Origin of the sequence: Pedobacter suwonensis (assembly GCF_044762335.1) — a bacterium.
Lineage (GTDB): Bacteria > Bacteroidota > Bacteroidia > Sphingobacteriales > Sphingobacteriaceae > Pedobacter.
In genome coordinates this window covers 1-57,671 of sequence record NZ_JBIWEB010000025.1, presented here as the reverse complement: position 1 = coordinate 57,671, position 57,671 = coordinate 1, and the positions used below count along the sequence as shown (strand labels likewise).

Below are 57,671 nucleotides of genomic sequence, written 5' to 3'. Positions count from 1 at the left end.
TATGGACTTCCTGGGCAGTGTATTGACGGACTGGAGCGTACCGTAAATGATGTGATTGGTATGCACCCGGATCGCATTGCCTTTTACAGTTATGCACACGTGCCATGGTTAAAGCCCGGGCAAAGGCATTATACCGAAAAGGATATTCCCATGGGCGATGAAAAATTTGCACTTTACCAATTTGGCAGAAAGTTACTTATTGATGCTGGTTATGAAGATGTAGGCATGGACCATTTTGCCCTGAAAAGCGATCTTTTGTTTCAGTCAATGGCAACGGATAAACTCCATCGTAATTTCATGGGCTATACCAGTCAGCATACCCATTTACTCATCGGCCTTGGGGTTTCATCGATCAGCGATAGCTGGACCGCTTTTGCACAGAACCCCAAAACAGTAGAAGCTTATCTTGATAAAATTGCGCAGCAGTCACTACCTGTAGAAAAAGGGCATTTTCTGACTGATGAGGACCTCGATATAAGAAAGCATATCCTAAATATCATGTGTAAGAACAATACTGCATACCGCGACACAATCCCTGAAAGGGTACAGGAACGGCTTTTGCCTTTATTGCATGATCAGCTGATATCGGTAACGGAAAAAGAAATCAGCATCACCAACAAGGGAAAATCCTTCCTCAGAAACGTCTGTATGGCATTCGACGAGAAATTATGGCTTAAGCAGCCTAAAACACAACTTTTCAGTTCATCAATATAAAAAACGATTACAATGGAAGATCAACATAAAACAGCAACTAAAGCCATTTGCTACCACTGTGGAGAAGATCTGCCCAAGGTAAAATATCAAACAGACGATAAAGATTTTTGCTGTGCGGGCTGTATGGCTGTTTTCAAGATTCTTTCAGAAAATAACCTTTGTAATTATTATTTATATAACAATAATCCAGGCAGGCAGTTAAAAAATGAAAGTCATTTAGAATACCTCGAAGATCCTAAAATCATTGATCAATTAATTGATTATAAACATGGAAATTCGAGTATCATCACGTTTTACATCCCCGCAATTCATTGTAGCTCATGCATTTGGCTATTGGAACACCTCTATAAAATTAACGCAGCTATTTTCAGCTCACGGATCGATTTTCTTAAAAAGCAGGTCACTATTCAATTTAACCATGAAGAGATTTCACTAAAACATTTGGTTGAAACCTTAAACCAGATTGGTTACGAACCCTTAATCAGTCTTCAGGATGTGGTTAAAGCCCATAGCAGTTCGGTAGATAAAGCTTTAGTGCTGAAAATTGCTGTCGCCGGGTTTTTAATGGGGAATGTGATGCTTTTCAGCTTTCCAGAATACTTTGGTTTATCGGGTTTTGAAAAACAGTTTCAATACTTATTCGGCTGGTTAAATCTGGCATTTTCTATTCCTGCTGCTTTCTACTGTGGACGCGATTATTTTACCTCGGCCATTACCAGCATCAAACACAAACATATCAATTTAGATACGCCATTAGCACTAATTATTGCGGTATTGTTTTTACGTACCGCATTTGAAGTCATTTTTGCCACCGGACCTGGTTTTGCGGATACTTTAACAGGTCTTGTATTCTTGCTTTTAATGGGTAAGTGGCTTAAACAGCGTACTTACCACCATATTTCTTTCGATCGTGACTATCGGTCTTATTTTCCCATTGCCGTTACTACCATCCAGAATGGTAAAGAAAAGCCTGTAGCCATTAACGATATTAAAATAGGTGACAGGTTGTGGATCAGAAACGGAGAACTGGTACCTGCAGATGCCATTTTAATGAAAGGTGATGCCTGGGTAGATATGAGCTTTGTTACCGGTGAATCGGAACCGATACATAAAGTACTGGGTGAAATCATTTATGCGGGAGGACGGCAAACTACCGGGGCGATAGAGCTCGAAGTGATTAAACCGGTTTCGCAGAGTTACCTCACGGGGCTCTGGAACAATGAAAATTATAAAAGCAATGTCGAAAAGCAAAATTTTAACGATTCTGTTGCGAAATACTTCAGCATTGGCGTTTTTCTGATTGCATTTGCAGCAACAGGTTACTGGTTGTTTCATCACGATAGCCATAAAGCCTGGTCGGCATTTACCGCGGTCATTATTGTAGCTTGCCCGTGCGTACTGGCTTTAAGTACGCCTTTCACCTTATCGGCCATTTTATCTGTTTTTGATAAAAAAGGATTTTATGTTAAAAATACTGATGCGGTTGAAGAACTGGCCAAATGCGATACGCTGATTTTTGATAAAACAGGTACCCTGACCAGTAATGAAAATGCCGAAATTTCTTTTAGTGGATCTCTAACACACGAAGAGAAACTAATTGTGGCTTCACTGTTGCGCAATTCTGCCCACCCCTTAAGCCGGCATATCTTAAAAGCCTTAAACGTTGAAAGATTTTATTCACTTCAGGATTATAAGGAGGTGGTAGGGAAAGGTTTATCAGCGAAGATCAACGATCATGTTATTTATGCAGGACATTTATCTATGCTTCCTATAACCATAAAATCGGTTAGTGAAACCGGCGTACATATTTTGATTGACCATGTTTACAAGGGATGTTTTGATATTAAACAACAATGGCGGCCCGGATTGGGACAGTTGGTTTCGAAACTTTCTAACTTTAAACTGCAGGTTTTATCAGGCGATACAGATAAGGACCATTCCATGCTGAAGACTATTTTTCCAGAAAACACGTCCATCAGGTTTCATCAGCGTCCGCACCAGAAATTGGCTGCTGTTTTAAGTCTTCAGGAAAATGGGAATAACGTAATGATGCTGGGTGATGGGCTAAATGATGCCGGCGCTTTGAAGCAGAGTAATTTTGGAATAGCCTTAACCGATAACATCAATAATTTTACACCAGGCTGCGATGCTATTTTACAGGGAAGTGCATTGAACTTTCTACCAAACTTTATTCAGCTCAGTAAAGATGGGCTTAAAGTTATTAAAATTAGTTTTGCTATTGCTACAGCCTATAATTGCATCGGTATTTATTATGCCGTACAGGGAACGCTATATCCACTGGTTGCAGCGGTGCTGATGCCGGTCAGTACGGTCACCATTATTTTATTTACTACCCTGGCTACCCGCTGGTTTGCCCGTAAAAACAAATTGATATGAATATCCTTTACTTCCTAGTTGGCTGCAGCGTTTTAATGGCACTCATTTTTTTGGGTGCTTTCTTTTGGGCTTACAAAACCGGTCAGAACGATGATGTGCACACTCCTGGCATGCGCATCTTGTTTGACGATGAAGTCACCGGTGAAAAAAGTGAAGAAGATCACTTTTCCAGCTAACACACGTCATGCTTTATCTCTCCGCTGCAGGATACCTTTGGTGTACAAAACATACAAAATTCCGCTTCTATTATGCAGCTAGAAAAATTTACTTACGATAACAGGATTGTCAGAAACTTTGGCATTGCCACCCTTGTTTGGGGAATTATAGGAATGACTGTTGGGCTGCTTGTGGCCATACAGCTCTTTAAGCCGGCCATGAACATGGGTAGCCAGTATACCACATTTGGCAGGATCAGGCCATTGCATACCAATGCTGTAATTTTTGCCTTTGTCGGCAATGCCATTTTTATGGGCGTTTATTATTCCCTTCAGCGTTTACTTAAAGCCAGAATGTTTAGCGATACGCTCAGCAAAATCCATTTCTGGGGCTGGCAGCTCATTATCTTATCGGCCGTAATTACCCTTCCACTGGGTTTTACCACCTCACACGAATATGCCGAACTCGAATGGCCAATTGATATTGCCATTACCCTCATCTGGGTGATTTTTGGTATCAACATGTTCGGTACTATTATTAAAAGGCGGGAGCGCCATCTCTACGTGGCCATCTGGTTTTACATTGCCACTTTTGTAACCATTGCAGTATTACACATCGTAAACTCTTTTGAATTGCCTGTTTCTTTTATGAAAAGTTACTATCTGTATGCGGGCGTTCAGGATGCATTGGTACAGTGGTGGTACGGGCACAATGCCGTTGCATTTTTCCTGACTACCCCGTACCTGGGGATGATGTATTATTTCCTGCCAAAAATGGCAGGCCGGCCTGTTTACTCTTATAAACTAAGTATTCTCCACTTCTGGTCGCTTATTTTCATCTATATCTGGGCAGGACCGCATCACCTGTTGTACACTTCATTACCGGGTTGGGCTCAATCGTTAGGTGTTGCTTTTTCCATTATGCTGATTGCACCAAGCTGGGGCGGTATGATAAATGGTTTATTGACCCTGCGTGGTGCCTGGGATAAAGTAAGGGAAGATGTTACCCTTAAATTTATGGTGGTTGCCCTTACTGCCTATGGTATGGCTACTTTCGAAGGCCCAATGTTATCGTTAAAACAGATAAACGGGGTAGCGCATTTTACCGATTGGATTGTTGCCCACGTTCATGTTGGCGCTTTAGGATGGAATGGCTTTTTAACATTTGGTATTTTATACTGGTTAATCCCGCGCATTTATAAAACCGAACTTTACTCTAAAAAACTAGCAGGTTTCCACTTTTGGATCGGTACTTTGGGAATACTCTTTTATGCCATCCCGATGTATTGGGCGGGTTTTACGCAAGGATTGATGTGGAAAGAGTTCACTGCTGAAGGTTTGTTGAAATACCCGAATTTTCTTGCCACAACCTTACAGATTATCCCGATGCACGTTTTGCGTTCGATTGGCGGTACACTCTATTTAGCAGGCGTAATTGTGATGACCTATAATCTGGCCAAAACCATGCTGGGTGCTAAACTGGTTGCCAACGAAGCTGCAGAAGCCATGCCATTACCAAAAATAGTGGTAGATAGCAGTCCGGCAGATAAAGCATGGCACCGGGTGCTTGAGCGTAAGCCGATGAAATTCATGGTGTTGTCATTGATCATTATCCTGATCGGGGGAATGGTAGAGATGATGCCAACCTTCACCATCCAGTCTAATGTACCTACCATCGCAAGCGTTAAACCTTATACCGCATTGGAACTGCAGGGTAGGGATCTTTATATCAGAGAAGGTTGTGTGAACTGCCATTCGCAAACGGTACGGCCTTTCCGTTCAGAAACCGAACGTTATGGCGAATACAGCAAGGCAGGGGAATTTGTTTATGATCACCCGTTTTTATGGGGCAGTAAACGTACCGGACCTGATCTTCATCGCGTAGGTGGAAAATATTCCGATGCCTGGCACTACAATCACCTGGTTGATCCTACCTCCATGTCGCCTGGAAGCATTATGCCACCATATCCCTGGCTAATTGAGCAGAAACTGGATATCAATACCACTGCAAGTAAAATCAGGGCCATGCAAACACTGGGCGTTCCTTATCCTGAAGGATATGATAAACAGGCCAATGAAGATTTAAAAATACAGGCAGAAAAAATTGCCGCAGACCTAAAGCAGAATAATATCAAAGTTAAAAGTGACCGTGAAATTGTAGCCATTATCGCTTACCTGCAAAGATTAGGTACCGACATTAAAGCCAATAAAGAAACCATTCCATCAAACCAATAAAAAGATGTTCAATCAGATAAAAGATTTAGCTGGCGGCGAAATATACCTCGTTACCTCTCTGCTCATGTTCATGTTGTTTTTTGTAATTGTTGGGGTTTACCTCTTCAAATTAAGCAAGAATCATATTAAAACCATGAGCGAAATCCCTTTTCAAGACCACAAAACCAAATTATATGAAGAAGATTAAACTATTATTATTTTCACTGTTTTTATCGGCGGCCACTTACGCGGCAGATCAAAAAACAGCAGAAGCAATAGCACCTTCTCAGCCAGGATTAGGACTTAATCAATCAGAGTTACTCATTGTATTGCTATTGGTATTCGCACTTGTGCTGCTTTTTGTTTCGATAACGCTGCTTAATGCGTTTAAAGTAATGTACCAGGAGCAGTTAAATCCAACCAAATACACAGGAACCGCAAAAGAACCGCCACTTGATTATGACAGCTGGCTGAAACAGAAAACGGTAAAGCCATCCATTTGGGCAAAATTGTTAGGTTTAAAGCCTATTGAAGAAGAAAAGAACCTGGTTATTGATCATGCTTACGATGGTATTAAAGAGTTAAATAACCCGGTACCGGCATGGTTTAACTTCCTGTTTTATGGCACCATGATTTTTGCTGCATGTTATCTCTTTTATTACCACATCGGTGGGTATGGCGAATTGCAGGATAAGGAATATGAAAATGAAATGGCTAAGGCTAAGGTAGAAAAGGCAGCTTACCTGGAAAAATCAGCCAATACCATTGACGAAAATTCGGTAAAGGCCGATAATACGCCTACAGTACTGGAAGAAGGAAAAACCATCTTTAATGCCAACTGTGTAGTTTGCCATGGCGATAAGGGACAGGGCGTGATCGGTCCTAATTTAACGGACGATTACTGGTTGCATGGCGGCGGAATCAATAACGTATTTAAGACGATCAAATATGGTGTTCCTGAGAAAGGAATGATCAGCTGGGAGAAAAACCTTAACCCTAAACAGATCAGTGCAGTTGCCAATTTTATCCTTTCTTTACACGGAAGTAATCCTGCCGGTGCGAAAGCCCCGCAAGGCGAAAAGTATGAAGCGAAAGATGTGAAAGACAATGAGATGAAGGCCGCAAAAGACAGTGTAAATCAAGCCAATGTTACCAAAAAATAAACCTGGAAATAAAAGCAGGGACAAAAGACCAATTTACCCTAAAAAACCGTCGGGTAAACTATATACTTACCGCAAATGGGTAAGTTATATACTATTGCTGTTCCTGTTTTCCTGCCCTTTTTTAAAGCTCAATGGCGAGCAATTGGTACTGTTAAATTTTATCGAAAGGAAATTTGTTTTCTTTGGCTTAATTTTTACTCCACAGGACTTTTACCTGTTTGCACTAGCCATGCTCATCTTTATTATCTTCATTGTCTGTTTTACGGTAGTGTTGGGCAGGCTATGGTGTGGATGGGCCTGTCCGCAGACTATTTTCATGGAAATGGTATTCCGCAGGATAGAATACTGGATAGAAGGTGATGCAAACAGGCAAAAGAAACTGGATGAAGGTCCCTGGACCGCAGAAAAGGTGTGGAAAAAAGGAAGCAAACATTTCATTTTCCTGATCATTTCTTTTGCCATTGCCAATACTTTTCTGGCTTATATGATTGGCTCTGATGTACTGATTAAAATCATTACAGAACCGATCGCCAAACATGTTTCAGGTTTTATATCCATCTGGCTGTTTACCTTCATTTTCTATGGCGTATTTGCTTATGTGCGTGAGGTGGTGTGTACGGTAATCTGTCCTTATGGTAGGCTTCAGGGTGTTTTGCTTGACAACCAAAGCCTGGTGGTAGCTTATGATTTTACCAGGGGGGAGCCCCGCGGACATATGCAGCGAAATGTACCTGAAAACAAACAGGGTGATTGTATTGATTGTGGGCTATGTGTGCAGGTTTGTCCAACCGGGATTGATATCCGCAAGGGCACCCAGCTCGAATGTGTGAATTGCACGGCCTGTATCGATTCATGCAATGAGGTGATGCTAAAAGTAGGCAAGCCTAAAAGCCTGATCGGTTTCTTTAACCAGGATTTTATTGCAGAACGGAAACCTTATAAAGTTGCGTTAAAATCTTATGGTTATGCTGCTGTTTTATTGGTGGTATTAATGGTTTTCTCTTCACTCATTTATAAAAGGGAAAATATTCAGACTACCGTTTTAAGAGCTAGTGGTACTTTATATCAAAACAGGGGAACAGATAAAACCAGCAACCTTTACAATGCAGAACTGGTAAACAAAACCAATAAGGAGGTTAAATTTACTTTCAGGCCGCAGGATAGCAATGATGAGATCGACTTTATCCAAAAGGCAACAGTATTACAAAAAGAGGGTACTGCACACCTGACCTTCTTTCTGATCAGAAAAAATAATTCGGTTAAAAAATATAAAACTGATGCAGTTTTCGAAGTGATTGCCAATGGCGAGGTGGTGAGTACCGCAACAACGAGTTTTTTCGCGCAGCCGGAAGGGAATGATTGAGGGGGAAATGATAGAGGGGTAAAATTAGAGAATGATTGAATTATAAAATGATTGAATATTGAATTTTGCGATTTGCCTTTAAACATTCTCTCATTGGAAATTCATTCATTCAAACGTTAAAAATTCACTCATTCAAACGTAAAATAAAGAATATGAACTGGGGAACGAAAATAGTAATGGGGATGTTTGCATTTATGATCTTTATTGTGGCAATGGTCATTTATATGTTCCATATGCACGGTAAAGACGCCCTGATTGAAGAGAATTATTATGAAAAAGGAATCAATTACAATGCAGAATTCGATGCCAAACAAAATGTGTTGCAAGATGATGCTAAACCTAAAATTACCATCACCAGTACTCAGATAGTTATACAGTTAAAAGATGGCGCACAATATGACCTGATACTCATGCGTCCAGCCGACAGTAATGACGATATTAAACTAAAAGGAAATACAACCGGAACATCAAATCTTATCCTGGTAGATCGGGCCAAAATGACCAAGGGGATGTGGTTCCTTAACCTTTCCTGGCGTAACAACGCAGGAAAAAAATATATGTTTAAAAATAACATTACCCTATGACAGGCAATTTGCCATTGGCATTTTTGATGGGACTATTTGGAAGCCTGCATTGCGCGGTAATGTGTGGTCCCATTATGCTGGGCATGCCTTTCAGAAAACAGGATTTTTTTTATAGTGCATTTCAACTGCTCTTATATCAGTTAGGTAGGGTTACGGTTTATACCATTTTAGGTTTGCTGGTTGGTCTGGTAGGGAGCAGTATAAACCTGTTCAGCGATCAAAAAACCTTGAGTATTTTTATAGGCTTGATATTGATTCTATTCACAGCTTTGCAATTTAATAAACGTTATAGAAACCGGTTCTCTGCCCTCCAGTCAAAGGCGATGGGGCCACTCAGTAAACTAATGGGCAAGGTTCTTAATTTAAAATTATGGGCATTATTTGCAGGTATGCTTAATGGCATTATTCCCTGCGGCATGGTTTACCTGGCCCTGGCAACGGCCTTAAATACAGGGAATGTTCAATCGGGGGCTACATTCATGTTTCTTTTCGGCCTTGGGACTACGCCACTCATGTTGATGATCTCGCTTGGGGGATTTTTTTTGAAAAAGTACATCCGTTTTAATACCAACAGGTTGATTCCCTGGTTTATGCTTTTTATGGGCGCTTTACTTATCTTACGCTCCACTGATTTGGGCATTCCATTTCTTTCACCAAAAAATACAGGTGGTTACGGTCATTCGATAGAGTGTAGGTGAATAAGTTTAGAGTTGGGCGTTTACAGTTTGGAGTAGATTAACCGATGCTAGCGCAAATATTATTACCGTGATAACGGGCAAGGCTCACTTGCGCTTTTGAGTATCTATTAGACATGAGTCAAACTATTACTTAAGCCCTACCAAGAATAAAATTTTGTTAAGAATTATATATTAATTAAGGATCTGGTGGAAATAGGTCAACCAGATTGCTTCATCAAGTTAATCGTCCGAATATTGATAATCCATTTCTTGGCCTCACTTTCTTTAATTTTCTTTTAGCTCTGTTTTTTTTCTCTTGAACGATTTTTTTGGAATTGAAGCTTCTCCTTCTTTTCCTACTTTTATCAATCTAAAATTTTCATCAAATTAGCGACAAATCTTTTGATAATCCGAACGACTGCCAACTATCTTAAGAAAAGTGCCGTTGGAATCTTTGGTACTTTATTCTTTTTAAAGAAATTATATTTTTATGCTAATCCGCTCTCGAGCCTTGGCTTAAAGCATATTCTGTGGTCGATTTATCATTTGGGATTTGATTCTTCTGGATTAAAATTGTTTTAAATATCGAATATTTAAATATTTATGTTTTTGTGAAAGCTTGACAGTTGTTTTGATATTGATTAGTATATTCTTAAAAGAACTTTTTTGAAAAAGCTTAAGATTCATTTTTGATTAGACTACTTGGGTCCGTAGCAGCTCCATAAATCATTCAATCATTAACAGTTGAATTGTTTGGTGAATTTGTTAGAAGGATAAACTTTAAGATTGAAACTCACTTAATTAAAATAACAGTTATTCAACAGGAATTGAAGATCGATTCTAAAGTGCCCTTTCGTTCAATACCTTCTGCTTTTTTTTAGCTAGAACTTCTGGGGCGCAACTTGAGATAAGTTAGAGAGGGCAAATTTATTGGAATAATCAATAATGCCCCAAACAGTTTAACTTCTGGGGCATTATAATTTAAAGTGTTAAGATTTATTTTTGAATTTTAAATAATCTAAGCAAAACTTGAATATAAGAATAATTGAAATAGGTAAGAATTAGAAACATTTACTCCGCTAAATGTGTAAGTATTGCTATTGTTGTTATCAACAATACTTTGTGCCTGTTGGGTTGTTGGGCCATCCAAAGCTCTATATTCCAATGATTTCCAAGTATCCGTGTTTCCCGATGTAGTCAAGACAAAAGTGTAAGCAGAACTTCGAGGTATTTCTTGCCCTGCAATTAGCTGTGCTTCATTAAAGTCATAAAGCAATGTTCCGTTATTATCGAAAACTCGAAAACGCGTAATACTTGCACCGCTATATCCTTGATTGGTGTAAGTTATCGTCATTGTAGTCTTATTTATGCAGGTTCCATTTGCGTTTGCGTTAGCTTGCCCGTTTGCATTTATCTCGGCTTGTGCTTTTGCGTCAGCATCCTCTTGAGAAATAGTAGAACTATATTTACTTCCTGGGACCGTATATGGTACGGAAGGACCTGAATTAGCGTATACAGGACAATCGTTTTTGCTAAAATTAGAAGTTATTGCTGTATTGTAATAGGTTTGATTACAAACACCATTTGCATTAGCGTAAGCCTGTCCATTAGCATTTAATAGATTCTGAGCTTTGGTATCTGCATCAGCTTGGGAAATATTTGAATTACAACTTGGAGTATTTGCCGGCACAGTATAGGTAACGGTTGATCCTGTCAGACCAGCTCCGCAATTATTTCTTGTAAAAGACCCAGATTTTGCTGTATTATAATATGTTGTCACTGAAGGATTAACTGTGACTGTCAGCAATTTGTCCACTGTTGGAAATACACCTCCAGAATTATTACCAATCTGGAACCTAACATTGAAGGTGACTGTAACAGCGCTGGATGAAGTAGTATTGATGGACATCGAAAATTTGCTGGGCTGACCACTAGTGCTATAAGGATATCCAGCTTGCTGAATTGTCGAGAATGATACTGATTGGTTAGCTGGGGTTGTAGTATACGTCGGCGAGTGATATACATATGGGGTACCAAATATATAACTTCCAGAATTTTCTCCACTAGCCGTTAAATTAAATGTATTGCCAGATGTAATGCTTGAAGGTGCATTAATTGTTGCTTGAGTGAAACCTGCAAAGGCGTAAAATAAGATCAAGATCGTTAATAAGATTTTTTTCATCGTAAAAATAATTTAGTAGTTTAAGATTTGAACTTAAATATATTAGTTATTAAATTAGTTGAATGTAAATAAAATGTTACATTTATTGTTTTTTATTACTGCATTTTTATTCGTTAAAACTTATTGAATTTCATCGTAGCCCCTAACAAAAAATATCTCTTAACATTTTTATACCTTATATCCTGTACAAAAGTTGCTGTGTTAAAATTTGCCATGTAATTGAACGAATTAAAGATATCATAGCCCTTGAACCATATTTGGAGTTTTTTTTTAAAGAAATTGGCTCTTAATTCCGCGTTTGCAGCAAAGGAGAAGCTATCTGACAAGCTCCTATTATAGTTTAAGAATGGATAGATGGTTAGTTGAAAATTGTTTAGCCTAAAGGACCATGTATCCATATAACTAAAATTCAATTGTCCACCAGAGCTGCTTGAATAATGATAGCGGTTGAAAGCAATTGATATTGAGGGTAATACGGAGATTGCATCTCTTAGCAAAGTTTTGTTAAACGAAAACGTTTGTCTAACACCCATATTTTTACTCATTTGCCTTTCTGCATTGATAATATTTGGTAATTCCTGATAATAAATACCTAATCTAGCTGTTAGATTTTGGTTAGTGGAAAGGACGCTAGTTAAATCAAAATCATTTGAGCTACCAATATTGTCGATAAAAAAATGTTGAGACTTGCCAGGAACAGCAGTTAAGTTTAATCCGAACCTAAACTGAGAAAGCTGCGCATTCAAAATGAGTGATACTGTTCTTTTACTTGTCTTGAAAATGTCCCAAGAAATATTAAGTTTGTTTTTTATCTCGGGTTTAAGATCAGGATTTGAGCGTGATTGGCTAATAGCATCAAATGAGTTATTAATAGTAGTAAGTTGATTTTCATCAGCAAAATTTGCTTCTCTAGCAATAGAAAGAAATAGTTTTCTATCCGCATCCAGTTTATGATTTGCTGTAAATCTCCCCACAAAATTATATATAGCATTTCTCTGCTCAGATAAAATTTTTCTTAAATAAACCAATGCAGACATATCGAAATCAAAAGTAGTCTGCCCCATTAGGCTGTAGACACTAAGTTTTTGTTCAATGTAATTGAATTTCAGATTGTTATTTGAGCAAAGATTTTCAACCGAGTTACTATTTAAGTTGGTCGAGTGGTCATATTTTTGAGATTGATATAAAGTTGTAACTCTAAAATATGAGTCTTCATTTAAAGGTTCCAAAACATTAATTTGCAGACTATAATTTTTATTTTTCAAATCTTGCGTGCTGATAACTGAATTCAGTAAGCGACTATTGAGCTTGATATCAGTGATCAGATTATCCTCGTCAGTATTGAATTGTTTATTGAGCCAGTTAATACTTATGTCGAATGATCTTCCTTTACGTTCATGAGATAGCCTTTGATAATTTAGCGTGTTTTTCCAATTTTTCGTGAGAGTTGATCTTGTTCTCTTTAAGTTGGAATAGGATGCATTTCCATCAAAATTTATTAAATATGCACTCGTATCGGCTTGTTGTTTATTTTCATATTCTAAAGTACTATTTACACGAATGGAATTCAGTGAATCAATTCTCAACACCAGGTCGACAGCAAGCGCCTCTAGCATGCTACTTTTTACTTTTGAAGAATTAAAAACCTTTGAATATTGTTTGATAATTTCATCATTACGTTCAGAATTAAATTCAGTCAGGAAAGTGGATAGCTTACCTTTAAGCAGCGCGTTAATCTCGATTTTTTCCTTAAAAAAGATATTCCTATAATTTAAGCCTACAGTCTTGGTTTTGTTATTATTTCCCAAAGTTGAGAAATTCAAAATTGGCTCGCCGGTGCCTGAACTATTTAGATTGTTTTGATTGAAATTTAGAGAAAGCTGTTGTTTTTTTTTGATAGAATAGATTTCTGTCGCGATGATTCCTCTGTTTGCGCTTCCGAGGCCAACAGTATTATTTCCAAATACTCCTTTTGAGTGCTTATCTTTTAATATCAAATTAACCTTTATAACTGGCTCTCCCATAGTTGTATTCGTCAAGCTATCAATGTCTGTAGATGTAACTTCAATGTCACTAAGTATATAAGCTGGCACGTTATCAAATATGCTTTGATTGTTTTTTCCAAAGAAATTCTGGCCATTAACTACTAAATCTGAAACTTTCTTGCCTTTAAAATAAATTTGTCCATTAGAGTCTTTAGAAAATCCTAACTCACCCGAGAAAATAGTATTTATCATCTTATCCTTTTCGAAAGTTCTGGTATTAAGGTCTATTTTAACAGTATCTCTATATCGTCGCTTCCTGATTTGAACCTCACGCAAATCTATTGAAACGGGATTTAGCTTTATCAGAAGTGAGTTAACTTTAGGATTGAAAATGGTACTGTCTAGATTAATGGTAGCCTTTTTGTAGAATTCTGCAACTGCTTCAATCTTAAATGCGCCACTGAATTGTGAACGATCAATTTTGTATATGCTATCACCTTGTAATGTTAATTTGTTGACATTCTTGTTATTGTGGATGAATATTTGTGTTGAAGTTATGTTGCGGTGCGAATCACTATCAATCACTCTAATCAAAACAAACGGTTGTTGAGAATAGGATACGCTGTTAGTTATTAATGATAGTAAGACGAATATAAGCGTTCGCATTTAGAGTTTATGGTTACAAACAAATATAACAGATAATTACTGTTTTAATCTGTAAATCTTAAACCAGTTTAATAGACGAATTGGAAAGCCTGCCTTAAGCGTTCAGCTTAGTATGGACCTTGATGCCCCCCTTACGTTTACCATTAACCATCTTTATCAATACACTACATAATTGCTTAAATAGCTAATAAAGATCAGGACACACGCTTTAGCAGCAAAGGGCAGGACTGGTGTAACTGAAGCGCTACAGGTATTGCTTTTCTAAAATATGGAAGATTTCAACTTAACATTTTTCCTGCTAGCTGGAGCCTTCGTATGAGGATAACGCGGGCTGGCTGACTTGTGCTTTAGAGTATCTTTTTAATGATGTTAGAATTCGTACCTGCCTTAAATAAACCCGACCGGCAGCGTTATCCCGATTTGAGTAGTCATCTTATTTACCGATGAGCTAATCGGGATTAAGCAAAGGGCGGGACTGGTAAAACCGAAGCACCACAGGCACTGCTTTTCTAAAATATAAATAATTTATGTTAGCGTTTTCGTCGTGTCAGATGGAAACATCAGACACCACGCAATATTTCGATTGAATCTGACCCAAGCGATAGGGTTGGTGCTAGAGTCGGATCTAATAAACTAATGAACAATGAACCAGTTTTACTGTGCGCGTTTCTTTTCCTCTTCACTTGCCGAAGTCCGTTTTCTGGCCGCTGTCGGGTTTCCACCCAGCCGGTAAGAGAAACTCAAAGTAGCACTTCGCGTGTCGCTTTTCTCAACAAAGCCGTTTCGTTGGTTGTCATAATTTACATCAATACGATAAACATTACTATAGAAAATATCGTTTATTGCGAGCCTTAAAGTTCCTTTGCTTTTAAAGATACTTTTGCTCATACCTGCGCTTATATCATAAAGTTTTGCCAGTTTGTAAATGCCTTGTATGGTAGGCGAAGAGTACCATGCGCTGACTTCTGCTTTTAAACCATGGGCCTTATTTAAGGTAATGGCGTGGTTAGAACTCAGATAAATGCCCCAAACATGGTAGTCATATCTTGCTTGTAAATATCCCGACTTTTCCTGGCGATAAGAACCCTGAGCATAATTGTTGATTTCCCACCAATCGGCCGCTTTAATTGGGAAAGATGCTGAGAAGCCAATTTCCTGGCTTAGATCCAGATTTCTCTGGGTATCATAAAAAAGTTTTGAGGTGTTATCCTGTACGGTAATATTACTAAAATAATTAACCACACGCCTGAGGTAAAATGAAATGTTATATTGTTGGTTGTAGGTATAACCCAGCTCCCCATTGTATATAAACGCAGGTTGTAGGGCAGGGTTTCCTTCCAGGTAGGTGTAAGGACTAGTGTAAGATTTGAAAGGATTAAGTCTCCAGTATTCCGGGCGGTTGATCCTCGAATTATAGTGAAGATTGATTTCATTATCTTTATTTAGCTTATATGCTATAAAAACTGTCGGGAATAGCTTAAAATAGTGATTCTGATTGTTGGTATTTAATGCAATCGACTTGCCATTTGTATGGGTATATTCACCTCTTAAACCGCTTTCAAAACTCCATTTACCTGCATCACCAGCTATACTGGCATAAACGGCTGATATATTTTCGGTATACTCAAAACGGTCGCTGCGGTTGCTTACCAATTGCAGACCAGTAGCCGGATTGTTATAAAAATCAAAGCTGTTTCGCGTCCGGATGCTACTATATTTTAAGCCAGACTCAAATGTCCATTTTTTCCAAAATTTACCGGTATAATCAACTTTTCCAGAGTGAATATCAATATCTTGATTAGACGGCGTAAAAATATGATACTGATTGGGCAGTGGACTACCATTACCCGAAATCCCATATGTATCTACCTGCTGGCTATTCTTATTCTGGTAGGGCACATAATCCAGGTCCACATTAATATTCCTTCCGCTGGTATCTAATTTGATTTTGTAATTGAAATTAAAACTATATTGACTAGCTTTCCCATTAGAGACATTTTCGGTTTTCAGAATCGAATCCGGTAGTGCAGCGTGGTTGTTAACGATATTCGTTAGTGTACGGTTTGGTCTGTTGTTTGCGCCGTTGTAGCCATTTACCAAAATACCGATCACCTGTTGTTTTGTAAGATTGTAATCTGCACCGATTTTATAACTATTGGCATTGCCCATGCGTATGCCTGATTTTTCATTCCTCCAGTCTGCATAATTTACTGGTGAATCGAAAATAACATATTCGCTTTCACTATGGTCTTTTTTACGGTGGCTGTAACCATAGCTGCCATACACATTTATCTTGTCTTTCCGGTAATTAAATACCATACTTGGATTGTAGCTGCTGTAAGTGGATCGGGTATAACCGCCGGAGAGTACCGCATTATATCCATCACCCTTTGGCTTTTTAGAAATGATGTTGATTACTGCACCACCCTGTGCATCATATCTTGCTGTTGGATTGGCAATAATTTCTATTTTCGAAATATTATCGGATGGTAAACTGCGCAGATAAGCAGACAAATCTTCGCCGGATAACCTAATCGGTTTATCGTCCATATAAATGACTACTCCTTTATTGTTAGCTGTTATTCCGCCATCAAACTTTGTTTGTACACCTGGCGCTTTACCCAATGCATCCCATACGGTGGTGCCGCTGGCTACAATACTATTTTCGACGTTGAATATAACCCTGTCAATTTTTCTAACAATAACCGGTTTGGAGCCTGATACCGTTACTTGCTCCAATGTTTTCTCATCACTGGCCATTATGATGATAACGGAATCGATCGGCAAATCAAGCGTTTTAGTCAGATTCTTATAGCCGACGGCCGTTAACGCTAAGTTGTAAGTGCCTTTTAATGACTGTGGGAAACTGAATAGGCCTGTTTTGGAAAGCTGCACGGCTAAAGTAGAGTCTGCATGCCGAAGGCTAATGGTTACCCCATCTATGTGTGCACCATTTTTATCGGTTACCAAACCTTTACGTAATTGAGCAAAAGCCATGAACGGGAGGCAGAAGAATAGGAGGAATGTTAACTTTTTCATGTTCCAAAACTAATGGCTCAACATGTAAAGCAAAGTTAAGCTCGGTTAAATAAGGTTAAATCTTTATTCTGTGCTTCCATCATTTAAATGATTTATTCATTTTAGGGGAATGAAATGGCTCACATCCAGATATGTTTTTCCATTGGCGGTAATTACACTGGTCATCAGCCTCTGTTTGCAGTGTGCATGGATTAGACAGTTGTACGTGGCACAAAAAAAATCGGTTTCCACAGAATTGGAATCCATAGTCAGTGATGCCTCCAAGCAGATAACCTACCGAAGTATCGCTAAAGGACACGAAAAAAGTGGCCGTTTCCAACAGTTTTTCCTTTCTCAGGAGTGGTTGGCACTAAGGCAGGCCTTTGACGAACTAAAGGTTGACAATTTGCGAAGCCAGTTCCATTATGGGATTACCAATGATAGCTCGGTCGTAGAAATGAAAATGTCGTTTCTTAATGACGCTAAATTAAAATTTGATCATAAATCTTCAGCTGTCACTAATGGAAAATCGCAACGGGAAGTTTCATTGCAAGATCAGCGCGACCTAAAGATAATGGATAGTTTGGTAAACCATCGGCTGGATCATTTGGGTTGGCATATCAATAGAAATTATGCACTTTATGACTATTCCGACGGGAGGTTGATAAAGGGACAACTGCCTTCTCAAACCGTTTCTTCTTTCGTAAGTGGTAAATATACCTATAACCTTAAGTTTCAGAATAGGTATCAACTTATTGTTCCTTCGATTACCTGGCTGATTGTTTTTCAGATGCGGTATTACCTTATATCATCTTTTTTAATGCTCTTCCTTACCGCCGCGGCCTTTTACCTGCTTATCAGGCTGATGAAAAACCAACAGCTTTATGCACAGGCGAAGTTAGCTTTTACCAGTAATATGACACATGAGCTACAGACCCCGATTTCAACAATTTCGGTAGCCCTGGAGTCCATAAAAAAATATCATTTAATAGACCAGCCGGAAAAACTGGAGAATTACATTAACATCAGTGTCCACGAATTACACCGTTTGCAGGCCATGATCGAAAAGGTGCTTAAACAGGAGCAGATGGATCTGGGAGAAACAAAATTGCAGTTCAGCCTGATTGATATACAGCCGATACTGCAACAGGTCATTCATGCGATGGAGGTACAGGTACAAGAGAAAAATGCTTCGATTATCTTTTTGCCGATAGCTGAACCGCTATTTATTAATGGCGATGCCATGCATATTTCGAATGTTTTTTACAACCTGATTGATAATGCGATAAAGTATTCTCCCCCTCATGCTAGAATTGATGTTTCCTGTAGTATTGGTGGTCATCAGTTAACAATCAGTTTTAACGATAATGGCCCCGGGATAAATGAAATTTATCAGCAGCAGGTTTTTGAGCGTTTTTTCAGGATTTTTAACCAGGATAACATACATAACGTAAAAGGATCTGGTTTAGGTCTTCACTATGTAAAACAGGTGGTAGCGCTGCACGGTGGCCGTGTCGAGTTGTACAGCAAAGCAGGAAAAGGATGTAATTTTATGATTATTTTGCCTTTGTATGAAGAAAATTAAGGTTTTGTATGCAGAAGATGAGCCATTTTTGGCACGTATTGTTTTTGATGGCTTAAGCAGTAGCGGTTATGAGGTAAACCTGGCTTTGGATGGACAACTGGCCTGGATGCAATTTCAGGAAAACAAACCCGATATCTGCATTCTCGATATCATGATGCCGCATAAAGATGGTTATACGCTGGCTGCCGAAATCAGGAAATCGGACCCTGATATTCCGATTATATTTTTAAGCGCAAAAGCACTTACCGAAGATGTAGTGAAAGGGTTTAACAGCGGGGGAAATGATTACCTGAAAAAGCCATTTAGTATTGATGAATTGCTGGTGCGCATGGAATCACTTTTAAACAGGTTTGGTGCAGTGAATAAAGATGAAAATGAGCTGGATAAAAAATACCGGTTCAGAAACTGTGAACTCGATCCTGTTGGCCAAAAGCTTAAAACTTCTGTTGGCGAATATTCGCTGTCTTATAAAGAGACCGTTCTGCTCGAATTGCTACTAAAGAACCGCAACAACATTTTGGAACGTGAGGATGCATTGATCAAAATTTGGGGTGAAGATAGTTTTTACAATGGGCGTAGCATGGATGTTTTTATGGCGCACCTTCGCAAGCTGTTAAAAACCGAACCTGAAGTCCAGATCATGAGTTTAAGGGGAGTGGGTTATAAGCTGATCTGTTGATTACACCTATTGAATGCAATCAAACTTTGATAAATGCTCCATATTCGCTCGCCACATAGTTGCCACAGTTTGTAATGGCATCCAATACAGGAATAAAACTTTTTCCAAAATCAGTTAAATCATAAGTAACTTTAATGGGAGGTTTTTTGCCATATACTTTTCGAAGCACCAAACCATCTTTCTCCAACTTTTTTAATTGAAGGCTCAATGTCATTTCGGTAATGGCTGGCATTTCCTTACGAAGCCCGTTATATCGTTTAGGTCCGCTTTTTAAATGATACAAAATTACGGCCTTCCATTTTCCACCGATCAAGTCCATCGTCAGGCTTACCGTACAAGGGTATATTTTGCCTTTTAATTCCACATAATCGCCTACACATTCTGCTTTTATCATTGTTTCCTGTAGCTATCTATTTTGATAGTTATTGCAAATGTAAATTACTCAAAATACTTTTGCAACTATAATAATCATAGTTTAAAAAAGATCAGGCAAATGTTATATCATACAATAGAAAACCAGTCAACTTCGAAAAAGGAAAAACCCGTTGTTACCATTGTTGGCATATTGGGTAAACAGGGTTACAGTGTTGCCCGTACACTGTTAGCAAGCGGTGCATACCATATCCGAGGCATAACCCGTCGTGTTGACGTTCCTGAAGCAGTTAAGCTTACTGATCAGGGCGTTGAACTTATAGCCTTACCGCTTATCCCCGGCTGTAAGAAAGAATTTACAGAAGCGTTTCGTGGCACCGATAGTCTTTTTCTAATGACACCAAACATTGCCCCACCGGCTACCTACGAATTTGATTTGGGTAAAGAACTGGCAGATGCAGCCGTTGAAGCAGGAGTACAGCAGATTATTTTTAGTAGTCTCGAAGATGTAGATAAGCTAACAAACGGAAAATTATTTGCACCTCATTTTACAGATAAAGCCAGAGTGGAAGCCTATATCCGTACGTTACCGGTTCGGAGTTCATTTATCTATATGGCATTCTTTTTTACCAACTTAATGGAGTTTTATACCCCTCAATTAATAGGTGATACACTCGTATTTCCGATTTATTTACCAAGGGATTTTGCTGCGCCTTTCGTAGATCCGCTTACTGCAACAGGACCTGCAGTTTTAGAGATGCTGTCCAATCCGGATCAATATGATGGTAAATCATTGCCCGTAATCGGCGATATCATTTCACCACAGGAAATGGTTGATACCTTTACAAAAGTTACAGGAATAAAAGCTGAATATAGTTCCGCATACGAAAGGCACGAGATGCTCCGGCATTTTCCGGAATTTGCCTCGAGTGAGATTTTGGTACGTGAGATTTTAGGTATGGCAGAATTTGCCGTTGAATACGGTTATTTCAGTAAGGACCGGGATCTGGAATGGAGCCGACGGATCGATCCAGGCACCTTAAATTGGGAATCCTTTCTACGAAAAACCAATTGGGAGGGTCAGAAACTGATATACTAATAACATCCAAGTGAATTTAATAAAAATGTGGTCGGGCTATAGAAACCCTTTTCCAAAATCAATTGACGGCTGCCCCCATGATCTCATTTGTAATCGCTAAAGATTTAAGTAGGTTTTTACTGTCAAAAAGAAGGGTGATAAAACGATCATTCTTCTTAAAATACAATTTTAAGCCTCTGGGATATAGACTGCCTTCTCCCAGCTTTTCTTTCCTGATTTTAAATTTGCTGAACTTTAACATGCTTTCTTGTGGACTTGTCTTATTCATTACCAGATTAAATGGCAGGCCTGCTACCTCAATAGATTGATCATCAGCTATGATAAAAAACATTTCTGTAATGGTTTTGTCTTCCCTTAGGTTACAGTATAGTTCCAGCCCTGATTTGGTTAGCCATTTTGCATAGGCATCGTCGTTGGCATCCTCATAAAAAACAGCTTTCAAACCTAATACTGCAGAGATTTTCTCTGGCGTTTGAGGGAAAATAAACTCCTGATTTTTATTTAAAAGGGTTTTAAGTCCGGCATTTTGCTGTGCAAATGAAAATAATGACAAAAGTTGAAAGAACAATGTTAATTTATACGCGATCGTTTTCATAGGGCAGGGGGAATAAATATTAGTGTAGTTTTACAACAATTGCTGCTGGTGTGCGGCTGCTATTAGTTCGGCCACATTCTTCACTTCGAATTTCTGTATCAGGTTTCTCCGGTGTGTATCTACTGTCAGTGGACTTAAAAATAGTTCCTGGGCAATATTCTGACTCGTTTTTCCTTCTGCTAAAAGTGTTAGGATCTGCTTTTCCCTTCTGGTGAGCTGAGGCGTATTGCGCAACTGGTTTTTAGTCGGACGGCTGATAATTTCAACTACTTCCTTACTGTAACAGATATTTCCTGTTACTGCTGATGCAATGCACTGCCGAAGTTCGTCAAGTGAGCTGTTCTTGAGCAGGTAGCCACTGGCACCATTCTGTATGGTTTGCATAATAATACTCCGCTCGGTATGGTTGCTCAGAATGAGTATGGTGATGGTGGAAAATCGTTCTTTGATCATCTGGCAAAGGTCCATTCCATTGATATCCGGCAGGGTAACATCCAGCAGTATCAGATCTACCGGCTCGGTGTTTAAATAAAAAAGCAGCCCCGCGCCGTCTGAAAAACCGCCTACTATTTCCAAATTAGCTTCATTTTTAAGCAAGGTTTTCAGTCCTTCAATAACAATAGGGTGGTCATCTACAATAACCGTACGCAGTTTATTCATTGATACTGGTTTTAAGTTCTATATCTATACTTGTTCCCTCGCCAGGAGCAGAATGCACTTCAAATTTCCCTTGCAAAAATGCGATACGGTTCTTCAGGTTATCCAGTCCCATTCCTTTCTTCCCCGAAAGCATGGCCATATCAAAACCCCGGCCATTATCTTCAAAAGTGATGAAAATAGTATTTTCGTTTTGGCTACACTGCAACAGGATGTTATCTGCCTGCGCATGCTTGATTGCATTGGAGATAAGTTCCTGCACAATCCGGTAGATATTGAGCTGCACATTCATTGCAATATTTTTTTGAATGCCAAACATTTCAGAGGTTATTCGTAATCCATCACGCATATAGAACTCACAGAGATCTTTCAATGCAGTTTCAAGCCCAAATTTAAGTAGCGTATCCGGCACCATATTGCGGGCAATGCGACGCAACTCCGTAACTGAAGTATCTAGTTGTCCGATAATGCGATGCAGGTCCTTATCGTTCGAGATCGCCGGTTGGGTATCTGTCCAGCCTGAAAGACCAATTTTCACACCCGATAGCATCCCGCCTAAGCCATCATGAAGGTCCCGGGCCACCCGCTCTCTTTCCAGCTCTTCACCTTCAAGCATGGCTTTGGTAATCTTCAGCTGTTGTTTTCTCTCCATTTCATTCAGCTGTTGCTTGTAATTAATCTCCTTTTGATCTGCCAGTTTGCGTCTGTTCCGTGCGGTGAGCAGAACGAATACCAATAAAAGAAGCAGAAAAAGGCATCCTAAACCAAGTATAAACTTATACAAACGTTCGTTGCGGGCATTAAGCTGTACCTGCTTATTTTCCGATTGAAGGTTCTGTATTTTTTGCTGATTTTTCGCGGTTCTATATTTCGTTTCCAGTTCATTGATTTTTACCTTGGTCTGGTCGGTGGTTATGCTGTCATTACTCTTCCGGTATTTACTTAGCCAGCGGTATGCCTCTTTATAATCCCCAAGCTTTTCATTTACTTTGGCCAGTTCCGAATAAAGCATGGCCCGGTCATTAATTTTGGCAGTTAAAGTACCTTCTTTAATGATATCCAGTAAAATTTGTCTCGCTTTTCCATAGTTTTTTTGCTGCTGATAAATCTCATATCGGCGGAAGAAAAACTGTTGATAGAGTTGTTTCTGGTTGTATTTCTTAGCAAGCGTAATGCCTTTGTCTATACTCCCAAGTGATTTGTCAAATGATGATTTTGTGAAATAGTAAAGCGATTCATTATAATAGTATAGCGGATAATTTAAAGAGGAAGGATAGGGCTTTAGTAACTTTTGTGCTTTTTCCAAAAGTACATAAGCCTTGTCGGCATTGTTATCGTAACAGTAGATACTTACCCCGGTAAGATAGGAAAATAACAAATCGGTATCAACAGCGCCGTTTTTTTTCAGTAAAGTTATGGCTTTCTCATTATAAGCTGCCGCTTTGGAAAATTGGTAGTTATTCATCAAAATAGTGGCAAGCTGTGTATAATAATAGGCAATACGTTTTGGGTCGCCGGTTTTCTCTATAATGGGAATAGACTTTTCCAAAGTTATTTTTGTGATAAAATCATACCCCATTTTATCTACGTTCATGATAGCGTAGTTATACCAGGATGCAGCCTGTTTGGCGTAGGCAATTTTCGTTTTAAATGGCGAAAGTGCTTCTGCGGCTCTTTTAAAGGCATCGGATGCTTTCGGTTTATTCCAGTTGAAATAATATTGTCCTTTATAGAAAAGAGCCAGTGCATTTAAATATTTATCGTTTTTTGCGGCAGCTGTACCTGCTTCCAGATAAGCTTTACTTTTCAAGGTATCTTTGAATTTCCAATATTCTACTAAGAGAAAATTCGTATTTGCTCTTGAGCTGTCTGGAATTTTTTTCTGTAGAATATGCTTCAGGCTGTCGAGATAATGCTGCTCATTAAGCGGAACCTGTTGTTGGCCAACAGATTGAAATGAGATTAAAATCGCTATCAGGAATAAAAAAAATCTGGTCATGCTTTAAAATTTACACCATTTGCCAGGCTGAAGAGGAGCTAATCTCGCCAATACGCAAATTTATGGTTAAATATCATACATAATTCTTTACCTGCCATCATTTCATCTGGTAGTAATAAAAAATACCTGAAAACCAGTAGAAGAAAAACGGTAAAAACCGGTATTTCTTTTGGCCAATACTTGCAATAGCTTTGGCCTTATACTATAAATAGCATAAAACTATGAAAATATTATCCTTGAGAGCTTTTTTAACTAAAGCTAAGCCGATCCAAAATCCACCCGTCAGTTTTTGGGCAATCCTTTGTTTGATCATGATCATCACATGCCTTTCGGCATGTTCAAAAAAAGATGACGCCGTTGTTGAAACTACCGGCGATTATTATCTCCGTGCAAAAGTGGGCGGTAAAGCGATCAATTTCTATAAAGTTAATTTTCAGGGCGGTGGCAATGATAACCGGTTCGAGCATATCGTTATTGGTGGTCACGAGACTTCTTATCCCGCATCTGGACCCGTGTCGCCTTCTCTGGACTTTGAGATATGGAAAATTGGGGGCAATATTACCCCAGGTACTTACGCCACACCTGCAGAAAATATGATCGCACGTTATGCTATCCAGAAAAGCGATGGCACGCTGATTTACAATACTTCTTATGGCGACGATGTATTTACCGTGAAAATTGAGGCCATAAGCAAAACCGGTATCAAAGGAACTTTTTCCGGTACGGTAAGAAACCTGGCCGGAGAGGCCATCAGCATTACCGATGGTACATTTAATCTTCCTTACGAAACAATTATTAATCCTTAATATCAATATCATGAAGCTTAAAAAATATGTCCTTACACTTTTTTGTATGTTATCAGCAATAACAGTGATTAATGCCCAGTACAAAGAACCAGAGAAAAAAGATAAAGCAGAGATCTTCCGCCCGGAAATGCCTTTCGACTCATTGCTGGCAAAAAAGATGCTGGCTAAAGGCACGGCCGTTATCAAGGGAGTTGCCTATACCAAGCAGAAACATCCGTTAGGCTATAGCGTTCCCTTTTCTCCACGCATACTTGCCAATAAAATTACCGTGGTTCTACTCCCCGTAACACCTTATTTTGAGGAATGGTACCGACTGAGAAAAGATAAAGAGAATATCAAAAGAAAACGCTTTGTTTACCTCTCTGACCAAGCTTACCGTTATAGATTAGAAGCCATCACCAATAGCGACGGTGAATTTACGTTCCCGGATATGAAGCCAGGTAAATATTTTTTACAAGGTATGTTAGATTATACGCTAAGAGGTACTTATAATGCCTATACAGGTTCGGGTTATAACGATTATGGTGGAAGAACAGATTATTATCAGAAAAAAGAATATTTCAAAAACATTCAGGACCGGATTGAAACATTTGTGGAGGTAAAGGAAAACGGCGAAATAGTTAAGGTCAAATTACACTAATTGATAACTCATACTCTCCAGCCCTATGAAAACAGCAAAAATAAATATAACAATAACAATTTTAATATTATTGATTTCAGGTATTAAGGTACATGCCCAACTCGGTGGCTTGTTTGAAAAGGCCAAGGGGAAAGCGGAAAAAGCTCTTGAAAAAAAGATTCACAAAAACGCTCCATCTAAGAAATCTAAAACAGCAATTAACTCAGGAAGCGGCAATGTTGCTATTGGGGATTCGGTTCTGTTTGCGGAAGATTTTTCTTCATTTGAAACCGGTGCGACAGCCAATAGTTTCAAAACAAACGGTGTAGCTAATATTGTAACTATCGATGGTCAAAAAGCTAAATGGATGGATGTGAAAGATAAGGCAATTTATAAATTTTCCCGCCAGTTCAATTACCCTAAGCAATTTACCTTGTCTTTTGATATCATTGCAAAAGCAGATCAGATCAACGACATTGCTCCAATGTCGTTCGGCTTTGCAGGCGATAACAGTGTCAGCCAGCACGATAGCAATATCGGAACCTATGTACAACTGCATTATTACGATACCGACCAGGTAAATATAGGCAGTGATAAGCCTAAAACATTCGTGAGTACCACCTTTGACCTCGAGCCATGGCTCAACCGTCCACTGCATGTTGTATTATCGGTAAATGGTGATCGAATGGCGGTATATCTTGATAATGTTAAACTTGCCGATACTGTGCTTTTCAGTCCTACAGCCGCTAAAAACTTTTATATCTCGGCACCATGGCAATATGATAATGATGCGAAAGTACTGGTCAGTAATTTTCAGGTTGCTGGCTTTACGAAATAGTCATTACGGAATCCCCAAAAAAACGTCCTCTCGACAGATAGTGTAGCGGATTGAAGAGATCTTTGAGCCGGGTTATTGAAATGTAGTTAAAATGATGGGAATGCTAAATCAGGTAAAATTAAATGAACCGATCATGAAATTTTTAATGTAAATTTAGACATCAATTATATGAAATATTACAGGCACATTCTTCTTTTTTGCTCGGTTACATTATTGCTTGTTGCAAATGTTTATGCACAAGGTGATACCTCAGGAAGCACGAACATTGATAGCCTAATTACAAATCGAATGGCTGAAAGTGGTATTGTTGGACTTGGTGCAGCCATTATTATTGATAAAAAGGTAGCGTGGAAAAAAGGATTCGGATTTTCTGATCGGGAAACGGGAACCGCTTTTACTACCTCGACTTTAATGAACATCGCTTCGGTTTCCAAAACAGTAACTGGTGCCTGCCTTATGAAAGCAGTAGAGCAGGGTAAACTGTCACTAGACGAGGATATCAACCACTATCTTACATTCCAAATCCGAAATCCAAATTTTCCCGACGCTAAAGTAACGCTGCGAAATTTAGCTACCCATACTTCAGGACTGACTGATCGATATCCCTTTTATACCGATAGTCTTTACTTTAACGGAAAAGATTCGCCTCATGAACTGGGTGATTTTCTTCAGCAATATTTTATGCCGGGCGGGCAGTATTATTCTAAAGAAAACTTTCTGAACCATAAACCCGGAACATTCCGTGAGTATTCCAATATTGGGGCAGCACTTGCAGGTTATATCGTGGAAATCAGAACTGGTCAAAAATTGAACGAATACAGTAAAAAATACCTATTCAATCCTTTGAAAATGAACGATACCGGATGGTTTTTGTCAGAAATAGACCTGAAAAACCATACCAAACTTTATGAGAAAAAGGATCATAAAATTCAGGCGATCCCTTTGTATGGTTGTACTACCTATCCGGATGGTGGCGTGCGCAGTTCGGTAGATGACTTGAGCCATTTCTTCATCTGTCTGTTAAATGATGGAAAATATCAAAACAGGCAAGTGCTTAATGGAGAAATGGTTAGAGAAATGCTCAGGTTTCAGTTTGATGAAACCCATACCCCTGAAAATGTAAAACCTAAAACATTAAACTCAGGTATTTTCTGGGCAACAAAAATGGGAGCAAAGAGGATTGGCCATAATGGATCTGACCCTGGAGTAAGGGTTTTTATGCTTTCTGATCTTAATAAAGAAGTCGCTGTTATCTTATTTAGCAATACTTCTTTGAGCGAACAGGAAGAAAATAAATTTTTCGAAATATATGAAGATCTTTATCGCTATGGCCTCGAAATTAAAAAATAAGAGATTAAATTATTTTAACCATATATGAAAAAAGTCCTGTTGCTGATCTTCATTTCTCTTTTGCACTGCGCGATAAAAGCGCAGGAAGTACTTGAGCCATCCTCAAAAAATCATCCTGAATGGTCAAAACCTTTCCCTCCATTTCGTATTGTGGGTAATCTGTATTATGTAGGCACAGCCGACCTGGCTTGTTATCTCATCGTTACGCCAAAAGGAAATATCCTAATCAATACCGGACTGGCATCGTCTGATAAGATGATTAGGGAAAGCATCAAAGCGCTGGGTTTTAAACTTTCAGATACTAAAATCCTGCTAACTACACAAGCTCATTTTGATCATTTGGGTGCCATGGCTGCTATCAAGAAATCGACAGGAGCCAAGTTTATGGTCGATTATGCAGATGCTCAGGTAACAGCTGATGGTGGCCGCTCTGATTATGATCTGGATGGTAAGGTTTCAGTTTTTAAACCAATCAAAATAGACCGCATTTTGCACGATAAGGATATCATCAGTCTTGGAGGAATGGAATTAACCATACTTCACCACCCCGGACATACCAAAGGCTCCTGTAGTTTTTTGTTCACAGTAAATGACCAAAACAGAAAATACAGGGTGCTGATCGCCAATTTACCGACTATTGTAACAGACAGAAAGTTTACAGATATCCAGGCTTATCCGCATATTGCAGAAGATTACGCTTATACGTTGCGTAGCATGAAAAACTTAAAATTCGATCTCTGGGTAGCCTCACATGGTGTTCAATTTGATCTCCTCAAAAAACACAAACCTGGCGATTCCTATAATCCGGCTGCTTTTATGGATGTGAAAAACTTTTATGATTATCTGGATGAATTGCAGTTGGAGTATGATAAGAAAACAACGAAATAGTTGGTCATCTCTTCTTTAGTTTATTATCTAATAATTTTATTGATTCCCTTATTAACGGCTAGTTTATCCAATGTATCGTTTTTTAGGTTAATAGCATATTTTTGGATCCGGGTATGATATCCGGAATATATTTCGTTAAAGAAAAGATCAGATGAATCATGAAAGTTTTCACGCTGTTTGGGTCGGAAGAGCTAAATTTATGTATTTACTGATCTCCTGAAGTATCTCTCTTCTCCTCGCGTATCTTTAATTGCAGGGCTACCGGAGTGGCAGCCCTGTGATAGTTAGGATATCATTGCTCTGGGGAGAAATGCGAACTTAGTGCAGTTGAGGCGGCGCTAAAGAAGCCCCCTACGATGGTACTCATTGTTTTAAATGCAGTTGTATCTTCAAAGTCGAAGCCGATTTGCAAAAGCAGTTCCACCCGGTTGTCGTCCATCACGCTCACTTGAAATGAGCCGGTATAGTCGCTGATCCCGGGTACCCCGGTAGCCGTGTAACTGTAGCCATAAGGATCATGTTCAATCAGTGTTTCTGTTATTTTGATACTATTGGGTAATGTAATCGATCTCACCTTGCCGTCTATAATGAAAGTGTCCCAAAAAGGTTTTGAGAAATCACAGGTATATGCGGCCACGAGGTCTTTCATTCCTGCGGCGAAAATCCATCTCTTTTTGATATTGAACGTTCTTCCATCTGGGATCACCTGTAAAGGGATATAAAGCTCACCGTAAACCAGGTCGGTGATCGCATCAGTATCCATAATTCCCTTGGTATATTTGACTACCCATCTTGAATTTGCTTTTGTGCGGTCTTTTTCTTCTGGTTGACAGCTCACTTTGATATTCAGTTCCCGTTCAATCAGATCATAAACCGGATTATCGCTTTCCGATGATTTCAGAACACCGCTTACCGAGTGGCCATAGTTGAGCAAAATCGAAAGCCAGCCCACAGTCGTTCCTCTTGGTACTGTAATAAGGAACAGGCGTTCGGCGTATGAAATTAACTGATCAACCTTATTCTGATCCAAGACTTCTCCGTTGTTCAGAAGCAGGTTCAGTTCATCATATAAAACATCCGCCCTTTTGGCCAGGTAGGTTGGAGGCCCTTGCATCATCGCCTGGGTATATTCTTCTGGAAGGTGGGAAATTAACCAGGCTGGGATGTCATCCAGGTTTGAATCAAATCCTGTTGGCCACCGCGAAGTTTCCACCCGCTGTAATGGATCCATTTCAAGCAAAGTTTTGCCTTCATTGTAAATTTCGCGATGGAAGATATTCTGGTGATGATCATCAGTAACCGAAATGATAAAGGGATCAATCGGTTCCCCGTCTTTTGATACCAGATGGTTATCTCCGTTTAAGAAAGGCCTTATGCCGTTCTTTTCAAGCAGGTTGAGGCGTAGGGGAGTACCTTCACTAAGTACTTTCGAAGCATCATAATTCACCAGGTCGTTTAGGCCGTTAACCTCCAGGTACTGTTGTACACCGGATGTCTGCACTGCACCTGTTGATTGCATGATTTGTAAGGGTACGTATCCGGCCGTTGCCCCGCTGTCAGCTGTTACCTGTAGCGTAAGATCAACGATATTTACACCTATAGGGGGTAATTTTTCCCTTGGTTCCCTGAGGATATTTTTTTGTCCGGGAAGGTCTTGCCATACCAGTGCGCGGTCAAGCGTCCGTTCCCCGTCTGCGGCATGCAGCATATGCGTTCCGGTACAGCCTGACTCATCAGTCGGTGGATCAGGGTCTGTTGAGAGCTGGACTAGGCCAAAACCGCCGAAGCGTAGCCTGAGTACCAGAGTGTCTTCGAATATCCTATCCTGTTCATTCGGATTTTTGGGTTCATTGCCAAGCATGGAAGGGTTTTCACTAAACATTCCCGCATCTGGGAATTCCTGCTGATAGCTCAGGTCGGGCATGGTGTTTGAATAACCGCCATGCTCGCGGAAAGGGAACTGTTTTTCAAATTCATTTAATCTCGACAGTCCGGAAAGCCTCGTGATGATCATATCTGCCTGGTAACCGCTGAAATTGGCTTTTACCACCTCAATCTGCTCTCTGGCCCAATCGGCTACATTAGCCAGTACGCGAAGCGCCAGATAATCAATCTGTTTATTGATGGTCTCGCTGCGCTCCGTATCTGAAAAATAGTCGGCCAGCTGAGTCGCGTCTGTTGGTAAACCGGGTAGGGCATCCTTGTCGAGCCTGAACATTGCTTTCAGGTCAACCGGAAAAAAAGATATGAGTTCTAAGAACGGTCGGATAGAAAGCGACATCATCGGCCAGGTGGCGATCATCTCAATTGCCAGTCTCCTGTCTTTGTCTGTCTCCCAGAGTTTGACCTCATAAATGCGGGAAAGCCATGACAGCATTACCAGGTAACAGGCATTGAATTGTTTGGGCATTTCGGTAACCAATTTTTTTAGGGAGTTGTTGCCCATATCTATTGGCAGCGGATCCCGGTTTGCATTGAAAGTAGTGCCCACATTTTTGCAGAGCTCTTTTTCAAATTCCATATCCATATAGATCATCGCAAATCTGTACAGGTGCGATTGGCGACAGAGTTCTGCATCGGCAAGCCATGGGGGAGTGCTGTATCCTTTGGTCCGGGCATTTTTTTTGTCTTTTTTCCAGGCTTCAAGGTATTTTCTTGTTCCGCCAATTTCGGTTACTTTGGCCAGAAAACGTTCTGCTTTGGCTTCGAATCCCTCAAATCCTTCTCCTTCCTCCACAATTTCTTTTACGATGCTTTCTACATTTTTAAAGTAACGCAATGCATGTTGGGCATTGGCCGTTGAAAATTCTGTGTAGTTTTTGCTCCTGTACACAGGGCCAACGGGTAGAAATCCCTCACCGGCTGCAAAACCCTGCATTTCGTTATTGAAACCCAGGTTTGAATTTTTAACCTTTCCGGTGTCGAAGGCCTGCTGGTAGAGGGGAAGGATCCCTTTGGTATAAAAATCGCCGATTGACTGAAAACGAACATATTTCAGGTCTTCCTCGGCATCGGGCAAGGCTTCCAAAAGCGCAACCTTTAACATCGCCTCATCACTCGGTGCCAGGTTGAGGTAGATGTCACTCAATGCCCTTTTTATGTCATCTCTCTTTTGCTGGTCGGCAATGTTGTACAGAATCCCTTCAAGATGAAAATCCAGTTCAAATTCGTAGAGTTTCTGGAATAGTGCTTTGTTTTGATCACCGAATGGGTTGGAATCCTGTAGAGAATCTGTGGATTCAAAAAGGATGAACTGTTTGATCTGCTTACTGGTTAACCCCTCTAGTGGGATCTCGGTACCCTCATCCTGGGTATCGCCGGGCTGGTAAATGTCCCAGTTGGAGATAAACCAGTTTCCGGTGTCTTTTTTCCGGTCTGGCAGGGCAAAGCTTGGAGACTTATCAAGCGCGCGCAGTAAGCACTGGACATAGTGGAGGTGCATCATCTCTTCGTGCGAAACGCCGAGGATACTCTGTTTCCACTGGCGGGCCTTTTCAAATTGGATAGCTTTCCTCAGGTTGGGTTTACCATTATTCAGTAAGGCAAATTCCTCTGGCAGGCTTTTAATGGTTGATGCCGTATACAGATAAGTATCCAGCAGGCAATGTTCAAGCTTGGAAGCCTGATGCAACATGCTCACGAGCATGTTTAATTCATTGTTTTTCATGGAGCGAAATTGATTAAGATGTTTTTTATTTATCTGGTTAAGTATATATTTTTTGATTCATTACCATCTATTGTTAGATATTTACTTTTGCAACAAAAGAAGATACTGTTTTCGTATCAGTACTATCTACAGCTACGTAAATACCTAAAATATTATTTTGATATACGGTGTTGGCACTTGTAACACTTGAGTCTGGAAAATCGATATCTATCCATTTTGCTTCTCCAAATGATCCGTCAGCATTTCTGCTGACAGAAACAAATGATGCTCCGTTTTTTTCTCCATTTGCGGTAAGCCAATCCGATGGCATATTATAACCGCCATTTTTAGAAATAGTAATGCCTTCAAAATGAGTTATTATAGACAAAACTGTTTCGTTTTTATAGCTAAATGATTTCAGATTACTGGTTTGTTTCGTTTTAGAATTATAATCAACCAAAAAAGCCTGACTTATTTTTCCGAATTTTGGGCTTGTATATCCTCCTGCCATAGTATAACTATCTCCACCATTATGCCAGATACCATACAAAGTAGTCGTTAAAGAATCGGGTACTTTAAAGTCTGCGTATTGTTTATTTACTATATCATAGAGAAATGCGTACCCGTTTTCGTCATTATCAACATCATAATTTCCAACAGCGATACCACCCATTACACTATGAACAAATACGTTATTTGTATTCCCTCCATTGGGTGACACCTGAACCCACGTTCCAGAACCATCAACAGGGCCCTCATAAAAAAATCCGAGATTTCCACTGGGAAATTTACCGGTAGAGGCTGATATTTTATAAGATCCAACTAGCTGTATCCTACCATGAGGTCCGTTATTGGGACCGTAGCATGAAGTATTTATAACGGTAGCTTCCGGTGAACTCGGAAAATTAACATTATGCCACTTTCCTTCGTTTCCGCTTCCTTCAATTGGTCCCTCATAAATTACTCCCTGGACAAGATTATCCGGACCTACTAAACTGCCTGCGATATATACATTTTCAGATTCAGAAACTCCTCTGATTCCTTGTATGGTTGTTTGCCCGGCAGGATTATTAAAATCAGCATAACTTACTGTATTTACCTCTGATTTTATATTTGGTGCCATAATTTTTCTTTTGATTGCGATTTGAATGTTAGTCTTTAGATTTTAAAGGTGTTTTTAGCCGAATGTAGTGTTAGGATAAATATCTTCCGGTATATTGACCCATAGCTTTTCTATCTCAAGCTGGTGCAATTGCTTTTCTAAATCGTTTCTGATTTCAATATATGCCGGATCATAGGCAAGGTTGGTAATTTCTAACGGGTCATTGATTAAATCATACAGTTCATATTGTTTGAAATAAGCTGTAGAAGCATCAAAGTAATAATCGAATTTCCACTTTTCTGTTCTGATACAACGAATACGATTAGCTGCTTTTATAATTGTCCAACTGCTATTGGAGCCTGCCTTAATATCATCATAAGTAAACAAGATACTATGCTGAACAGGAGTATTATTCTCCATTACAGGAAGTAAACTTGTGCCGGCAAGTCCAGCAGGTGGATTTGATACATTTGCAATATCAATAAAGGTGGGCATAATATCTACCAATATTGCCAATGCCATTGATTGTTTTATTTGGTGATCCTTGAATAAAATTGGATTTGAAATGACAAGAGGTACTCTTAATGCTTCCTCATAAGCAACAAAAGTTTTCTGACGCAATCCTCCGTGAGCCAGCCCCATTTCCCCGTGGTCAGATGTTAAAGTAACAATTGCAGCATCTGCCAATTTATTTCCATGCTCATCTTCTTTGTATAATTCTTCAATCAGATATCCAATTTCTTGATCAACATGACTTAATAAATAACCATAAAAATTAATATAGTTTAATTTATCCTCTTCACTGGCTATTTCGCCGAGACTTAAAGCCATATTCATTAAGATTTGCTCCTGTGCCATTGGCTTTTTATTTTCAAGTAAATTTTCATCTACGGTAGCAGGAAGCCCAATTTCTCTCCCCGACCAGCTATCGGGATGATATCCTGAAGTCCCTGCCGATTTCGGGTACGCTAATACGTCATGAGGGTTAACCAGTGAAAGAATAAGACAATACGGTTTATGATTGCCAGAGGCTCTTTGAGCTTTTACTTCTTTCAGATACTGTATGGCTTCAGCTGTATATTTTGCATCGTGATTGGCATATCCGCCACCAAAATTAAGGGGATTAACATCTTCGCCGGCATCTGGAGCAACCCATCCCATTGCGCCGTATAATGAAATATCTGCAGCAGTTAAATCTTCGTAATTTGTTTTAGTTCCATTAGGCGCTACCCCTTTACTCATGTGCCATTTGCCCCTGTATTGTACATCATACCCATCTGCCCAAAGTACATTCATAATATTGGGAAGAGAATTACTTAGTGTTGGTTCTTGCGGAGATAAAAGACCACCTTCCGTTAGTGTTTGGCTTACACCATGTTTGGCAGGATATATTCCTGTAAATAAGGTTGCCCGGCTTGGGGAACACATACAGGTATTGCAAAAAGCTCTGTCAAAACTAAAGCCATTCTTTTTTAGAAACGTTAGCGTCGGGAGATTTTTCTCTTCCATCCGGGCGGAAAATGTTGTGTGGCACGTTGCTCATCAGTAATAATAAGAATCAGGTCAGGCTTTTGGCCAATTTTGTTAAGTTTTTCTTTTAAGGTCATTGTTTGTTAAATTATTATTGGAAAGATGTAAGGTTCTGTTAATTATTCTAAAACCCTCAACAACCATAGGTTTAAAAAGGGGGGGGGCAAAGCCGCAGGAAAAAGTGAAATAGGAATTCGGGATAAGATTTACACTTTTTCGTTTGCTTTACTAAAAATAGGCATATAAAACAGACATTAAAATACTTAATAATAAGTATTTTAATGTATTTATAAATTTACTTTTATGTATTTATTTTCAATTAGAAGATCTGGTGATCTTTGTATCTTGCAACAGGGATAACAGCAGAACTCTTTGATAAATTATTAGTTTTATCCAATATTAAAATTTTAGTTATTTCTAAAATAATTTGTCACCAAATGGTGATATGTAATTTATTTTATCTAAATTACAGCTAGTTGCTATAGCTGAATTCTTGCAGGTATAGTTTCAAAATCACGGGTATCAGCGGTTCTGATGTCGCTAATGTTCTGGTGCATAGAACTAAAAAATCAATATCAAAAATGCTAACGTATTAAGCAGATGTTCCCTTAAAAATGTATGGTGATGTTATGAAAACGTATGTGAAGTTAAAACAGGGGGGTGACCTTGAGGATTAGCGGTTTAATATCTGTTTACCAGGATGTGATTTAACCATCCACAGCGGCACAGAAAATGAAAATAAAGTCGATGGCTGCATCGCGGCGGCAGTAACTAAAATGGCATATTACTTGAGCAGCAATTTATATCTCCTAGGAGATATAAACCCGTTTTAAAAACAGTTAAACTTTTGAAAAAAAATCTGCGCTTAAAAGAAAAAATTTTCCTGATCGCGTATGCTGCCATTTGGTTGTTAGTCTATCTTTTGTCAAGGTTTTTTCTAGAAATATATACAGACGACTTCCCCTCATCAATGTGGAAATGGTTGTTTGTATTCATCGTACCTATTAGCCTTTACGCAACGGTAAGAACATTTTTTTCGAAAGAGTACAAATGGTATTCAGCAATCGGGCATTTTGTGATGTATACTCTTTTAGGTCTGTTTACAGGTAATTACATTATTGTTAATGGTGATATTCTGATCAGTTCAGCGATCAAAACTCCAAGTCTTAAAAGAGCGGAGGTGATAGAGGTTCGTAAGGTATTTTACAAAAGCAGTTTCAACTATACTTCGGTAACACTACAAATTGCTGGAAAAGTTGATACCTTTCAGGGTAGGCCGTTTGTTTACTTTTACCTCAAAAATAGGAAAGCGCTATCAATCAGGTGTGGAAGATCATTTCTACGAAACGAATATGCCTACACCGTTGGCATAGAAAATGGCGAAAAGCTTGGTGCGAGGTGGATGCATTTCAAAGACCAAATCTACCGTGTACGGATTTTACTGGGCATAATTCTGTTGGTGATAGTAGCTGGATTTATAGCATCAACAAAACTGCAGAACAATACGAAAACTGAAACAGTAAAGATTGGTTTTTGGAAACTGATGAGCATTGTAATAGGAATTCTGTTAGCACTTTCTTTGCTTTTTTATGTCGGTCTATTTGTATACGTGAAATTCTTTTCTGGTAAACATTTTTAAATATTTCCTGCAAGGGTTGATCAGGATTGATAAGTTGATCTAATCAAAGCACAAGTCAGGCGAGGGCTAAGACCTTCGGCACTAAGACTTGCGCTGGAATGCAGTTATTCCCCGAAAAAATCACTTATAAGATTATGGTATTCTTCCCCCATCGGCAACTCGAAATCTGTATGAAGAAACTTTGTATCTGAAAATGCATATTCACTGGTTTTGGGATTAAATCCCTGTTTTTTTGTGGATCGCCAATAAAGTCCTTCCCTCTTTTTTGCCAGTCCGGTAAATCGTTGAAATTGATGCCATATTGAAAAAGTAATTCGTTTTTGGCCGAAATACTTAATCTCTCAATTTTGCTTGAAGCTTGAATTCTGCTATGGTTATCCTGCCTCAGTCGCCAATAACATTGGGCGTTTAAGATATTTCTATGTGCATCTTCGCTGCGCCATCTGAATTAGTCCTCAACTGATTTTTTGTTTGGCAATTCTGAAATGCGGCAGTCAAATGCGCCAACGCTTCCCAAAAGAGAGGAGAATTTAGCAATGGCTTCGCCAGCCAAAACTCGATCATTAGCAGTTTCATAAACCCTCATCTTTCCATCTAAATCATTAAACTTCATCTGACCATGGTTTTATAATAAACATATCATTGTCAGCGCTCACGTAATAAAGTTCATCAAAGCCCTCGCTAATTGATGGTAAATTTAAACTTTTAAAAGTTCCTCTTATACCAATTTCAGGAATTTTCTCTTTACCAACGCGCCGATTATTACGGTCGACAGCATTACTTAATTTGGATTGAAAATAATAGCCGATTACTTTGAATTTGTTTGCTTTGGCAATGCTGATGTACTTTGCTCTCTCATCAATAGAGGGGTTTGTGTTATCTATCACGAAAGGCTGAGAAGTAAGGATGCAGGTTTCAATAAATCTGAGTTCTTTATTCCTAGTGTTTAATAAGTCCAAGGAAATATGTACATGCGTTTTAAAAAACTGCTTTTTAAAAAAAGTAGTTTTTCCAGTCGCCTGGATGCCACAAAATATAATTGCCTCCATTTACCTAAAGATTCGGACGTATATATACAAAAAAAGGAAGAATTAAATTAATCCTTCCTTTTTTTGATGCGGAGAGCGAGGGATTCGAACCCCCGGACCTGTTACAGTCAACAGTTTTCAAGACTGCCGCATTCGACCACTCTGCCAGCTCTCCGCTGCAAAAGTACAAACTCAGCTTAACTCTGCAAACTCGGAAAGCTTTTTTTTTATATAAACTTGATAATTACTTAACACAGAGGGAGAAAGAATTATTTCTTCTGTATATTTTCTTCAATCGGCTCCGATTTTTTGAACAAATTAAAGGTCGGGCGGATAATTTTCACACTCCGTTTACTTACATCAACACTGGCATTCAGTTCGAAACCAATCAATAAAATGAGCGAATTGAGGTAAAGCCAGATCATCACCACGATTAATGTACCGATAGAGCCATACACCTTGTTATAGGACGCAAAATGATTAATGTAAAAAGAAAATCCCCAGATGGTAAGAAAGGCCAGGATGGTAGCCAGCCAGGAACCCGCACTAAATAGGCGCCATTTTTTGGTATGTGAGGGTCCGTAGCGGTATAAAATGGAGATGGTAATGAAATAAAGGATAGCCAATAACGCCCAACGGGTAAATTTGATGGTATAACTCAAAAAACTGTCTTTCAGGTGCAGTTCATCGTTGATTTTGTTGAGCAAGATTTCACCTAAGGCCATTGCACTGATGCAGATGATGATCGAAAAGCAGATAATCACGGTGAGTACAAGCGCAATTAAACGTTGTTTGATCCAGCCCCTGGTTTCGATGATTAATGATGATTTATTAAAAGCCTTCATCAGGTTTTTAACCCCATTGGTGGCAAAAAACAGTGCAGAGAAAAAACCGAAAGATAATAAGCCTCTATTTTGATTTTTAATGATATCTTTCAATGTCGCTTCAAAGGCTTCAAACGCATTGTGTGGCAATACCAGCTGGATTAAGTTTAAAAGTTGATCCTGGAAACCCTTAATCGGAATAAAAGGAATTAAGGTGAACAAGAAGATAATCCCCGGGAAAATGGCCAGCATAAAACTGTATGCCAAAGATGATGACTTGTTTACCAATGCATCTTTTCCAATTTCACGAAAGAAAAATGTAGCTACAGTATATAACGGAAGAGGGCTAAAACCAGGCAAAATACATCCTTTGGTCCATTCGATAAATCTAGAATAGAACTTAAGGTGTAATAGCTGCCGGTGTAACCATTCCATTATTTTGATTAATTAAAAAACACCGATAATTTCTCCATAAAATTTTCGGGTGGATTTGTCGGTTTATTTTTCTTCATGTCAACAAATACCAGCGTGGTTGAACCAATGTTAATCAGTTCTTCTTTTTCATTATACAGTTCGTACTCAAAAAAGATCCTGACGCCTGGCAAGGTTTTGATGATGGTTTTTACAGTAATTTCCTGATCGTAAAGGGCAGGTTTAATGTATTTGCACTTTAGTTCCAACACAGGCATCATAATGCCGGCAGCTTCCATTGAGCTATAGCTCATGCCTAAACTGCGCAACATTTCTACCCGGCCTACTTCGTAGTACTGGGCATAATTGCCATAATACATATAACCCATCTGGTCGGTTTCGCCATAACGAACCCTGATTTTTGTACTGTGACTGAACATTATTTAAATATATTTCTTTTGTTTAACGCCTCGCGGTATTTCCTTGCATTAACCTCATGTTCTGCTTTGGTTTCGGCAAAGTTATGGTAACCCGAGAAATCTTCCTTGGCACACATGTAAATGTAATTGTTGTTATCGCGGTTAAGTACAGCATCAATGGCGTTTATGCTCGGCATCATAATCGGTCCTGGAGGTAAACCCGCATATTTATATGTGTTATAAAGCGATTGTACCTGCAATAATTTTCCGGTTACTCTTTTTACCGTAAAATCGTTATTGGCAAAAATCACCGTCGGATCTGCCTGAAGCAATATGCCTTTATTTAAACGGTTTAAATACAAACCTGCTATAATTGGCATTTCCTTATCGTAAAGTGCCTCTGCATCAACGATGGAAGCCAACGTGTACACCTGCGAAGGGGTAAGGTTTAAACTTGCAGCTTTTTGTTTACGGTCTGCTGTCCAGAATTTTTCGTATTCTTTGTGCATACGCTCAAAAAAATCAACCGGCGAAATGTTCCAGTACATTTCGTAGGTGTTTGGAATGAACATGGCGTACACATTATCCTGGTTAAAACCATATTTGCTAATCAGCGCTGTAGAATCCAATACCTTGATAAAACTTAGCGAATCGGCTTCAAGATTGCTGGCCAGGTAGGCGGCAAAATTTTCTTTCTTACGGATGTTATGGAATTTCAATTTAACAGGATCCTGGTTTCCAGCTTTGATCATGTTAATTAAGGTTCGGTTGGTCATTCCTTTTTTCAAGCGGTAACGGCCCGGTTTTATACTTACAGCCAAATTCATTTTTCCGGCAGCAGCTGTAAAAGAAGAAACACTTTTCAAGATATCTTTCTTTTTCATTTCTGAAATTAGATCATCAAAGTTACTTCCGGTTTTGATGTATAGATATTTTTGATTTTCGGTAACGTTAGGGGCAAAGTAACGGCTATAAATATTCAATGAAAAGTAACCGGCAACTAATATAAAAACAAGTGCAATCGCGATTGCAGCTTTTTTGCCTGTACTCATATTTTTTTTTTCTACTTCAGTCATCTGTTATTAAGATACGTGTTTATGGTTGTTTGTTAGATAGTGTAATATTAATTCTGGTACCTATAGGCACTTTGGTTACCGAATCAACGAGCATAGGATCCTGTTTGGTAATAACGGCAGCAGCACTATCGGTAATCGGTCCATCGTACATGATGTTACCCAACGTAAGGTTTGATCCCCTCAAGCTAAATTTAGCTTCATCAATGGTTAGGCCCATCAGTTGTGGAATATCTACTTCTTCGTTTCCACGTCCATCACCCAATACCAGGTTAATCCTTGAGCCAACAGGCACTATTTGTCCCGCTGTGATTGGTTGGCCGCCAAAAGAAGCTTCCAATACGACATCACGGCTTACATCAGGTTTATAGGTAGTATCGCCAAGTTTTAATCTCGAACTCTCTATAATCGCCTGTGCTTCTCTTAGTGTTTTAAACGCAATATCAGGGAATTTTGTATTCGGTGTTTTGCCCGCGTTAATGGTTAAATAAATGGTTCGGTTATCTTTAACGAAAGTGTTGGGGTCAGGATCCTGATCAATCACTATGCCAGGGGGCTGATCCATGATAAAAACAGAATCTACTTCATATTTTAGCCCTGCATCTTCCAGTTTCTTCACAGCCTGTTCGAAAGACAAACCTTTTACCATCGGTACATTAAGGCCCTGGCCGTGTTTGGTATAATATCTTAAACTAAAAAAAGCAATCAATAAAAGAACTATAACGGTTACTATAGCGGCTAAAATGTTGTTTCTAAACGATTTGGTTTTTAAATACTCTATAAATTTAGACATGAATCTTAATTTGGGTTATGCGTACAAGCTCAAATGTAACTATTTTAAATGACGGATGGGATGATCGAATCTAATTCTTCACTCAATCACTCAATCATTCAATAATTCTCATCCAGGCATACTAAAGCACAAAGATATTTATATTTTTGAGGATATATTTATATTCAATTTCTATTTATAAAAGGATTTTTAACATGAAGAAAACGATAGCATTGTTAACAGGCGGTACCACAGGCGAATGGGTTGTTTCAGTAAAAAGCGCAGCTACCATTGCTCAGCATATCGATCCAAATTTATACGATGTGTATAAGATTATGCTAAACGAGAAAGGCTGGTTTTATGAGCCTGCCGATTCTGTTAAAATTGAAATTGATAAAAATGATTTCTCCTTAACGCTGGACGGAAGAAAAATTAAATTTGACGGCGTTTTTATTGCTATACATGGTTCTCCCGGTGAGGATGGAAAATTACAGGGCTATTTTGATATGATTGGCATTCCGTATACCACCTGCGATGCATTAACTTCGTCCATTACCATGAATAAAGGTTATACCAAAGCTATTGTAAATGGTATTGAAAACCTGTATACCGCAAAATCTGTTCAGATATTTAAAGGTGGAAACCATGATTTAGTTCAGATTAAGCGGGATTTACGCTTGCCTTATTTTGTTAAACCCAATAGCGGGGGCAGCAGCATTGGAATGAGTAAGGTAAAACATACTGATGATCTGGAAGAAGCCGTTGAAAAAGCATTTAAAGAGGATAACCAAATTTTAATTGAGGAATTTGTGAGCGGCAGGGAATTCTCGGTTGGCATTTTTGGTTCAGAAGGCCAAGTGATTGTTTTACCTGCAACGGAAGTGATTCCGCAGAATGAGTTTTTCGATTTTGAAGCCAAATATACCCCAGGTGCAACGGAAGAAATTACGCCAGGCAGAATGAATGCTGAAGAGTTGAGCCGTGTGCAGCAGGTGGTAAAAGATGTGTATCGGAGGTTGAACTGCAGGGGCGTGGTACGCATTGATTACTTTCTCGAAGAAGGATCCGGTAAATTTTATTTTATCGAAATCAATACCATTCCGGGACAAACAGCAACGAGTTTTATACCACAGCAGGTAGCTGCAATGGGTATTACCCTGAAAGAGTTTTATACCCGTTTAATGAAAGAAACGCTGGTATAGTTTTCTTTAGCTTTGTCATGCCGGATGCAATGAAGAATCTTCAAATAGTGCCGTTGTATTTATGTATATGTGATTTTTTACGGCGTATGCCTAAGTCGGTATTTTAAAATGATATATATACATACTATTTCGCCAAAGCCCGCGAACCGATGAACATTCAAAAACTGATTGATAAAGGTCTAAAACTCAAAAATTATCCCAAAGATTGGGTGATTTACGAACCTGGCATGCAGCCCCGCTTTGTGTATTTTATCAAATCGGGAGAGGTGCGCATGGTTACGGTGAGTGATGAAGGAAAGGAATTTATTCAGGGCGTTTTTAAAGCCGGGCAATATTTTGGTGAGCCAGCCTTGTTAATCGATCGGCCTTACTTAGCTTTTACCATTGCCAATAAAGACTCACAGCTTATTGCGGTAAATAAGGAAGATTTTTTCGAATTAATTAAAAACGAGCCTGATTTTAGCATGGAGCTGATCCGTACGCTAAGTAAACGGTTATTTTATAAATCGATGATGCTGGAAGAGCTGGCGAGCGAAAAGGCTGATCATCGCCTGTTAACCATTATCAATTACCTCCTCAATGACATGAGCGTAGGCGAAAGTTTAAAAGTAACACGACAGGAATTAGCTGACATGACTGGTTTACGGGTAGAAACGGTGATCAGGGGAACGAAACTATTGGCCGAGAAAGGCCTGATCAAAACGGTAAAAGGAAAAATTGTTAAGATATAGTAACCTTTGGCTTGGTCTACACTGTTAATCAGTAGGCATATAGTCAATAAAATGAATAATAACCTGTTGAAACATTAGGATAATGCCTAAAACATGACTTAGATCATAAATTACTGAATAATTTAAGGGTTATCTTTGTACTATCAAATTAGGAGATTATGGCTGAGTTATCGAAATTCCAGGCTTTTTTGCAATGTAAGTGTCCGAGGTGCCGCAAAGGAGATATTTTTACAGGAAGTACTTATTCGTTCAGGTTGCAAAAAACAAATGTTCACTGTCCGCATTGTAATCTGAAATTTGAGCGCGAACCAGGATTTTTCTATGTAGCCATGTTTGTGAGTTATGCCATGAATGTTGCTGAAATTATTACTATCGGCGTGGCATCGTATATTTTAGGATTGGATTTGCTATATGATAACCTATGGTACTATGTTGGGCTGATATTATCCGGTGTGTTATTGTTGTCGCCAATTAACTACCGCTATTCGAGGGTGATTTTGCTTCACTACCTTACACCTGGGTTACACTATGTGCCTGGAAGTGGTGATTAAAGCGTGATCGTTTCGAATTTCCATGCAATAATATTTCTCGTTATAGTATAATAAACGAAGAAGCGATGTTTGATGTAGAGATTACCCTGATTTAGATATTCTGCTTGCCAGGTATATTTTCTTTTAAATTAAACGCGTTGTTAATAACGTCAACTAACGCTTTTACTTTGTTTTCTGAAGTAAGTTCATATCGATATTCGTCTTCAATACTGCCCATTTTGGTTTCTGTATTTCTGAATTCCATTTTACTGGAAACAAATGCCTTGGCAGAGACGTGGAATTGTGTGGCTCCGGTTTGGTAAATAAGGGTTTTGATATTGTTTTCATTGATTCCCGCACCAGGCATAATGGTAATCTGCCCGTTTGCCCTTTTTACCAGCTGCGCGATTTTTTCCGCGCCCAGTATTGCTGAAGAAGCACCTCCGGAGGTAAGCACCCTTTTTATCTGGAGCGAGATGAGATCCTCCAACGCCTGGTCCATATTGTTACTCATATCAAATGCCCGGTGGAAAGCTACACCCATAGGTTTAGCTAACTCAATAAGTTCAGCACACCTTTCTTTATCAATTGTTCCATCAGCTTTAAGTATCCCGATAACCACACCTTCGCAATTTAATGATTTACAGATTTTTACATCTTGTTTCATGATTTCGAATTCCATTTCGGAATACAAAAAATCTCCTCCGCGGGGACGGATAATCGGCCAGATTTCGATGGATAGATTTTTCTTGGCTAGTGCCAGCTGACCATAACTTGGGGTAGTTCCACCTTCTGCCAGGTTATCACAAAATTCAACTCTTTTTGCACCACCATTTTGGGCAGCCAATGCCGATCGGTAAGAATTGGCACATACCTCTAAGCAGGGAATTACTTCTTTATTCATGGTATTTGGATTCTGGAAACGGTTCTTTTCTTATCGTCGCCCGGAAGTTAATTTCAGGGTCTATTTAAAAGTAAGGATGCTGAAAATCGAGTCTGCATTAAAAATTAAAATCAGATAAATATTTGAACTCAGCTTAATAATAACTTTTGCCTTTGATTAAAAGATCCTGTTTTTCCGCATTGCAGACTGCATAACTAAAACCTTGTTGGATTGCATAAGCGCCATATTCGCCTTTTTTATTGATGGCTAAAAACCCAACCTGAATATTTTTGGCTGTTTCGGGCTTCTTTTTGATAATGCGCATGACCGCCTCCTTACAGGCTGCTTCCGGTGTATACCCCTGACGCATGAGCTCTACTACTAAAAAAGAACCTACATTTCGTACCACTTCTTCGCCCACACCGGTTGAGGTTGCTCCGCCAACCTCATTGTCTACATAAAGGCCAGCGCCAATAATCGGACTATCGCCAATTCTACCATGTAATTTATAAGCCATACCACTGGTGGTACAGGCACCCGAAATATTACCTTTCGCATCAATAGCCAACATTCCAATGGTATCGTGATTGTATTGATTTCCAGGCAATTTTTGCGGCGCTGCTTTTTCGTAAAGTTTATTTTCGATATTCATTACCGGCGCATATTTCGCCGTTTTCAGCCATTCTTTCCACGCTTTTTCGCTGGCAGGCGTAAGCAGGTTCTCTTTTTTGAAACCCTGTTCCAATGCAAACTGTAATGCACCATCGCCAGCCAACATCACATGTGGTGTTTTCTCCATCACTTTACGTGCTACCGATATGGGGTGTTTAATGTGTTCCAATGCTAAAACAGCACCACAGTTACCCAATTCGTCCATAATACAGGCATCAAGTGTAACATGACCATCACGATCAGGCAAACCGCCATAACCTACAGATTGATTTTTTTCATCGGCTTCCGGCACCCAAACGCCCTGTTCTACAGCATCTAAAGCGCGACCGCCAGACGATAAAACTTTCCAGGCATCAGCATTTGCCGCAATTCCAAAATCCCAGGTAGAAATTACGATCGGAATATTTCCTGCTTTTGATGATTTTTTTGGAAAAGCTTGGACAATACTACTTTGATCAATAGCCATCAGTCCGGCTGATAGGGCAGATGCCTTTATAAATTTACGGCGGTTAAACATTGGTGTGGTTTGGTTAACGGTTTAATTGAAATATTGGTTGGGGTTGTTTGGAACTTGCGAAATTATGATTAATCGTTTTACTATGGTGTAAAGATAGCGGTTCGATCATTGATTATTGCTATTCAATGGTAAATCGATCGGCATCTTTTAAAAACGGAAACTGCCTCCTGATTTTAACCAGCTCTTCGTAATTGATACTGAAAGTATATAAATCTTCGTCTTCGGGTTTATAATAAACGGTGTTGCCGTATGGATCCAGACACATTGATAATCCGCTGTGGTAAATCTGGTTTCCATCATGCCCAACACGGTTTACGGCAATTACATAACTTTGGTTTTCGATAGCTCTGGCGGGGATCAGGGCTTTCCAGTGTGCCGATCGTTTATCAGGCCAGCTGGCTACCAGGAGCAAAATATCATATTCTTCGTCTACATTACGCAGCCAAACCGGAAAGCGTAAATCATAGCATATGGCCAATCTGATCTTCCAGCCTTTGAGCTCAACAATGAGTTTGTCTTTACCGGGACTAAAGTGCTGGTCTTCATTGCCCATGCCAAACAGATGGCGTTTATCGTAATGCTGGTGTTTGCCATCTGGCTCCATCCAGATCAGGCGGTTGAAATATTGGTTGTTTTCTTTTATAATTAGGCTACCGGTAACCACGCAATTGTATTGATGTGCCATTTTCTGCATCCATTGCATCGTTTTTCCACCCATTTCTTCGGATAACGCTTCAGAATTCATGCTAAAACCGGTATTGAACATTTCGGGTAAAATAATGATATCGGTTTTCTCCCTCACACCCATTGACAGTCGAAGTGCCAGATTGAGAAGATTTTTTTCAATGTTCTCCCAGAAAAGATAAGCCTGAAAAACAGTTACTTTCAGATTTTCTATTTGGGTATAAACAGGTGCTTCCATGGTATATCGGTTGGTCTGGTTAAACGTTTTTTAATTTTTCGGCTGCCTTTGCGAGGGTATCATTTTCTTTGGCAAAGCAGAACCTGATAATTTTATGGTCAGTTGCCTTTTGGTAGAATGCAGAAACCGGAATGGTGGCCACTCCAAACTCTTTCACCAACCTGATGCTAAAATCGGTATCTTTTTCATCACTGATACTGCTATAACTTGCACATTGAAAATACGAACCATTGCAAGGCAGAAGTTTAAAGCGGCTTTCGGCCAGGAGATTTCTAAAATAATCCCTTTTCAATTGAAAGAAACTGCCAATTTCGGTGTAATTTTTGGGTTCTTTAATGTATTCGGCTATGGCCTGCTGCATGGGACTATTAACGCTGAAAACATTAAATTGGTGTACCTTCCTAAATTCTCTGGTCAAATCCTCTGGTGCCAGGCAATAACCCAGTTTCCACCCTGTAGCATGTAAGAGCTTACCGAAAGAGGCCACAACAAAGCTTCTATGCCTCAATTCGGGATAAGACATTACACTCTGGTGCGTTTGCCCGTCATAAATGAGGTGCTCGTAAACTTCATCGCTTAAAATCACAATATCGGTACCGCTCACGAGTTTTATAAGCGATTTCATGTCGTCTGACGATAGAATGCTGCCCGTAGGATTTTGTGGGGTATTTAAGATGATCATTCTGGTTTTTACCGTAAATAACTTCTTAACCATATCCCAGTCAATGCCATAATCAGGCGGAGCCAGTTCATAAGTTTTGACCAGTCCTCCAAGCAGTTTCACAGTAGGTGCATAACTATCGTAAGCCGGCTCAAAAATAATCACTTCATCACCAGCATTAATAATGGATGCCAGTGCAGTAAAAATGGCCTGTGTTCCACCTGCGGTGACGGTAATTTCTGTATCAGGATTATACCTGATGTTATATTGCTTTTCAACTTTCTCAGCAATGGTTTCTTTTAAAAAAATAGAACCAGGCATGGGTGCATATTGATTGAAACCATCTTTCATGGCTTTATTGACCAATTCAATTAGTTTTGGATCACATGCGTAATCAGGGAAGCCCTGAGAAAGATTAATGGCATTATATTCAGCAGCAAGTTTACTCATCACCGAAAAAATGGTGGTGTTTACGCCGGGAAGTTTAGATTGTATATGAAGCATCTTATAAGCGAAAATAGAAAAAAAAAGTTTAACACTTGAAAGCCTATGGCAAAAGCCCATGATAGGTTGTTGCAATTATTGCATACGGATTTCGCTGAATATCATCACTCGCCTGTATATAACTGTTTAGAAACTAACTACTTGTTTTGGTAAGTTTTACTCCAAGCCATGGAATAATTATAGCTATGAAATTTACGGGAAAAAGATTAGTGCGCTACTGTGGCAGCATCTGAAGAGGCTTCCACTTCAGAAGTAATAAACCTTCTTCCGATTAGTAAACAGCCTAAAGCTATAAAGGCAGCGGCTGTCATAACCAATGGCATCGGCACCACCGAGTGTTCGCTAAACAAACTTACCATTACTGAAGCCAGGGCACCCAATCCCATCTGCAAAGCGCCCATTAAGGCCGATGCACTGCCTGCATTTTTAGAAAACGGAGCGAGCGATAAAGCCGCTGCATTAGGATTAATTAATCCCAGGCAGGCTAAAAATAAGGCGATAAAGCCAATGGTAGTGTATAAGTCCAGCCAGTTATTTAAGGCAAAGATCAAAAATACTAAGCTGAAGATACATTGAGCAATAAGTGCATAAGTGACTATTTTTTTGCTGGTAAACCATTTTAATATCAGACTATTTACCTGACTCGAACCGATAAACGCTACCGACAGCAAGGCGAAAATCCAGCCGTAACCGGTTTTACTTACTTCATATATTTTCATAAATACAGTAGGGGAGGAAGATACATAAGCAAATAAACCTGAAAAGGTGATTGAACTAATTAACGCATAGGTATAAAACTGTGGTTCTTTTAAAACCGTAAGGAAATTGGTTAAAATGGGTTTAGGTTTTAAAGAATAGTTGGGATCTGGTGTATAACTCTCCGGTAGTTTGAACACGGAGGCCAGTAGCATGAAGATGGCCATTAACCCTAAAAATACAAACACATATTTCCAGCCTAACGCAGAGATCAGGTATCCACCTGCAGTTGGAGCCAGCATAGGCGAAACGGCAATGACCAACATCAGTGAAGCGAATACTTTTGGGCTTTCATCTACCGAAAACAGATCCCTAACCATAGCAACCGAGGCTACAGCGGTAGCACAGCTCCCGATGGCCTGTACAAAACGCAGCACAATCAATTGATTTACATCAGTTACGGCTAAACATAAAAAAGAAGCAAAAATATAAAGCACCAAACCAAAGTATAGCGGCTTTTTCCTGCCAAATTTATCTAAAAGCGGTCCGTACAATAATTGGCCGGCAGAAATCCCGATAAAAAAACTGGATAAAGAAAGCGCTACGGTTGATTCGGTGCTTTTTAAATCCTTTGCAATATCAACAAAACCGGGAAGGTACATGTCAATAGAAAAAGGGCCGAGGGCAGCCAGTGAGCCTAAAATAAGGATTAATAAAAAGTGTTGTTTTTTAGCCATGATCTGATTGTGTTCCGGAGGCGCAAAGATTGGGAGATTAAATTTCCTAACCTAATCTGCAGGTTGAAAGATTGTAAAATTGTGATCTGGAATAGAAGAGAAGTCGCGATTAACTGCTTGTGATTAAAATAAATCAATCTCTGTGATAATTCGCCAGATTATATTTAGATTTATTGCCTATGACTTTTAAGACGAAAGAAAGCCGTTTGCTACTCGTTCTGGGTAGCTTTTTTGTAGCAAATGCTATATTATCAGAATTTATTGGGGTTAAATTATTCAGCGTTGAGGAAACATTGGGCTTTAAAAAGTTCAATATCAATTTGCTGGGCGTTCCAAACTTGTCTTTTGTGATGTCGGCAGGGGTATTAACCTGGCCCATTATTTTCATTATGACAGATATTATCAACGAATACTTTGGTGTAAAACAGGTTCGTTTCTTATCTATCCTTACTTCCATTTTAATTGCGTTTGCTTTTCTGGTGGTTTGGGGATCGATGCACTTAAGTGCCGCAGATTTTTGGGTACATCAGAATATCAATGGAGAAGACCTTAATATGAATAATGCCTTTGCGGGGATTTTTGGGCAAGGTATGTGGATTATTGCAGGTTCCATTACGGCTTTTATTATCGGACAGATGGCAGACGTGCTCATTTTCCACCGAATTAAAAAAATTACAGGTGAACGTGCTTTATGGCTGCGTGCAACCGGCTCCACGTTGGTTTCTCAACTCATCGATAGTTTTGTGGTGATTTTTATTGCATTTTATTTAAATCCACAATACCATTATAGCTGGAAAATGGTCGCTGCGATTGGCTTGGTTAATTATACCTATAAATTTGTTGTCGCTATCCTGATGACGCCTATATTGTATATTGTACACACGGTTATCGATAGCTATTTAGGGAAAGATCTAGCCCAAAAACTGATTAAGATGGCCGGGAGAGGATAATTTTTCAATTACCTAAACCATTTGATTAATGAAATATACCTTAAATTAAAGTTAAAAAATTACCTGCGATAGTTTAAAAGGCCGTGGAGTAAACTCAGGTTTAAGATTAATTTATGCTTATTTCGTAGAAGAAAAAAAGATCGTTTTTATTGAACTTTACCATAAAAATGATAAGGAAAATGAAGACCGGCAGCGTATTTGGATAATTTTAAATAAGGCAAAAGGCCGGACTCGCTCCGACCTTTGTACTTAACAACAAAACAAATAAAAAAATTAACCTTAAAAAATAAGTTAGAGGCTGGCCAGTTCGGCAGCAAAAACATTTTCGCTCAATTGCTCCTGTTTATAAATCTGTCTGCCCGTATAGGCCACAAAAACAGATTGATCTAAAAGCAAATCACGGTTTCTAATCAAACTTTCCAGCTTAAGCGTACCTACCACATATTTGTAACTGCTGGCCGCATAACGCTCGCTAATGTTATCAAACTCCAACAACGTAATCAGGTCTTCATCTGCATAACGTAAATAAATTTCCAAAAGAATCTCTTCTGTATGTTTTACGCCGTTTTCTGAATGATATTTTTTGTATTCATAACGGTAGTCGTACCTTAAGGCAGCAATATCAGAGAGTACGGCAGCACCGGTAGGGTGGCCGCCCGCACCTTTACCGTAGAAAAATTGTTTATCTGCAAAAGCTGCCTGAACGGCAACTGCATTGTATTCGTTTTCTACATTGTACAGAAAGTCATCTTTAGCTACGAGTTTAGGTAGTACATAAGTCACAATATCTTTTGTGTTTACCTTACGCGCCGTAGGAACTAATTTAATCTTAAAGTTTTTTTCGCGGGCATATTTAATATCATTGTTGGATAGGTTCTGTATACCAATATTTAAAATAGCATCGGGATTAACAAATAAACCGTAAGCATGCGCTGTAGCAATCGCGAGTTTGTATTTTGGATCGTAGCCGCCCACGTCTAAGATCGGATCAGTTTCCGCAAAACCTAAATCCTGTGCTTCTTTTAATGCCGAATCGTAACTTTGGTTCTCATTGAATATCTTCGACAGGATATAATTAGATGAACCATTAAAAATTCCGCTCAAAGCATGAAACAATTCATTATCGTAGTACTCTTCTAAATTCCTGATAATCGGAATACTGCCACAAACTGCACCTTCATACAATAGTGAAGTTCCGTGCTTTTGTTGTAAATCAACCAGCTCTTTTAAGTGCAAGGCAATCATTTTCTTATTGGCAGAAACTACATTTTTACCGTTTTTTAACGCGTCCGTTACAATTTCATAGGCTGCATCGGCATCATTGATCAATTCTACTATGGTATTGATTTCCGTATTATTCAGTATCTCGTTACGATCAGTCGTAAACAGATCTTGATTAAGGGTACGCTTCTTCCTCGGATCTTTTATCGCAATTTTAATGATCTCCAGGTTTAAGTTCTGGCTTTGGATGATATCCAATAAACCTTGTCCTACTACACCGAAACCAAATAAACCGATTTTTAAATTCTTACTCATTATTGTTTTTATGATTACACAGATAGGTCGGTTACACCGATATAACTGTTCTTATTTTTGTAATTTGTTTTAATTTTTTGCTACGGTATCAAGTCTTTACCCTCCGCCTTTATACCTTCAACCGTCTTCCTTTTCAGGCGGTATGCTGGAGTTTAATGATTTTTTTGTTACGGCTTTCTTTCATAAAGTTTCCGATTACATTGGTCAATGCATTGGTTTCGATTAAGAAACCATCATGTCCGTAATCTGAGTGTAAGGCAATAAATGCTGCCCCGGCAATATGGTCGGCCAGGTATTTTTGCTCCGAAAGCGGGAACAATACATCATTTTCTATTCCGATGACCAGGGTGTTCGCCTTAATTAATTTCAAGGCATCGCCAATACTTTTGCGGTTACGGCCAACATTATGGCTGTCCATTGCTTTAGTTAAATAATAATAACTGTAAGCATTAAAGCGGTTGATCAGTTTTTCGCCCTGATAATTCTGATAAGAAGACGACCTGAAGTGGTCAGTTTTATCGTTAACACTTTCTACCTGTGTACTGCCATAAGCGTCGTAGGTTCTATAGCTTAAAAGCGCAATGCTACGGGCAGTTTTCAAACCTTTGCTACCACCGTTTGGTTGGTTAGCGTAGAAAGTTCTATCGTTAGTAATGGCCAAACGCTGGCTTTCGTTAAAAGCGATACCCCAGGGAGAATGTGCTGCGTTAGTGGCAATTAAAATCAGGTTTTCAATTTTAGCCGGATCTGAAATACTCCATTCAACTGCTTGTTGTCCGCCCAAAGAACCACCTATTAATAACTTGATATAGTCTATGCCTAAATGCGAAGCCAATAACTGGTGTGCTGATACCAAATCGCGAATGGTAAACTGTGGAAAAGACAGGTAATAAGGCAGGCCTGTTACCGGGTTTGTACTCAAGGGGCTAGTGCTGCCATAATGAGAGCCTAAAACATTGGCGCACACAATATAGTGTTCCGCAGGATTGAACAAAGCATTTTGCCCAAACAAACCTTCCCACCATTCAAAAACATCTGCATTGGCAGTAAGTGCATGGCAAACCCAGATTACGTTATCTTTAGCTGCATTTAGTTTCCCATAAGTTTGATAAGCAACCTGCAGGTTACGGATTTTTTTTCCGCTTTCTAATTTAAACTGTTTATGATGATTATATATTGATGCTGTACTCATTATTTTGTTGTATCGGAAGGTAAATGTGCTTAAGCTAATAAACTCTCATTAGCAACTTGTGCGTTAATGGCTGCAAATGCCTGTTCGAAATCAGCTTTAATATCATCGATATGCTCAATACCAACTGAGACCCTTAAGGCGTTAGGTTTTACGCCCGCGGCCAGTTGTTCTTCTTCACTCAATTGCTGGTGTGTGGTGGCCGATGGCTGGATGATCAGCGTTTTGGCATCGCCCACGTTGGCTAGATGCGAAACCAGTTTCAAATGATCAATAACCTGCGTGGCATTTTCTTTGCTTCCATTTAGTTCAAAAGACAGTACGGCTCCAAAACCATTGCTTAAATATTTCTTCGCAAGATTGTTGTATTTGCTACTTGCTAATCCGGGATATTGTACTTCTTTAACCAGCGGATGGTTTTCTAACCAGGTGGCCAGTTCAAGGGCATTATCAACATGGCGTTGTACGCGTAGCGATAGCGTTTCCAGTCCTTGCAACAAAAGAAAAGAATTAAAAGGCGATAGGGCAGGCCCAAGATCTCTTAATCCTTCTACACGGGCACGGATGATAAACTGGATATTACCGAACGGCCCGCCAATGCCAAAAACATCACTAAAAACCAAACCATGGTAACCTGCTGAAGGCTCGGAGAACTGTGGAAATTTCCCGTTTCCCCAGTTGTAGTTTCCGCCGTCAACAATTACGCCGCCGATACTTGTTCCATGACCACCGATCCATTTCGTTGCAGATTCGACCACAATGTTGGCCCCGTGTTCCAATGGCTTAAATAAATAACCTCCTGCACCAAAAGTATTATCAACCACCAACGGGAGATCATATTTTTTGGCAATAGCGGCAATCTTCTCAAAATCAGGCACACTAAAGGCTGGATTGCCGATGGTTTCAAGGTAGATGGCTTTGGTTTTATCGGTAATCTTAGCTTCAAATTCCTCGGGCACATCCGGATTGGCAAAATCTACATGGATACCTAAACGTTTAAAAGCCACTTTAAACTGGTTATATGTTCCGCCATAAATGTGAGAAGAAGAAACAATACCATCACCTGCCTCCAGTATATTATTTAAAGCGATGAATTGTGCAGCTTGCCCTGAGGCCACGGCCAGAGCCGCAACGCCACCTTCCAAAGCGGCAATACGTTTTTCAAAAACATCGTTGGTTGGATTCATGATCCTGGTGTAGATATTACCAAACTCCTTTAAAGCAAATAAATTGGCACCGTGCTCAGCACTATTGAACCCGTAAGACGTCGTTTGGTAAATGGGAACGGCTCTTGAACCTGTTGTTGGATCTATTTCCTGACCAGCGTGTAATTGTAAAGTTTCAAATTTATATGATGTTGACATAATTTCTGTTTTAATTTATGAATTGATGAGATAAATGGCTTTGGGTAGTCCTAAAGCTTAAAAGGCGTATCCCGGTTATCCGGGACCTTCCAGTTTGAGGGAAACAAAAAAGGAAGATTTTTAAATTACTGTATGCAACAGCACATACAAGCCATAGCAGACATATAATTGCAAGTAACAGAAATAGCAACTTGTTTTACCTTTTTAAGGTTTGCATTGGATTCGCTTAGCGATCGAAGATTTAATGTTTTCATCAGTTATAATTTATATCACCAAATAACACCATGTTATCAGGTCAGGAATTGGCACCTTCTCTTTCTGAGGGTTGCCAGTGGGTCATCGAGCCAGTCTCTCGCCACTTCTTTATAAATCAACCTGTGAAGATTGACTTTTATTTAGCTTTCCGCCAAATAATATTTCAAATGTCAGGATTAATTTTTAATACACAAAATAAAATTTTGATTTTTTAATAAACAACTGATAACTAGTTGCTTAATTTTATGTTGCAATGTTAAAATCGAACTTTCGATGTAAACTTAGCACTTAATATGCTAAGTTTGCGCTACCTATTTTAAATATGATTAACATGAAAAACACAAGCGTTTTAAGTTTAAGCCTGCTATTCATGGTGATGTTTGTCAATACAACACATGCCCAGTTTGGAGGTTTAAAAGATAAATTATTAAAAATCGGGACCGCCCAGGGTGCCAAAGCCTTAGGGGTAGACAGGTTTCTGAAACAGCCAGCTGCCATTACCACCAGTTTTGAAGATGTAAACAGGGAAGGTGAAAAAATGCCCGACTTTATTACTTCGTTAAATTTAAAGGCACAACCATTATATTTACTACCTAAAAATCCAGAGGGTGGCTTTATACTTTGTGAGGGGCTTTATGAGATGACCAACAAAAGTTATTGTTTAAAGGCCGGAACATTTGCGCCGTCAAAAGGAGATGGCTATATGTTCGCTCCTGTACTAGGTCCTAAGGAAGGAATAGTGGTTGCGATATTGAAAAGCGCAGAAAAACATCCTGAGGTGGATCAACATGACATCCAGGCGCTGCTGTGGACCATTATTGCCAGAACAAAATTTGCTGATTTTAACGGACAGGTAAAATTAACTGCTGTAAAATTATTAACCCCGAGTCAGATTACACAATTGGAGGGAGGCGCCCTGGGTGTATTACCTTTTGATGTAATGGAAAAGGCTAAAGACCAGTTGCCAGCGGGTGTAAAGGCGGTTTTTGAGGCAGAAAACAATATCAGACAGCTGGTAGCTTCCGGAAATTACACTTATGCTGATATGGAAAAATATGCAATTGTAGCGGGTATGGCTCCACCAAGAAGCGATGTGCCAAGCGGCATCTGGACCAAACATCCTGATGGTTATTACATACGTTATTTTCCTTCGGGTTATTCAGTTACCAAAGTACAGGTATACGTGCCAAAGGAATTGATGGCAAATGGGAACAAATTGGTTTATGATGCTGCAGGAGATATTGCTTGCCCTGCGAATACGGGATCACAACGTTTGGCACAAACAAATGAACCACTGGAAGCGAACTATTCTTTGAAATTAAGTAAGGTTTGTAATCCGAAATAGATTTTTAATCCTATAAGGTTTCAAAAACCTTATAGGACTGTAGAAAACTTTAGCTTAACGCCTGCTCTAAATCGGCAATAAGATCATCTGCATGTTCCAGTCCAACGGAAATACGGAGCAGATTTTTAGGCGTTTTGCTATCCGGCCCCTCTACTGAGTAGCGATGTTCGATTAAACTCTCCACACCACCTAAACTGGTCGCCTGTGCAAATAACCGGACCTTATTCGCCACTTTATGAGCGGCTTCAACACCACCTTTAACCAGGAACGACATCATGCCACCAAAATCTTTCATCTGTTTTTTTGCAATACCATGTTGCGGATGGTCTTCCAGTCCGGGATAAAAAACGGCTTCTACATTTGGATGTTTATTTAAATAGTGAGCGATAATCTTCCCGTTTTCACAATGCCCTTTTATGCGGTAGGCCAGGGTTTTTATGCTTCTGCTTAATAAAAAGCAATCGAAGGGTGATGGAACGGCACCACCGGTTTGCTGTATGTTTTTGATTTTCTCCCACAGCTCATCTTTCTTCGCTGTCACCAAAATTCCGCCAAGCACATCGCTATGGCCACCAAGGTATTTCGTGCTGCTGTGCATGACAATATCTGCTCCTAATAAAATTGGATTTTGTAGAATAGGGGAAGCAAATGTACTATCGCAGACCATGGTGATATTTTTAGCCTTAGCTATTTTAGCAATCTCTTCTATATCAGTAACCTTCAATAGTGGATTGGATGGTGTTTCGATCCAAATTAGTTTTGTATTGGGCTTAATGTTTGATTCTATTAGCGACAAATCGGTCTGGTCAATAAAATCAAAATCCAGGCTATTGTTAAAAATCGTAAGCAATTGTTTTTTAATGCCCCAATACATATCGTCTGGTGCAATAATGTGACTGCCTGGTTGCAAAGCCTGAAACAATGCCAAACCGCAGGTATTACCCGAAGAAAATGCTGCTGCATCTTCACCATATTCCAGTTTAGCTACAGTGTTTTCTAAAGCAGACCGGTTTGGATTGCTTACCCTGCTATACATGTGTCCGCCAGGATAGCCACCATCTTCGTCACGAAAAAATGTGGTAGATAAATTAATAGGCGGCGTAACATCACCTGTATTGATTTTTACAAGATTAGCGGCGTGAATAGCAAGGGTTTCTGGTTTCATGATGATTGATTTTGGACGATGTAATATGGGTATGCTGTTTAATAATTTAGCGCTAATTTAAGGTTAGTAACGGTTTTGGCAAGATTTATGTAACAAGTTTGACAAAATTTAAATTACATAGAAAATGAAAAGATTATTTATAGCTATCGCAATTGCATGTTCTACCTTAGTCATGTTACAAAGTTGTAATACTGCAAAAAGAGTAACTGCAGGCGTAACGGGTAGCAGAGGTACAGTTGTTCGCGAATGGGTAGTGAGCAATGTAGCTTTGGAAGGTCTGCCTGATGGTGCTGTTCAGGGCTTATTTGGCGAGAAATCTTATAAATGTTTTGAGGGAAGTACATGGAATTTAACCAATAGTGGTAATGGGTCTTATACCTTACCTGCATCAAGTACCTGTGGTGCTGTAATGCAGACCATTTTCTGGTCGGCTGCCCCTAAAGATCAAACCTTCCAGTTTAAAAAAATATACGAGGGTGACAAAGCAAAAAATGTAACTGAAGGTTATCGTTTGGTATTAACTGAACTTTCAAGCACACAAATGGTATTAAAATCACCAATTGAATTTGGTGGCAGAACTGCAAACATTATTCTAACTTTTGTGCCTGCAGCCAGATAATATTTAACATCGAAAAACATACCCTTAAAGCACTTCTGAAAAGAGGTGCTTTTTTTGTTTGGTGCGCCGGGCATGGCAATCGACTATAGGGTTAGAGTCCCGAACACGCTCTGCAGTAGGAAGTGCTAGCCAGAGACAAGGGTG

Annotated in this window: 49 protein-coding genes, 1 tRNA gene, 1 pseudogene and 1 riboswitch (1 of these 52 running past the window's edge); of the genes and pseudogenes, 24 read left to right on the top strand and 27 right to left on the bottom strand. The window is 39.3% G+C overall.

Annotation, left to right across the window (positions count from 1 at the left end; all coding sequences use genetic code 11):
- From hemN to ACIQXP_RS23600, 9 genes are all read left to right on the top strand, one after another.
- A protein-coding gene (gene hemN, locus ACIQXP_RS23640; RefSeq protein WP_387508178.1) for an oxygen-independent coproporphyrinogen III oxidase crosses the window boundary here: on the top strand, positions 1 to 714 show its 3' portion. It extends 633 nt beyond the left edge of the window; the window shows 714 of its 1,347 coding nt (coding positions 634–1,347); its start codon lies off the left edge, out of view; it ends in the stop codon at positions 712 to 714.
- A gap of 12 nt (positions 715 to 726) precedes the next feature.
- On the top strand, positions 727 to 3,111 hold the full coding sequence (locus ACIQXP_RS23635; RefSeq protein WP_387508180.1) for a heavy metal translocating P-type ATPase: 2,385 nt from the start codon (positions 727 to 729) through the stop codon (positions 3,109 to 3,111).
- Complete coding sequence (gene ccoS, locus ACIQXP_RS23630; protein WP_090979494.1) at positions 3,108 to 3,287, top strand: cbb3-type cytochrome oxidase assembly protein CcoS; 180 nt, start codon at positions 3,108 to 3,110, stop codon at positions 3,285 to 3,287. Before ACIQXP_RS23635 ends, ccoS begins: the two co-directional genes overlap by 4 nt.
- Positions 3,288 to 3,359: 72 nt before the next feature.
- Positions 3,360 to 5,501, top strand: coding sequence for a cytochrome-c oxidase, cbb3-type subunit I (gene ccoN / locus ACIQXP_RS23625; RefSeq protein WP_387508182.1), 2,142 nt, complete (start codon positions 3,360 to 3,362; stop codon positions 5,499 to 5,501).
- Positions 5,502 to 5,505: 4 nt separating this feature from the next.
- A complete protein-coding gene (locus ACIQXP_RS23620; protein WP_293788124.1) occupies positions 5,506 to 5,688 on the top strand; it encodes a hypothetical protein in 183 nt (60 codons plus the stop codon).
- Positions 5,675 to 6,643 carry a cbb3-type cytochrome c oxidase N-terminal domain-containing protein gene (locus ACIQXP_RS23615; protein ID WP_387508184.1) on the top strand — a complete coding sequence of 323 codons (969 nt, stop codon included), beginning with the start codon at positions 5,675 to 5,677 and terminating at the stop codon, positions 6,641 to 6,643. The genes ACIQXP_RS23620 and ACIQXP_RS23615 overlap by 14 nt, the downstream gene beginning before the upstream one ends.
- Positions 6,627 to 8,006, top strand: coding sequence for a cytochrome c oxidase accessory protein CcoG (gene ccoG / locus ACIQXP_RS23610; protein ID WP_387508186.1), 1,380 nt, complete (start codon positions 6,627 to 6,629; stop codon positions 8,004 to 8,006). Before ACIQXP_RS23615 ends, ccoG begins: the two co-directional genes overlap by 17 nt.
- 152 nt (positions 8,007 to 8,158) lie before the next feature.
- The gene (locus ACIQXP_RS23605) at positions 8,159 to 8,590 is read left to right on the top strand and encodes a FixH family protein (RefSeq protein ID WP_387508188.1); all 432 of its coding nucleotides are present in this window, start codon (positions 8,159 to 8,161) and stop codon (positions 8,588 to 8,590) included.
- Positions 8,587 to 9,288: a sulfite exporter TauE/SafE family protein gene (locus ACIQXP_RS23600; protein WP_293741985.1), complete on the top strand. Its 702-nt coding sequence runs from the start codon at positions 8,587 to 8,589 to the stop codon at positions 9,286 to 9,288. The genes ACIQXP_RS23605 and ACIQXP_RS23600 overlap by 4 nt, the downstream gene beginning before the upstream one ends.
- 997 nt (positions 9,289 to 10,285) lie before the next feature.
- Here ACIQXP_RS23600 and ACIQXP_RS23595 read toward each other — a convergent pair.
- The 3 genes from ACIQXP_RS23595 to ACIQXP_RS23585 form a co-directional block, all read right to left on the bottom strand.
- Positions 10,286 to 11,449, bottom strand: a complete 1,164-nt coding sequence (locus ACIQXP_RS23595) for a DUF5977 domain-containing protein (protein WP_387508190.1) — start codon at positions 11,447 to 11,449, stop codon at positions 10,286 to 10,288.
- A gap of 113 nt (positions 11,450 to 11,562) precedes the next feature.
- Positions 11,563 to 14,019 carry an outer membrane beta-barrel protein gene (locus ACIQXP_RS23590; RefSeq protein WP_391527808.1) on the bottom strand — a complete coding sequence of 819 codons (2,457 nt, stop codon included), beginning with the start codon at positions 14,017 to 14,019 and terminating at the stop codon, positions 11,563 to 11,565.
- 735 nt (positions 14,020 to 14,754) lie between these two features.
- Positions 14,755 to 17,139, bottom strand: a complete 2,385-nt coding sequence (locus tag ACIQXP_RS23585) for a TonB-dependent receptor (RefSeq protein WP_387508194.1) — start codon at positions 17,137 to 17,139, stop codon at positions 14,755 to 14,757.
- Positions 17,140 to 17,248: 109 nt separating this feature from the next.
- Between ACIQXP_RS23585 and ACIQXP_RS23580 the strand changes: the two genes are divergently transcribed.
- On the top strand, positions 17,249 to 18,703 hold the full coding sequence (locus ACIQXP_RS23580; RefSeq protein WP_387508196.1) for a sensor histidine kinase: 1,455 nt from the start codon (positions 17,249 to 17,251) through the stop codon (positions 18,701 to 18,703).
- Entirely contained in the window at positions 18,690 to 19,382 is a 693-nt protein-coding gene (locus ACIQXP_RS23575) for a response regulator transcription factor (RefSeq protein ID WP_293741990.1), read from the top strand. The genes ACIQXP_RS23580 and ACIQXP_RS23575 overlap by 14 nt, the downstream gene beginning before the upstream one ends.
- A gap of 19 nt (positions 19,383 to 19,401) precedes the next feature.
- Here the strand turns inward: ACIQXP_RS23575 and ACIQXP_RS23570 are convergent, their stop codons facing one another.
- Positions 19,402 to 19,776, bottom strand: a complete 375-nt coding sequence (locus ACIQXP_RS23570) for a winged helix-turn-helix transcriptional regulator (RefSeq protein ID WP_293741991.1) — start codon at positions 19,774 to 19,776, stop codon at positions 19,402 to 19,404.
- 99 nt (positions 19,777 to 19,875) lie between these two features.
- Here ACIQXP_RS23570 and ACIQXP_RS23565 point away from each other — a divergent pair, with 99 nt between their 5' ends.
- Positions 19,876 to 20,853, top strand: a complete 978-nt coding sequence (locus ACIQXP_RS23565) for an NmrA/HSCARG family protein (protein WP_387508198.1) — start codon at positions 19,876 to 19,878, stop codon at positions 20,851 to 20,853.
- Positions 20,854 to 20,911: 58 nt separating this feature from the next.
- Here ACIQXP_RS23565 and ACIQXP_RS23560 read toward each other — a convergent pair whose 3' ends face one another.
- From ACIQXP_RS23560 to ACIQXP_RS23550, 3 genes are read right to left on the bottom strand one after another with little or no spacing between them, the layout of a single operon-like run.
- Complete coding sequence (locus ACIQXP_RS23560) at positions 20,912 to 21,448, bottom strand: hypothetical protein (RefSeq protein ID WP_387508200.1); 537 nt, start codon at positions 21,446 to 21,448, stop codon at positions 20,912 to 20,914.
- Positions 21,449 to 21,478: 30 nt separating this feature from the next.
- The gene (locus ACIQXP_RS23555; RefSeq protein WP_387508202.1) at positions 21,479 to 22,108 is read right to left on the bottom strand and encodes a response regulator; all 630 of its coding nucleotides are present in this window, start codon (positions 22,106 to 22,108) and stop codon (positions 21,479 to 21,481) included.
- Entirely contained in the window at positions 22,101 to 24,104 is a 2,004-nt protein-coding gene (locus ACIQXP_RS23550; protein WP_387508204.1) for a tetratricopeptide repeat-containing sensor histidine kinase, read from the bottom strand. Before ACIQXP_RS23550 ends, ACIQXP_RS23555 begins: the two co-directional genes overlap by 8 nt.
- Before the next feature lie 221 nt (positions 24,105 to 24,325).
- Between ACIQXP_RS23550 and ACIQXP_RS23545 the strand changes: the two genes are divergently transcribed.
- From ACIQXP_RS23545 to bla, 5 genes are all read left to right on the top strand, one after another.
- On the top strand, positions 24,326 to 24,910 hold the full coding sequence (locus tag ACIQXP_RS23545) for a hypothetical protein (protein WP_293741996.1): 585 nt from the start codon (positions 24,326 to 24,328) through the stop codon (positions 24,908 to 24,910).
- 10 nt (positions 24,911 to 24,920) lie between these two features.
- On the top strand, positions 24,921 to 25,550 hold the full coding sequence (locus ACIQXP_RS23540; RefSeq protein ID WP_387508206.1) for a carboxypeptidase-like regulatory domain-containing protein: 630 nt from the start codon (positions 24,921 to 24,923) through the stop codon (positions 25,548 to 25,550).
- Positions 25,551 to 25,575: 25 nt separating this feature from the next.
- Positions 25,576 to 26,367: a hypothetical protein gene (locus tag ACIQXP_RS23535; protein WP_387508208.1), complete on the top strand. Its 792-nt coding sequence runs from the start codon at positions 25,576 to 25,578 to the stop codon at positions 26,365 to 26,367.
- A gap of 168 nt (positions 26,368 to 26,535) precedes the next feature.
- Positions 26,536 to 27,717, top strand: coding sequence for a serine hydrolase domain-containing protein (locus ACIQXP_RS23530; RefSeq protein ID WP_387508210.1), 1,182 nt, complete (start codon positions 26,536 to 26,538; stop codon positions 27,715 to 27,717).
- A 24-nt stretch (positions 27,718 to 27,741) separates the two neighbouring features.
- Positions 27,742 to 28,605 carry a subclass B3 metallo-beta-lactamase gene (bla, locus tag ACIQXP_RS23525; protein ID WP_387508212.1) on the top strand — a complete coding sequence of 288 codons (864 nt, stop codon included), beginning with the start codon at positions 27,742 to 27,744 and terminating at the stop codon, positions 28,603 to 28,605.
- Positions 28,606 to 28,897: 292 nt separating this feature from the next.
- Here the strand turns inward: bla and ACIQXP_RS23520 are convergent, their stop codons facing one another.
- The 3 genes from ACIQXP_RS23520 to ACIQXP_RS23510 all read right to left on the bottom strand — a co-directional run bounded on the left by ACIQXP_RS23520 (position 28,898) and on the right by ACIQXP_RS23510 (position 34,862).
- On the bottom strand, positions 28,898 to 32,272 hold the full coding sequence (locus tag ACIQXP_RS23520; RefSeq protein WP_387508214.1) for a ferritin-like domain-containing protein: 3,375 nt from the start codon (positions 32,270 to 32,272) through the stop codon (positions 28,898 to 28,900).
- 73 nt (positions 32,273 to 32,345) lie between these two features.
- Positions 32,346 to 33,374 (bottom strand): hypothetical protein, encoded by a 1,029-nt coding sequence (locus ACIQXP_RS23515; RefSeq protein ID WP_387508216.1) that lies wholly within the window; start codon positions 33,372 to 33,374, stop codon positions 32,346 to 32,348.
- 54 nt (positions 33,375 to 33,428) lie between these two features.
- Positions 33,429 to 34,862, bottom strand: coding sequence for a sulfatase family protein (locus ACIQXP_RS23510; protein WP_387508218.1), 1,434 nt, complete (start codon positions 34,860 to 34,862; stop codon positions 33,429 to 33,431).
- A gap of 868 nt (positions 34,863 to 35,730) precedes the next feature.
- Here ACIQXP_RS23510 and ACIQXP_RS23505 point away from each other — a divergent pair.
- Positions 35,731 to 36,522, top strand: a complete 792-nt coding sequence (locus ACIQXP_RS23505) for a hypothetical protein (RefSeq protein WP_387508219.1) — start codon at positions 35,731 to 35,733, stop codon at positions 36,520 to 36,522.
- 124 nt (positions 36,523 to 36,646) lie between these two features.
- Here the strand turns inward: ACIQXP_RS23505 and ACIQXP_RS23500 are convergent.
- The 8 genes and pseudogenes from ACIQXP_RS23500 to ACIQXP_RS23465 all read right to left on the bottom strand — a co-directional run.
- Positions 36,647 to 36,958: pseudogene (locus ACIQXP_RS23500) on the bottom strand (hypothetical protein); the annotation flags it as partial.
- 12 nt (positions 36,959 to 36,970) lie between these two features.
- Positions 36,971 to 37,135, bottom strand: a complete 165-nt coding sequence (locus tag ACIQXP_RS23495) for a hypothetical protein (RefSeq protein WP_293742005.1) — start codon at positions 37,133 to 37,135, stop codon at positions 36,971 to 36,973.
- On the bottom strand, positions 37,125 to 37,571 hold the full coding sequence (locus ACIQXP_RS23490) for an AAA family ATPase (protein ID WP_387508220.1): 447 nt from the start codon (positions 37,569 to 37,571) through the stop codon (positions 37,125 to 37,127). The genes ACIQXP_RS23495 and ACIQXP_RS23490 overlap by 11 nt, the downstream gene beginning before the upstream one ends.
- Positions 37,572 to 37,640: 69 nt before the next feature.
- Positions 37,641 to 37,725 (bottom strand) — tRNA-Ser (locus tag ACIQXP_RS23485).
- Between the two features lie 94 nt (positions 37,726 to 37,819).
- Positions 37,820 to 38,809: a YihY/virulence factor BrkB family protein gene (locus tag ACIQXP_RS23480; RefSeq protein WP_387508221.1), complete on the bottom strand. Its 990-nt coding sequence runs from the start codon at positions 38,807 to 38,809 to the stop codon at positions 37,820 to 37,822.
- A gap of 8 nt (positions 38,810 to 38,817) precedes the next feature.
- The gene (locus ACIQXP_RS23475) at positions 38,818 to 39,225 is read right to left on the bottom strand and encodes an acyl-CoA thioesterase (protein WP_090979446.1); all 408 of its coding nucleotides are present in this window, start codon (positions 39,223 to 39,225) and stop codon (positions 38,818 to 38,820) included.
- Entirely contained in the window at positions 39,225 to 40,280 is a 1,056-nt protein-coding gene (gene mltG, locus ACIQXP_RS23470; RefSeq protein ID WP_293742008.1) for an endolytic transglycosylase MltG, read from the bottom strand. The genes ACIQXP_RS23475 and mltG overlap by 1 nt, the downstream gene beginning before the upstream one ends.
- Positions 40,281 to 40,299: 19 nt before the next feature.
- A complete protein-coding gene (locus tag ACIQXP_RS23465; RefSeq protein ID WP_293742009.1) occupies positions 40,300 to 41,070 on the bottom strand; it encodes a PASTA domain-containing protein in 771 nt (256 codons plus the stop codon).
- 194 nt (positions 41,071 to 41,264) lie between these two features.
- Between ACIQXP_RS23465 and ACIQXP_RS23460 the strand changes: the two genes are divergently transcribed.
- The 3 genes from ACIQXP_RS23460 to ACIQXP_RS23450 all read left to right on the top strand — a co-directional run bounded on the left by ACIQXP_RS23460 (position 41,265) and on the right by ACIQXP_RS23450 (position 43,533).
- Entirely contained in the window at positions 41,265 to 42,251 is a 987-nt protein-coding gene (locus ACIQXP_RS23460) for a D-alanine--D-alanine ligase (RefSeq protein WP_293742010.1), read from the top strand.
- 149 nt (positions 42,252 to 42,400) lie between these two features.
- Positions 42,401 to 42,982, top strand: a complete 582-nt coding sequence (locus ACIQXP_RS23455; protein ID WP_293742011.1) for a Crp/Fnr family transcriptional regulator — start codon at positions 42,401 to 42,403, stop codon at positions 42,980 to 42,982.
- A 158-nt stretch (positions 42,983 to 43,140) separates the two neighbouring features.
- Positions 43,141 to 43,533, top strand: a complete 393-nt coding sequence (locus ACIQXP_RS23450; protein WP_293742012.1) for a DUF983 domain-containing protein — start codon at positions 43,141 to 43,143, stop codon at positions 43,531 to 43,533.
- A gap of 91 nt (positions 43,534 to 43,624) precedes the next feature.
- Here ACIQXP_RS23450 and ACIQXP_RS23445 read toward each other — a convergent pair whose 3' ends face one another.
- From ACIQXP_RS23445 to ACIQXP_RS23425, 5 genes are all read right to left on the bottom strand, one after another.
- Positions 43,625 to 44,416 (bottom strand): copper homeostasis protein CutC, encoded by a 792-nt coding sequence (locus ACIQXP_RS23445; RefSeq protein ID WP_293742013.1) that lies wholly within the window; start codon positions 44,414 to 44,416, stop codon positions 43,625 to 43,627.
- Positions 44,417 to 44,549: 133 nt separating this feature from the next.
- Positions 44,550 to 45,584: a glycosylasparaginase gene (locus ACIQXP_RS23440; RefSeq protein WP_145854607.1), complete on the bottom strand. Its 1,035-nt coding sequence runs from the start codon at positions 45,582 to 45,584 to the stop codon at positions 44,550 to 44,552.
- 118 nt (positions 45,585 to 45,702) lie between these two features.
- Positions 45,703 to 46,506 carry a nitrilase family protein gene (locus ACIQXP_RS23435; protein ID WP_387508225.1) on the bottom strand — a complete coding sequence of 268 codons (804 nt, stop codon included), beginning with the start codon at positions 46,504 to 46,506 and terminating at the stop codon, positions 45,703 to 45,705.
- A gap of 19 nt (positions 46,507 to 46,525) precedes the next feature.
- Positions 46,526 to 47,671, bottom strand: a complete 1,146-nt coding sequence (locus ACIQXP_RS23430) for a methionine aminotransferase (RefSeq protein ID WP_387508227.1) — start codon at positions 47,669 to 47,671, stop codon at positions 46,526 to 46,528.
- 206 nt (positions 47,672 to 47,877) lie between these two features.
- Positions 47,878 to 49,104, bottom strand: coding sequence for a multidrug effflux MFS transporter (locus tag ACIQXP_RS23425; RefSeq protein ID WP_387508229.1), 1,227 nt, complete (start codon positions 49,102 to 49,104; stop codon positions 47,878 to 47,880).
- Positions 49,105 to 49,283: 179 nt separating this feature from the next.
- Here ACIQXP_RS23425 and ACIQXP_RS23420 point away from each other — a divergent pair, with 179 nt between their 5' ends.
- Positions 49,284 to 50,054, top strand: coding sequence for a queuosine precursor transporter (locus ACIQXP_RS23420; protein ID WP_387508231.1), 771 nt, complete (start codon positions 49,284 to 49,286; stop codon positions 50,052 to 50,054).
- A gap of 291 nt (positions 50,055 to 50,345) precedes the next feature.
- Here ACIQXP_RS23420 and ACIQXP_RS23415 read toward each other — a convergent pair whose 3' ends face one another.
- From ACIQXP_RS23415 to ACIQXP_RS23405, 3 genes are all read right to left on the bottom strand, one after another.
- Positions 50,346 to 51,590, bottom strand: coding sequence for a homoserine dehydrogenase (locus ACIQXP_RS23415; protein WP_387508233.1), 1,245 nt, complete (start codon positions 51,588 to 51,590; stop codon positions 50,346 to 50,348).
- Between the two features lie 133 nt (positions 51,591 to 51,723).
- Positions 51,724 to 52,782, bottom strand: coding sequence for a homoserine O-acetyltransferase family protein (locus ACIQXP_RS23410; protein ID WP_387508235.1), 1,059 nt, complete (start codon positions 52,780 to 52,782; stop codon positions 51,724 to 51,726).
- 29 nt (positions 52,783 to 52,811) lie between these two features.
- The gene (locus ACIQXP_RS23405) at positions 52,812 to 54,143 is read right to left on the bottom strand and encodes an O-acetylhomoserine aminocarboxypropyltransferase/cysteine synthase family protein (RefSeq protein ID WP_387508237.1); all 1,332 of its coding nucleotides are present in this window, start codon (positions 54,141 to 54,143) and stop codon (positions 52,812 to 52,814) included.
- A 261-nt stretch (positions 54,144 to 54,404) separates the two neighbouring features.
- Positions 54,405 to 54,515, bottom strand: a riboswitch (SAM riboswitch).
- 214 nt (positions 54,516 to 54,729) lie between these two features.
- Here ACIQXP_RS23405 and ACIQXP_RS23400 point away from each other — a divergent pair.
- Positions 54,730 to 55,743, top strand: a complete 1,014-nt coding sequence (locus ACIQXP_RS23400) for a hypothetical protein (RefSeq protein WP_387508239.1) — start codon at positions 54,730 to 54,732, stop codon at positions 55,741 to 55,743.
- 49 nt (positions 55,744 to 55,792) lie between these two features.
- Here the strand turns inward: ACIQXP_RS23400 and ACIQXP_RS23395 are convergent, their stop codons facing one another.
- Positions 55,793 to 56,908 carry a trans-sulfuration enzyme family protein gene (locus ACIQXP_RS23395; protein WP_387508241.1) on the bottom strand — a complete coding sequence of 372 codons (1,116 nt, stop codon included), beginning with the start codon at positions 56,906 to 56,908 and terminating at the stop codon, positions 55,793 to 55,795.
- Between the two features lie 124 nt (positions 56,909 to 57,032).
- Here ACIQXP_RS23395 and ACIQXP_RS23390 point away from each other — a divergent pair, with 124 nt between their 5' ends.
- The gene (locus ACIQXP_RS23390) at positions 57,033 to 57,527 is read left to right on the top strand and encodes a hypothetical protein (protein WP_293742027.1); all 495 of its coding nucleotides are present in this window, start codon (positions 57,033 to 57,035) and stop codon (positions 57,525 to 57,527) included.
- The last annotated feature ends 144 nt before the right edge of the window (positions 57,528 to 57,671 follow it).

Bases quoted from the DNA above. Each gene is read 5' to 3' on its own strand.
- ACIQXP_RS23635 (WP_387508180.1), top strand. From the start codon at position 727: ATGGAAGATCAACATAAAACAGCAACTAAAGCCATTTGCTACCACTGT.
- ccoS (WP_090979494.1), top strand. From the start codon at position 3,108: ATGAATATCCTTTACTTCCTAGTTGGCTGCAGCGTTTTAATGGCACTC.
- ccoN (WP_387508182.1), top strand. From the start codon at position 3,360: ATGCAGCTAGAAAAATTTACTTACGATAACAGGATTGTCAGAAACTTT.
- ACIQXP_RS23620 (WP_293788124.1), top strand. From the start codon at position 5,506: ATGTTCAATCAGATAAAAGATTTAGCTGGCGGCGAAATATACCTCGTT.
- ACIQXP_RS23615 (WP_387508184.1), top strand. From the start codon at position 5,675: ATGAAGAAGATTAAACTATTATTATTTTCACTGTTTTTATCGGCGGCC.
- ccoG (WP_387508186.1), top strand. From the start codon at position 6,627: ATGTTACCAAAAAATAAACCTGGAAATAAAAGCAGGGACAAAAGACCA.
- ACIQXP_RS23605 (WP_387508188.1), top strand. From the start codon at position 8,159: ATGAACTGGGGAACGAAAATAGTAATGGGGATGTTTGCATTTATGATC.
- ACIQXP_RS23600 (WP_293741985.1), top strand. From the start codon at position 8,587: ATGACAGGCAATTTGCCATTGGCATTTTTGATGGGACTATTTGGAAGC.
- ACIQXP_RS23595 (WP_387508190.1), bottom strand. From the start codon at position 11,449: ATGAAAAAAATCTTATTAACGATCTTGATCTTATTTTACGCCTTTGCA.
- ACIQXP_RS23585 (WP_387508194.1), bottom strand. From the start codon at position 17,139: ATGAAAAAGTTAACATTCCTCCTATTCTTCTGCCTCCCGTTCATGGCT.
- ACIQXP_RS23580 (WP_387508196.1), top strand. From the start codon at position 17,249: ATGAAATGGCTCACATCCAGATATGTTTTTCCATTGGCGGTAATTACA.
- ACIQXP_RS23575 (WP_293741990.1), top strand. From the start codon at position 18,690: ATGAAGAAAATTAAGGTTTTGTATGCAGAAGATGAGCCATTTTTGGCA.
- ACIQXP_RS23570 (WP_293741991.1), bottom strand. From the start codon at position 19,776: ATGATAAAAGCAGAATGTGTAGGCGATTATGTGGAATTAAAAGGCAAA.
- ACIQXP_RS23565 (WP_387508198.1), top strand. From the start codon at position 19,876: ATGTTATATCATACAATAGAAAACCAGTCAACTTCGAAAAAGGAAAAA.
- ACIQXP_RS23560 (WP_387508200.1), bottom strand. From the start codon at position 21,448: ATGAAAACGATCGCGTATAAATTAACATTGTTCTTTCAACTTTTGTCA.
- ACIQXP_RS23555 (WP_387508202.1), bottom strand. From the start codon at position 22,108: ATGAATAAACTGCGTACGGTTATTGTAGATGACCACCCTATTGTTATT.
- ACIQXP_RS23550 (WP_387508204.1), bottom strand. From the start codon at position 24,104: ATGACCAGATTTTTTTTATTCCTGATAGCGATTTTAATCTCATTTCAA.
- ACIQXP_RS23545 (WP_293741996.1), top strand. From the start codon at position 24,326: ATGAAAATATTATCCTTGAGAGCTTTTTTAACTAAAGCTAAGCCGATC.
- ACIQXP_RS23540 (WP_387508206.1), top strand. From the start codon at position 24,921: ATGAAGCTTAAAAAATATGTCCTTACACTTTTTTGTATGTTATCAGCA.
- ACIQXP_RS23535 (WP_387508208.1), top strand. From the start codon at position 25,576: ATGAAAACAGCAAAAATAAATATAACAATAACAATTTTAATATTATTG.
- ACIQXP_RS23530 (WP_387508210.1), top strand. From the start codon at position 26,536: ATGAAATATTACAGGCACATTCTTCTTTTTTGCTCGGTTACATTATTG.
- bla (WP_387508212.1), top strand. From the start codon at position 27,742: ATGAAAAAAGTCCTGTTGCTGATCTTCATTTCTCTTTTGCACTGCGCG.
- ACIQXP_RS23520 (WP_387508214.1), bottom strand. From the start codon at position 32,272: ATGAAAAACAATGAATTAAACATGCTCGTGAGCATGTTGCATCAGGCT.
- ACIQXP_RS23515 (WP_387508216.1), bottom strand. From the start codon at position 33,374: ATGGCACCAAATATAAAATCAGAGGTAAATACAGTAAGTTATGCTGAT.
- ACIQXP_RS23510 (WP_387508218.1), bottom strand. From the start codon at position 34,862: ATGGAAGAGAAAAATCTCCCGACGCTAACGTTTCTAAAAAAGAATGGC.
- ACIQXP_RS23495 (WP_293742005.1), bottom strand. From the start codon at position 37,135: ATGAAGTTTAATGATTTAGATGGAAAGATGAGGGTTTATGAAACTGCT.
- ACIQXP_RS23490 (WP_387508220.1), bottom strand. From the start codon at position 37,571: ATGGAGGCAATTATATTTTGTGGCATCCAGGCGACTGGAAAAACTACT.
- ACIQXP_RS23480 (WP_387508221.1), bottom strand. From the start codon at position 38,809: ATGGAATGGTTACACCGGCAGCTATTACACCTTAAGTTCTATTCTAGA.
- ACIQXP_RS23475 (WP_090979446.1), bottom strand. From the start codon at position 39,225: ATGTTCAGTCACAGTACAAAAATCAGGGTTCGTTATGGCGAAACCGAC.
- mltG (WP_293742008.1), bottom strand. From the start codon at position 40,280: ATGACTGAAGTAGAAAAAAAAAATATGAGTACAGGCAAAAAAGCTGCA.
- ACIQXP_RS23465 (WP_293742009.1), bottom strand. From the start codon at position 41,070: ATGTCTAAATTTATAGAGTATTTAAAAACCAAATCGTTTAGAAACAAC.
- ACIQXP_RS23460 (WP_293742010.1), top strand. From the start codon at position 41,265: ATGAAGAAAACGATAGCATTGTTAACAGGCGGTACCACAGGCGAATGG.
- ACIQXP_RS23455 (WP_293742011.1), top strand. From the start codon at position 42,401: ATGAACATTCAAAAACTGATTGATAAAGGTCTAAAACTCAAAAATTAT.
- ACIQXP_RS23450 (WP_293742012.1), top strand. From the start codon at position 43,141: ATGGCTGAGTTATCGAAATTCCAGGCTTTTTTGCAATGTAAGTGTCCG.
- ACIQXP_RS23445 (WP_293742013.1), bottom strand. From the start codon at position 44,416: ATGAATAAAGAAGTAATTCCCTGCTTAGAGGTATGTGCCAATTCTTAC.
- ACIQXP_RS23440 (WP_145854607.1), bottom strand. From the start codon at position 45,584: ATGTTTAACCGCCGTAAATTTATAAAGGCATCTGCCCTATCAGCCGGA.
- ACIQXP_RS23435 (WP_387508225.1), bottom strand. From the start codon at position 46,506: ATGGAAGCACCTGTTTATACCCAAATAGAAAATCTGAAAGTAACTGTT.
- ACIQXP_RS23430 (WP_387508227.1), bottom strand. From the start codon at position 47,671: ATGCTTCATATACAATCTAAACTTCCCGGCGTAAACACCACCATTTTT.
- ACIQXP_RS23425 (WP_387508229.1), bottom strand. From the start codon at position 49,104: ATGGCTAAAAAACAACACTTTTTATTAATCCTTATTTTAGGCTCACTG.
- ACIQXP_RS23420 (WP_387508231.1), top strand. From the start codon at position 49,284: ATGACTTTTAAGACGAAAGAAAGCCGTTTGCTACTCGTTCTGGGTAGC.
- ACIQXP_RS23415 (WP_387508233.1), bottom strand. From the start codon at position 51,590: ATGAGTAAGAATTTAAAAATCGGTTTATTTGGTTTCGGTGTAGTAGGA.
- ACIQXP_RS23410 (WP_387508235.1), bottom strand. From the start codon at position 52,782: ATGAGTACAGCATCAATATATAATCATCATAAACAGTTTAAATTAGAA.
- ACIQXP_RS23405 (WP_387508237.1), bottom strand. From the start codon at position 54,143: ATGTCAACATCATATAAATTTGAAACTTTACAATTACACGCTGGTCAG.
- ACIQXP_RS23400 (WP_387508239.1), top strand. From the start codon at position 54,730: ATGAAAAACACAAGCGTTTTAAGTTTAAGCCTGCTATTCATGGTGATG.
- ACIQXP_RS23395 (WP_387508241.1), bottom strand. From the start codon at position 56,908: ATGAAACCAGAAACCCTTGCTATTCACGCCGCTAATCTTGTAAAAATC.
- ACIQXP_RS23390 (WP_293742027.1), top strand. From the start codon at position 57,033: ATGAAAAGATTATTTATAGCTATCGCAATTGCATGTTCTACCTTAGTC.